Below are 56,275 nucleotides of genomic sequence, written 5' to 3'. Positions count from 1 at the left end.
CCGGTTATCGTGCCTTCCGCCGCGAGCTCCTCGAATCCATTGATTTCGACGAGCTATCCAAGGCGGGCTATATCTTCCAGGTGGATCTGGCTTTCCGCGCGGTTAAGGCCGGCTTCGATGTCCGCGAGGTTCCTATTACCTTCACCGAGCGCGAATACGGCGAGTCCAAGCTTGATGGTTCCTTCGTGAAAGATTCCCTGCTGGAGGTAACCAAGTGGGGCGTTGCCCACCGCACGGAGCAGCTGCAGGATTTCGGCGGCGCCGTATCCAAGCTGGTCAATCGTGAGGTCAAGGATGGCTCCATTCACGATCTAGGCGTGCAGGCCCGCAAGGGCGCCGGCTGGGCATCTGACTTCGCCGGGGAAATTGCTCACCTAGCAAAGCACCAGATTGCACAGTTGAAGAAGTAGCCCATGCTTCAACGCTAAAGGCCCGTACCGTCCCTTAGTAAAACTAAGGAGGTACGGGCCTTTGTCTGCGGCAGAACCTTATGAGTTCTTTTGCTGCTGTTCCTGCTGCTCCTTTAGCAGGCGGGCTGCGGAACGGCGACGGGAGCGCAGGTGGTTAATGCGCTCTTCTAGGAGCTCGTCCAGCTCCTCAATGGAGCGGCGCTCACGCAGCATATCCCAGTGGGTACGTGGCGGCTTAGCCGGCTTAGACTCAACGCCTTCACCTTCTACAAGGTGGCCTAGCTTGCCGTTTTTGCACATCCATTCCTCAGGGATTTCAGCATCATCCGCAAAAGGCACCTCATAAATCTCGCCGTCTTCGGTGCGGTACTTCACCATTTGGCGCGGTGCGAGGTCGTGGTCGCGGTCGGTTTCGTAGCTGACTGCGCCCATACGGCTGCCACGGAGTACGCGATCTGCCATGCAACATCATCCTTTTCAAAGAGATCCCTGATTGAGTGCGAAGCAAAACTTCGCCTAAGAGCTACTAATTATAACGAACACCCTCGCGCCTTTGTTCCCAGCCCGCCCAAAATGGACTAAAGTGTATCGGGTGATCCGTACAGCTAGTCGTGAACGCAACGTCGGTTCCTGCCAGTGGTGTGGGAAGGACATTGATCAAGGCGGTAGAGGGCGGCCACGGAAGTTTTGCAGCGCCTCGTGCAAACAGCGGGCGTATGAGCAAAGAAATAATGTTAGTGGCACGGGTATTCCCGCTAACGCTGTGATCCTTACTCCGGAGAAGGCAGAAAGTTTGCGCGACGGACTTTTTGAACTACGTTGTTCCGCAGAAGATATCAATACCGCCGCGGAGGAAGGTGCTAGTGCGCAGGAGCTTGCCGGTTTGTGCGAAGAGCTTGTAGCCCTGGCCCGACGCCTAGAAGGACTTCGATAGAAGATGAAAAAGCTTTTTTATAACCGCAAGCTCGTCATTACCATCTTTGTGGTGCTCATTGTATTGCTCACCGCCGTGGCCATTGGCCCTATGGTGTATTCGCTTCTCAAGGGCGCCGGTGTAAAAACAGAGCCTATTTCCGCCGATGGAGCTAAGGCTGCGTCTACGGAACTAGATGGATCCTGGCAGGTTGCCAAGGGGCGTGCTGATAATCATACCTCGGTTGGTTTTACCTTCAATGAGATCCTACCTGCAGAAAAGACCACTACATCTGGTTCGACTACTGAGGTAACCGGTCAAGCAGAAATTTCTGATTCCACCCTCAAAACCGCGACGGTCACCGTGGATATGGATGAGTTGTCTACGGATAAAAAGGTCCGCGACCAAAATATGAAGTCCAAACTCTTTGAGACGCAACTTTACCCAGAGTCTTCCTTTAAGCTCACCAAACCCGCTTCGCTTGCCGACGTCCCAGATGACGGCACCATTGGCACGGTAAAGCTCACCGGTGACTTGACCATCAAGGATGAGACACACGAGGTTTCCCAAGACTTTGACGTTCTCCGCGACGGGGATAACATCGTCATCGGCGGCACCGTTCCAGTTAATCGCCTTGATTATGGCGTAGAAACCCCGGAAATGTTGGCCGCAAAGGTCGAGGAAAAGGGCGAGGTCAATCTTCGCATTTCCTTCAAGAAGGACTAATAAGGACTAGCCTATGAACACCCGCCAAATGATCCCGTTTATGTGGCTGCGCCTTCTTATAGTCATCGGCTTTACCATTTTCGTAGCCGTTCAACACATGTGGGTCATCGTAGCGATTTCTGCCTGCTTGGCGCTTTTGACAATATGGCAGCTGTGGAGTGCTTACCGTAATCGTTAAATAAGACATCCAAAGCGAACGGTAGTTGCCCCGAATATCGTCAATGTGACGTTATATGGTGGTGTGGTTGCATGCTCCAGTAGGGTGTATTTTTGCCGAAATCCACCCGTCCGACCACACATCGGGACCCACACGCCATAGATGGCTGACGCCCGTGGCACGGAGGGGCTCAATAGTGCTTAATAGTTAAGGCGCCTGGCGTCACAGGGGCAGACTGCATACCGGCGACCCTCGATAGGATTAGTCAGCCAGCTTGGCGGACCAGTGGCCACTGGAGTGTATCGCGGCAACTGGGCGACATCGCAAAGCAGAGCTTCACAGCAGAAGGCGGTGCGAAGATAGTCGCCGCAATAAAAGGAGCAAGCGGGGATTCTGATAAGACCGACTAGAAGGCTCGAGGTATGCCAAGGTATAAATAAGGAACTGCCCCAACCATGGATAAATGTCCGATAATGTACATTATGTCATTTAAACTAGGGGTGGCATTCCCCCCTTTTAGTTCCTGACTCCATACATTGATACTTGGACCCCGCCTCTATTGTTCGCTCCTGACAACACGCGCCCGAATGAAGCTTTCCAAATATGACATTCCTTCACGAAGATTGGTCTCTCGTCATTATTCTTGCCGCGGGCGACTTCTTTCTCGGCTTGGTCTCTCGTAGCACATGCGGCCTTAAGCTCTGGATCGAATTCTGCGCTCGACGGATCCGATCCCTGCGCGTGTCCACCTCTAAATACGATGTAAACCACTTCCGGATGGTGTTCTTCATCCAGTGGACCGTTCCACCCACGCAGGCATGTCTCTTCAGTCCAACAGGTCACCCCTGAGCGGTCTACGCATTGCCCCATGGCTTTTTCTTGGGCGCGCGTCAGCGCAACCCCTGCAAAGGACTCATCAAATGAATCGTCTTTCCGCGCAAATAATACGAAGATCCGCGCGGTGCTTTTCTTTTGCTTCTTCGTATCCATGCCCCACATCTTCTCACCCGGCTATCGGTTAGTTTTCAACTAAAATGCACACTAGCGCATATAAAGGCCAAGCAGGTCTCTATCAGGGGCGATTCCAAGTCGGCGAACGGACCTGATCACTACTGGGTGCGTAAAATCGGCATTATGACGATTCAGCATGTAGTAGATAAGCCTTCCCGCGCAGCGCTCTTCTTGGTCCTTGAGATCAAGGATGGCGGCGAGCAATCCACCCGCGATATGCTTTCGGGGTTCGCTGGACTGTTTAAGTCCGTAAACTTCCGTTATAACGACGGCGAGCTTTATACCGTAGTCGGCATTGGCGCCTCCATGTGGCCGCGTTTGACCAGCGCACCCCTTCCTAATCGGCTAAAGGAATTCGAGGCAATTGACGCAGCGCACAAGGCCCCAGCAACGCCAGGCGATATTCTGTTGCACTTCCGCGCTAATAGCTACGATCTCTGCCACGAAATGGCCCGGCAGGTTTTAGACCAACTGGGTGATGCTGCAACGGTCATCGATGAGACCCACGGGTTTAAATACCTTGACCAGCGCGACCTGCTTGGCTTTGTAGACGGCACCGCCAATCCCCTCGCCGAGGAAGCTTTGGATACCGTGCTGCTTGACGACGCCGCCGATTACCCCCGTGGCTCCTATGTCACCGTACAAAAATATATCCACGACCTCGACAAGTGGAACGAGCTGAGCACCGAAGAGCAAGAAAAGGTCATTGGTCGCACAAAGGCTGACGATATCGAGCTCGACGATGGTATTAAGCCTTCCAATTCTCACGTTGCTCTCAACGACCTTGAGGAAGATATCTACCGCGAGAATATGGTCTTTGGTTCTTTTGCTGCTGGTGAGATGGGTACTTACTTCATCGGCTATGCAAAGGATCCAGAAAACGTCATGGAACGTTTGCGCAATATGTTCATCGGCAAGCCGGAGGGGAACTACGACCGCATTCTAGACTTCTCCACCGCTCTTACTGGCACCAACTTCTTTGTGCCCAGCGCGGACCTGATGAAAAACTTCGACGAGCTGCCGCCCGCCTAGCGGCGTCCCCCACGGTTGCGGTGGGCCAATCCAAATTGCACCGCATCAATCATTCCGAGCGTCATTAAGGCCTCGCGGAGGGCAAATTGGAAGGTCCACAGGCGGCGGAATACTGGGTCGAACCCAGCCGCCGCGGCCTCCCGCAGGTGCCCATCAAAAAAGGATCGTTGCTGACGCAAAGATTCTAGGTAGTGCGTCCCCACGTGTGTTTCCGATACGATGCGCAGGTTCGAGTTCTTATCGACGAGCTGGTGCAGCTCCGCAGTAAGCGGATAGTCCAGTGCAGGCCACACATATGCCCGCAAGGCCTGAATCGAGGCCTTTCCGGCGTCGGTCATTGCTTCGGTCGCCACAAGGGACTGAATTCCTGCACGGCCATTAGGGGTTAAGAACCGGTCGACTGCGCGAATATACTCTTTGCGCTCCTGCGGGCTAAGCTGTTCTACCTTTTCCACGGTGACGATTGCGTCATAGTGTCCGCGCCATTGCTTGGGATTTGGGACAACCCCGGGAATGCGTTCCACATGGATGGAATCATCTGCCCCCTCGAGCACGAGTGCCTCACGCATGTGACTTATCTGATCTACATCGCTGGTCAATACGTCTACCGTTGCGCGCCGCTTGGTCGCGCGCATGGCAGGCTGCATTCCAGCGGCCGGGTACACTAATAGGTGGGTTCCGGCGCCGGTGCGAGTGACGTCGAGAAGCCAGTCCGCTGCGCGGCGCTGGGCATCGCCCAAATCGTCTCTGTCCACACTCGTGGGCTCGCTTAGCGTCGTGACATCCACGAAGTGGCTTTTCGGTTCCTTGCGGCCGGCCTTGGGGCTATAGCTTTCTACTGTCTCCCTAATGGTCGTCGGCACACCGCTAGAAAAGATGCCACCCACATGGCTTAAACCATCACCGGAATAGAGCCGGACCAACTCCATCGGCAACTCCCCTGGCTCCGAATTGCCGGTGTCTAGCATCTTGGCCTTGGGAAGATATCCCACCCCCAGCAACCGCCCAAGCACTTTTACCAGCTGGGAGGACGAGCTGACGGACCACTCTCCTGCCATAAAGCTTTCTGCGAACCCCAGCCATCCACTGGCGGCGATTCGTTCAAACAAAGCATCGTGTCCGACCTTGAGATCTGGTCCGCCCTCTACTTCCAAGTCGAGTTCCAATCCGGCGTCATCGCAAGCCTTGGCAAATTCAGCCTCTGCACGGCGAGCCTTTAAACCAGGCCAACGAGATGAAGGGACTGTAGCCACATTGGGCCAGGAATCTGCATCGATGGAGCTCAAATGCTCGGGGCGGATAAAGCTCATAATGCCAGGTGCGCTCCTTGGTGGGCGGAGGAAGTCACTATCGGCAATTACCTTAGTCAGCTTGGCACGCACCTCGGCTTAGGCGCTCCGCACAGGCGCAATGGTTCCTGCCGCGAAAATATTAACGATGCACGGAAGTTTATCAGTCAATGAGTATGCACGTTCTGTTAGAAGTGTTTACACTGAATGGGTACAAAACATTAGCTTTCTTGAGGAAGGTCGCAATAAATCCATGACTGATACCGCTTATCGTCCCAATGGTGGCCGTCACCACGTTGTCGTGGTTGGCGCTGGCTTCGGTGGTCTCAACACCGTCCAGAAGCTAAAGAACGCCGATGTAGAAATCACTCTCATCGATAAGAAGAACCACCACCTGTTCCAGCCGATGCTGTACCAGGTAGCAACAGGCATGATTTCCGCCGGTGAGGTGGCCCCGTCCACCCGCCAGCTGCTGCGCGATCAGGATAATGTTCACTTCGTCAACGCCGAGGTTACCGATATCAACCTGGCTGACCAGACCGTCACTGCCGAGCAGGATGAGTTCTCCCGCACTTACGCATATGATTCCCTGGTGGTTGCAGCGGGCTCCGGTCAGTCCTATTTTGGCAACGACCATTTTGCCGAGTTCGCCCCAGGCATGAAGACCTTGGACGATGCCCTCGAGCTGCGCTCTCGCATCATCTCCGCATTTGAGAAAGCTGAGCTTACCGACGACCCAGCGGAGCGCGAGCGCCTGCTTACCTTCATCATCGTTGGTGCTGGCCCAACCGGCGTCGAGCTGACCGGCCAGATTGCCGAACTAGCAAACCACACCCTCAACGATGTCTACTCCAACTACGGGACCACCTCCGCCAAGATCTACTTGCTTGACGGCGCCCCACAGGTACTGCCGCCATTTGGCAAGCGCTTGGGCCGCAAGGCACAGCGCACCTTGGAAAAGGAAGGCGTACAGGTTCACCTCAACGCCATGGTGACCGATGTGACCGCGGATACCGTCACTTATAAGGACATGAAGACCGAGGAAGAGACCACCCTGACGGGTGCTACCAAGATCTGGTCCGCCGGTGTGGCCGCTTCCCCACTGGGCAAGATGGTGGCCGAGCAGGCTGGCGTCGAGGCAGACCGCGCTGGTCGTGTCTCCGTGAACGAGGACCTGACCGTGGGCGAGCACAATAACGTCTACATGGTCGGTGACATGATCTCCCTCAACCGCCTGCCTGGCCTCGCACAGGTTGCTATTCAGGGTGGCGCGCACGTCGCTAAGCTCATTCAGGCAAAGGTGGACGAGGAGTCTACCGCCAATGAGAAGGAAGCCTTTGATTACTTTGACAAGGGCTCCATGGCAATCGTCAAGCGCTTCAACGCCGTCGTCAAGCTGGGCAAGACCGAGTTCGGTGGCTTCGCTGGCTGGGTAGCTTGGCTGGGCCTGCACCTGACTTATGTGATTGGCCTGCGCAGTCGCCTGGCAGTGCTGGTGAACTGGGCAACCAATATTCTTTCCCGTGACCGCGGCAACCTAGAAATCACCACTCAGCAGCGCATCGCGCGCAACATCATTAACAAGAACGAGAAGTAATTACTCCTCGATCGCATCGCCGCTCTCCTGCCTCAATGCAGGGCAAGGGCGGCGATTTTCTATTTTCCTGTCGTTACTCATTGATAGCGATAGCACCACCCCAACTGGGCACTGGAGCGCCGATTTTCGCACATAGTTTCCGTGACCTTTGTTAGGCTGAGAAACGCAACATGGGGTGCCGCACACAGTGCGGCTGAGAAATACCCATCGAACCTGCACTCAGTTAGAACTAGCGAAGGGATAGTTGTGGGATATAGTTTTCTCCGCGCGCACGATGCCGTGCGCGAGTCCACACCACTTATTCAATGTTTGACCAATAAGGTCGTTTCCAACGTCACCGCCAACGCCCTCTTGGCCGTTGGCGCCAGCCCGGCGATGGTTGATACTCCGGAGGAATCCCGCGAGTTTGCACAGGTAGCCGGCGGTGTTCTCATCAACTGTGGCACGCCTAGCTCCGAACAATACGGCGGCATGCGCGAGGCCATCGCGGGTGCGAATGCCGCACAGACCCCCTGGGTACTCGATCCGGTAGGTGCCGGCGGTCTCTCCAACCGCACCAAGTTCATGCATGAGGTGCTGCCCCTTGGCCCAGGGGCGATCCGCGGTAATGCTTCAGAAATCATTGCGCTCGCGGGTACCGGACAGGGCGGCCGCGGTGTCGAATCTACTGATGAAGTAGAAGCCGCGTTAGATTCCGCACTAGCGCTTTCCCAGAACACTGGCGCCGTAGTAGCCATTTCCGGCCCACGCGATCTTATCGTCCACGCAGGTGAAACCACGCGCGCTGCCTATCTGCACTCCGGTCATCCGATGCTCCAAAACGTCATTGGTACTGGTTGTTCACTCGGTGCTATCTGCGCAGCATATTTGGCGGCGTGGGAGGATCCTTTCGAAGCAATCATCGCGGCCCACGCACACGTGGGAGCCGCAGGCAGCGTGGCAGCTGAAAAGCACCACGCGCCAGGCTCCTTTGCCGTTGCTTGGCTGGACGCGCTCTACGATGTCCCGACGGCGGACATCGAGGGACTAATCAAGCTCACAGACGTCGAAGGGGTTTAAATGGCAATCGACTGGTCGCTTTACCTTGTCACAGATCCAGATCTGGCAGGCGGGCGAGAAAACGTGGTTCGCATCGTGAAGGAAGCTGTACGCGGTGGGGTTAGCGTCGTCCAGCTGCGGGATAAGGAAACTAGTGATGAGCAGATTGAACACACCGCCCGCGAGCTGCTGGCCGTGCTCGGAAATGTTCCGCTTTTTATCAATGACCGCGTGGAGGTAGCAGCAAAACTCGGCTGCCATCTACACATTGGTCAAGGTGACATGGCCTTCCGTGAAGCCCGAGGGATGCTGTCCGATGAGCAACTTATCGGCTTGTCCATTGGCAATCACGCCGAACTTGCTGCCATGTCGGATGACGCCCGCCCGGATGTCATCGGTATCGGCCCTGTGTATTCGACGAACACGAAGAAGAACGCCCCGGCGGGGATGGGGCCAGATGCAGCAGCAGCCCTCGCCCGCGCCGCACGGGAACGCGGCATTGATTCCGTCGCCATCGGCGGCATTAAAGACCATAACGCGCACGAGCTGGCGGGAAGCGACTTTGCCGGCATTTGCGTAGTCAGCGACATCATGGCGGCCGCAGACCCTGCAGCAGCCGCCGGCCGACTAAAGGAGGCTTTTCATGCCTAAAGGTATCTATCCCCGAGTACTGTCCATCGCGGGTACAGACCCCACGGGCGGAGCGGGCATCCAGGCTGACCTAAAATCCATTGCCGCTGCGGGCGGATATGGCATGAATGTGGTAACAGCCTTGGTAGCCCAAAACACCCAGGGCGTCCGCAGCGTACATGTCCCGCCAGTGGAATTTCTGCAAGAGCAGCTAGAAGCAGTCATTGACGATGTGGAGATAGACGCGGTAAAGATTGGCATGCTTGCTGACGTCGCCATTACCGCCAAGGTCGCAGATTTCCTACGTCGCCTGCCGGAGGATGTTCCCGTGGTCTTGGATCCGGTCATGGTGGCTACCAGCGGGGATAGGCTGCTGGAGCAGGAAGCCGAACAGGCCGTGCGAGATCTGTGTTCCCGGGTGGATATCATCACCCCAAACTTGAAAGAATTGGCTGTTCTCACCAACACCGAGGAGGCAGGCGACCTCGAGCAGGCCATCGCCACCGCTAAACAATGGGCGAAGGAAGCTTCTACTGCGGTTGTGGTCAAGGGCGGTCACCTCGATTTCGATATCGCAGACAATGCGGTAGTGAATCCGGATGGGTCCGTTCACCGCGTCTCCTCGAGCCGGGTGGACACGAAGAATACGCACGGCACGGGTTGCTCCCTCTCCTCTGCTCTGGCTACCCGGCTTGGAGCCGGCGATAGCCACACCGCAGCGCTTACGTGGTCCACCCACTGGCTGCACGAAGCCATTGTTCACGCGGATGCGCTCCAGGTGGGCAAAGGGCACGGTCCCGTGGACCACCTGCACCGCTCGCAGCGCCTGATGCGGGCGGCCTCTACCCTGCCGCAGCCCTACCTGTCCGGCAGCTTGAAGGAACCAGAAAACGTCGAGCAGCCCCGCGTTCCTGCGGCCGGACCACACACGCAACGTCTGTGGAACCTGGCGGGAAATCACTGGGAGGCTATCAAGGCTCTGCCCTTTATTCGGGCATTGGGAACGGGCGCTTTGGATAAAGAAGCCTTTGGGTTCTATCTTGACCAAGATGCCCAGTACCTCAACGCCTACTCCAAGGCCTTGGCGCGCCTAGCCAGCCTAGCCCCTGCAGCGGCACAGCAACTGCACTGGGCCGAAGGAGCGCATGATTGCTTGGCGGTTGAGGCCGAGCTACACCGCGGCTGGCTCCAAGAGGGCATCACTACCGCAGCTTCTAGGGTTACTAGCGCCTATACGGACTTCCTTATCCGTTCAACTCATACGGATGACTACGTGGTAGGTGCTGCGGCGGTATTGCCCTGCTACTGGCTTTATGCAGAGGTAGGCCTACACCTCGCAGATTTCGATTCCCCAGAACATCCCTATCACTCCTGGCTTTCCATGTACGGCGGTGAAGACTTCCTCAACGGAGTCCGCGCCAGCCTCGACGTTGTCGAGCAGGCTCTCAGCGGGGCGGATGAGCGCACTCGTACACGGGCCGAGCGCGCCTACATCACAGCGAGCCACCATGAGGTAGATTTCTTCGACCAAGCCGATAGGCGCTTTTAGGCCAGAAGGTCCGACCCCGGACGCGAAAGGACGGCGACGAGGAAGGTGGAATGCTCCGAGAATAGCTTCATGTCCCACGAGGAGAAGGTGAAGTCGACTCGGTAGCCCACCTTCTGCGCCATATCGAGGAAGTCGGAGAACTCCCAGCCCCGGCCCTCGCCGAAGCCGGTGACCAGGCGACCACCTGGTTTGAGAGAGTTAAAGATATTGCGCAAAGCGGGCTCGCGGCCTTCTCTTGCTAGAAAGCCCATCACATTGCCGGCAGACACGGCGATATCAAAGGGGCCTTCCGGCACCTCTTGCTCGCACAGGTCTCCAACGAACCAATGTCCGTCCGGAAAGTCGTGCTCTGCGTGCTCGATAAGAATGGGATCTACGTCGACTCCCACGACGCTGTGGCCGCGGCGAAGCAATTCGCCACCGACTCGGCCAGTGCCACAACCGGCGTCGAGGATGGTGGAGTTGCGCTCGACCATGGCATCAATAAGCCGGGCCTCGCCATTGATGTCCTTGCCTTGTGCGGCAAGCAGCTTCCATTTGCGGGCAAAATTATGGGAGTGCTCGGGATTAGCTTCGGTTACTTCTTTCCACGTAGGCATAGATTCGATTATATTACCCGCCTTCGGTGTAAGATTTACCCGCTGCATAAAATCGCCGTCGAATTTTTGCGAACTTGTCCGCACTACCGCGCAAAGGAGGCTGAAACGATGCCATCCGTACCTTCACCCTTTAGGGGCCGCAAGAAACCCGAGCCTCCAAGTAAGCCCACCTCCCTGCCGGTACCGCCGGAACGCGCGATTGAACACTGCCGCGTTTTTGTTGATGGCGAGTCGCTTCCCGGTGAATACTCCACCAGCTCTGCTTTGGAAGCTATCGAAGAATATGGTCGTGGTTTTATCTGGGTGGGCCTGCACGAGCCCTATGAGTCTCAGATGACCAAGGTAGCCTCACAGTTTGGCATCCACGAACTCATCGTGGAAGACGCAGTTATGGCGCACCAGCGCCCCAAACTCGAACGCTACGATGACCAGCTCTTCGTCGTCGCCCGCTCCGTGAACTATCGCGACCACGATGAAGTAACGGATAAGCGCCAAATCATTTCCACCGGTGAGATCCAGATGATCATGGGCTCCAACTTCATCATTACCGTGCGCCACGGGGCAAAGCTTCCCAACTTGGCCTACACGGTGGAAGATGAGCAGGATCTGGTGGAGCTTGGCCCAGTGGCTATGGCCTGGAAGATCCTGGATATGATGGTGGACCGTTACTCGGAGATTTCTCGTCTCATCAGCATTGAGGTCGATGAGCTGGAAGAAGAAATCTTTACCCCTAACCTCAAGTTTGATGTGGACCGAATTTACATGTTCAAGCGCGAGGTGCTGGAGATGAAGCATGCCATTGACCCACTGTCGGTGGCGCTTAAATCCATGGTTTCTGATCACAAGGATCTGATTTCTAAGCAATTGCGCTCGTATCTGCGCGACGTCAACGACCACGAGCTCGTAGTCAAGGACCAGGTCTCCAGCTTCGATGAGCGCCTTACCTCGCTTATCGATGCCTCGGTGGCCAAGGTAACCATGCAACAAAACTCAGATATGCGCACCATTTCCGCAGTCGTTGGCATGTGGGCCGCACCCACCCTGGTGGCAGGTATCTACGGGATGAACTTCGACATCATGCCGGAGCTGCATTGGGCTTTGGGCTACCCCATGGCGATTGTCATCATGGTCTTGGTCGTTCTCGGGCTCTGGGCCTGGTTCCGTAAGAACCACTGGCTCTAAAGACTGCGGTACGCTCCTATACTATGAGCGATATCACTGTCTATGGTGCCACCGGGCTTGTCGGGCAATTGGTGGCGCGCTATCTTGCCTCGATTAACGCGCCCTCTGTGACTCTGGCCGGCCGGAACCGACCGGTGCTAGCCGCGCTGCGCGATGAGCTCAACCCGCACTGGGACATTGCCATCGCCGCCGCGGACGATGCCTCCGCTGTAGAGCGCATGGTGGAAGGTACCCAGGTACTGATTACCGTGGTGGGCCCCTACAGCCTTTATGGGGATAACGTCCTTGCCGCCTGCGCGCGGCATGGCGTGGACTATGTCGACCTGTGCGGTGAGGTTCCCTTCATTCGCCACAGCATCGATTCCCACCATGCCGAGGCTGAATCCACAGGTGCGCGCATCATCCATTCCTGCGGCTTCGATTCCGTGCCTTCAGATATCGGGATGCTCAACCTTTATAAGGCCGCAGCAAAGCCTTTTGCGCGGGTTGAAATGGTCGTAGACAAGCTGAAAGGCGGGATCTCGCCGGGCACCATCGAATCTTCCCTGCAGGTCTCGCTCGCTGCGCACGCCGATAAGGGTGTTGCCCGCAACCTGCATAATCCCTACTCCCTCGATCCAGATCCGAAGGCTGGTCCACGCTTGGAAGGACTCCAGCGGGACTTTGAGGTCAAAGAGTTGGATGGCGTTGGCTGGGTGGGCCCATTTTTCATGTCCATGTTCAATACCCGCGTGGTGCGCCGCTCCAACGCTCTGCTTGGGCGGGCGTGGGGCAAGCGCTTGTTTTATAAGGAAGCGTGGTTTACAGGGACTGGGCTAGCCGGTCGTGCACGGGCCTATGGACTGGCACTCGCCACCAAGCTGCTTTTTGATGGCACCCAATCACGCTTGCGCCCCGTGGTGGAAAAGGTCCTGCCCACGCCTGGGCTTGAGGGCGCACATTTCCACATCAGCCACCACGGTGTGACTGAGGACGGCGAGCGCTGGCTTGCAGCCGTCTCAGCGCAGGGGGACCCCGGCTACGAGGTTACCGCCATGATGCTGAGCCAGGCTGTACTCTGCCTACTCGAATCGCGCACCGACTCTGACCGCACAGGAGGCGTGCTTACCCCGGCCACCGGACTAGCTGAGCCGTATTTGGAACGGCTATCCTCCCACGGGATGTCCTTTACTGCCAAGCGGGTGAGCTAACGCAAAATCATGGTGCGCAAAGTGGTGCGGGCAATGAGCTCCCCGCCCTGGCGCATCTCAACGCTCCACAGGTGGGTGCGCCCGCCAAGCTGCACTGGTGTAGCCACAGCCTCCAGTTCCCCCTGTCCCGTAGAGCGGATAAAGTCGCTGGAATTATTCACTCCTACTGCGGGGGCGTCGGCAGCCACCACGCTCGCGATGGAGGCCACGGTTTCTGCAATGGAACAGTACAGCCCGCCATTGGCCACTCCCCAGGGCTGATGATGTTCGGGCTTAACCTGCAGTTTCGCGCGCGCCTCGCACGGGCCTATATGGGTAAATTGCAGCCCTATCAATTCCGCAAGGCCGCCATTGAGGGCATTAAGTGACGCCAGTTCTTCTGCAGTGAGTACCCGCGTATGAGCGAGGTGAAGCAAGTCATTGAGTTTCTGCGTATCCGACATAGTCCACCAGCCTAGCCATTGATGCCAGCACCGCATCCCAGTGACGTAGGATAGGCAGCATGACTGATAAGAATGAACTTGCTCAAATTGGCGTCGTGGGATTGGCGGTCATGGGATCTAATTTGGCCCGTAACTTTGCCCGCAACGGCAATACCGTAGCGGTATACAACCGCAGCCCTGAAAAGACCCATGCGCTCATTGAGGCTCACGGTGAGGAAGGCAATTTCGTGCCTTCGGAGACCATCGAGGACTTCGTGGCTTCTTTGGAGCGCCCACGCAAGGCAATCATCATGGTTAAGGCTGGCAAGGCCACCGATGCGGTCATCGATCAGCTGGCTGAGGCCATGGATGAGGGCGATGTCATTATTGATGGCGGTAACGCGCTGTTCACGGACACCATTCGCCGCGAGAAGGACGTAGCCGCCCGCGGCAAGCACTTTGTGGGTGCTGGCATCTCTGGCGGCGAGGAGGGTGCGCTCAATGGCCCGGCCATCATGCCTGGTGGCCCCAAGGAATCCTGGGAGACTCTTGGCCCGATTCTTGAGTCCATCGCCGCCAATGTTGATGGCACTCCATGCGTTACCCACATTGGTCCAGATGGCGCCGGCCACTTTGTCAAGATGGTCCACAATGGCATCGAATACGCCGATATGCAGGTCATCGGCGAGGCTTATCAGCTACTGCGTTACGGTGCAGGCATGGAGCCGGCCGAGATCGCAGAGGTATTCCGCGAATGGAACTCGGGCGACCTTGACTCCTATCTCATTGAAATCACCGCCGAGGTTTTGGCCCAAAAGGATCCGGAGACTGGTGCCCCGCTTGTCGACGTCATCGTGGACGCCGCCGGCCAAAAGGGCACCGGCCGCTGGACTGCCATCAATGGCTTGGAGCTCGGTGTTCCCATTACCGGCATCGCCGAATCGGTCTTCGCCCGCGCGCTTTCCTCCTCCACCGCGCAGCGCAGCGCTGCCCAAGAAGGCCAGCTGCCTGCCGGCACTATCAAGGAGCTGGACGTGGACAAAGCCGCGTTTATTGAAGACGTGCGCCGCGCCCTTTATGCGGCCAAGCTCATTGCTTACTCCCAAGGCTTCGATGAGATCAAGGCTGGATCCGAGGAATTCGGATGGGATGTGGACCCTCGCGACCTAGCTACTATCTGGCGTGGCGGCTGCATCATCCGGGCCAAGTTCTTGGATCGCATCCGCGCAGCCTACGACAATAATGCAGACCTTCCTGCCCTCATCCTCGATCCTTACTTCAAGGGTGAGCTGGAAGACCTCATCGATCCGTGGCGCCGAGTAGTCGTCGCTGCCACTCAGCTGGGCCTACCGGCCCCAGTCTTTGCATCTTCCCTCTCCTATTATGACAGCCTGCGCGCCGAGCGCCTTCCCGCCGCCCTGATTCAAGGCCAGCGCGATTTCTTCGGCGCACACACCTTCAAGCGCACCGACAAGCCAGGTACCTTCCACATCGAGTGGTCTGGCGACCGCAGCTTGACCCAAACCGACTAGATTCGTATTGCTTTAATGGGGCCCTTCGGGGCCCTATCCCATATTCAGCAGGCGCTTCCACACGAATGCGGCGATCCGCCTTATTGCCGATAGTATGGGTAAACAATGACTACCTTTGCCGATCTCGGCTTACCCCAGCGCCTAGTGCACGTATTGCGTGACCAAGGCATCACCGAACCATTTCCCATCCAAAGCGCCGCGATTCCCGACGTCCTCGCAGGCAAAGATGTCCTCGGCCGCGGCCCTACCGGTTCCGGAAAGACCTTTACCTTCGGTTTACCCATGCTCGCGAGCCTTGCCGGAACGGGTGCTTCCAAGCCCGCTCATCCCCGTGCGCTCATTCTTGCGCCAACCCGGGAGTTGGCCACCCAGATTTACCAGCGTCTTGATGAACCTGCGGCAACGCTTGGCTTGAGAGTTCTCGCCGTGGTGGGTGGGGTAAATATCAATCACCATATCCGCTCGCTGGCACGCCCCGTCGATGTTCTCGTCGCCACCCCTGGCCGCGCCCAAGATCTCATAAACCAGGGAAAGCTGCAATTGGATGCGGTCCGCATCACCACCCTTGATGAGGCCGATCAAATGGCCGATATGGGCTTTCTACCCCAGGTACGCAAACTCCTGCGGTTGACCCCAGCAACAGGTCAGCGATTGCTGTTTTCGGCGACCCTCGACGGGGACGTCAATAAGCTGGTGGAGCAATTCCTCCACGATCCTATTGTCCACTCCACTGCTCCGGTTCAAGCTGCGGTGGACTCCATGTCCCATCATCTCTTTTTCGTCGGTGACCGTCCGGCGCGGAATGAAGTAGCCTTGCGAATTGCTGCTCGCCAGGGCAAAACCATCATGTTCATGCGTACGAAGCACGGGGTGGATAGGCAAGTCAAAAAGCTGCGCCGTGCTGGCATCAATGCTTATCCGCTACATGGAGATAAGGGGCAAGGCGCGCGCACCCGCGCCATCGAGGGCTTTAGCGATGGCAGCGTCCCCGTGCTGGTTGCCACAGATATTGCCGCGCGCGGTATCGATGTTGCGGATGTTTCCCTCGTCGTTCATATCGATCCACCCGCAGAACACAAGGCATATCTCCATCGCGCTGGGCGCACGGCACGTGGCGGCGCGGCGGGGACCGTCGTTACTTTGGTCATGGATGAACAACGCAAGGAAGTATCAGCGCTTATTAACAAAGCAGGGGTCACGGCTACTGAGCACGATATTTCTAGCCGCGATAATCCTGCAGGTGCACCTGTACTCAAGGAGGTAACGGGTGCTCGCAAACCGAATGGTCCCGCCCTTCCCCCGCCTGGGCAGGCCACGCCCCAGAACCAAGCGAAGCCCGCAAAGAAGAAATCCCCATCTCAACGCCGCCGCCCAGGTAGTAGAAACACCCGTCGCCGCGGCCGCTAAGACAAGGAGGAATGCCCTCGTGCACACTTTGAGCCCGGATGATTGGCAAGCTCAGCTGCAACAACACGAAAAGCAAGCCACCGACCGCTTAGAGCGTTTCCGCCACCCTGGCAGCTATCACCCTGTCTTCGATTTTCTCTTTGAGTACTACCCCGTCCGGCCTTCCCACTTGAAGCGTTGGCACCCGGGTGTAGGAATAGCGCTAGAAGGCACTCCCCCACACGCCGAATGGCGCGACTACCACGCCACCCCAGACGGCGTAACCGTCGATGTGGCTGGCTTTCTACAACGCCGCGGTAGCTCGGTTCGTTATATCTCGAATCTTCTTCGCCACTCTGCAAGCAACCCCGCCCACTTTGACTGCTTTGGCCTGCACGAATGGGCGATGGTTTACCACACAGACACCCCGCGCCATTCGCTTCCTTTGCGCCTAGGTGCAGAAGGCACAAACCGCGTTGTGGATGAACACTCAATTAAGTGCTCCCACTACGATGCCTTCCGTTTCTTCACCCCACCAGCTCGTCCGCTTAACCTCACCGTGCTGCACCGCGAAGACCAGCCCGCAAATGACCAAGCGGGCTGCGTACACGTCACGATGGATCTTTATAAATGGGCGTGGAAGCTAGGCCCTTTGGTTCCCGGCAAGCTATTCCTTGACTGCCTAGATTTGGCGATTGAAGCACGCATCCTAGACATGGAGGCCTCTCCTTATGACTGCCGTGATTGGGGTCTCGGGGTAGTGCCCATCGAAACCCCTGAAGGCAAAGCCGAATATGTCTCTCGGCAGCGTTCCCTGGCGCAGAAGGCCGAACCGCTGCGAGCCAGGCTTGTCGCTGTGATAGATCAGGCACTCGCCCCGCTACAATAAGCCACTAACAACGGCAGTTTGCTTGGGAGGAACACACCACATGGCACGGCATTCAAATGGGAAAAATACCTTCGCAGTAGCGGGATGGGTTATTGCAGTGGCTGTCATCGCGCTTCTGGCCATCATCGCCTTGGTGACCTTCCTCGTGCGAGGTATGGACAACGCCGATGAGAACGATGCCGCTGCTCCCGCAGCTGTTGAAAGCAGCAGCGAGGCTACAACGGAGATGACCACGAAAACGACCTCCAGTGTCCCCACTTCCGCCGCGCCTACCAGTTCTTCCTCTCCACGGAGCTCCGCCCCAGCTCCTAGTTCCGCAGCACAACCCAAACCCGATCTAACGATGGCTGCAAATACCCTACTTCTTTTGGATACTTCCTCCTCAATGGCTCCCATCTACGGTCCTGTCTCCCAGGCCTTGGGCACCACCGCGTCTGACCTAGCTGCTGACGGCGGGGCTGTGTCCTTGTGGAATTATTCTTCACCCATCTCTGAGACGGCAACGGTTGGCTACCGCCAGAACTTGGGTTTTGGGGATGGCAATGCCGTATCCGGCACCCTCGGCGGCTTTGGTACCGGCGGTGTTCCACAAACGCGCAGCGCTGTTGTAGCGGCTGTAGCTAACGCTGCCGACCAAGCTGCAGGTAGCGGCGACAAGGCGCGGGTGCTCGTGGTGACTACAGGTACCGAGCAAGACATGGATGATGCTCAATTTACGGCTGCACTTAAGGACGCTGCTTCGAAGGACGTTTCCCTCAGTGTCGTGCACGTAGGTGAAGGCAACGTGGATGCAGCTCTAAAGTCCGCAGCCGATAGTTTCACCACCGTTGACTCAGCGGAGGAAGCCAAGCTTACTGGCGCTATAACTAAGGCCGCAGGCGTTTAATATCCAACCGCCCTTTCCCTCGGCACCAAACGATTATGTTGGGTGCCTTTATTTCTATCTCCATAGAGGTACCGACAGCTAGGCACAGGTGGCACTTCAATAATCGAGCCCGTGTTAAAAGCCGGATTGAAGCGCCTTGGGCTAGGGCCCAGCGACGCGAAGAGATAAAAGGTTCCGAGGGGCGCTTAACGTAGGCTGCTCGTTGTTTGGAGATCAAAAATCCACCCTATTTCCCCGTGAGCCGGGAAATAGGGTGGATTCTTATGTTCAAAGCCTAGGAGCTCTTGCGCTTGCGACGGGCAGCAAGCTCGTCGAGCCCGACGACGTTGTCCTCGGCGAAGTCTTCGATGCGTTCCGAAGGGAAAGAAGAAATGGTACCGGACAGTTCCTTCAAGATACCAGGAACTGCAATGCCAAAGACGCCCTGGCCACCGGCAAGCAAGTCAATTACCTCATCGTTAGAACGGCACTCATACACGGTGGTGCCATCTGATACGAGGGTGAGCTCTGCCAAATCATTGACACCACGATCCCGCAGGGACTCAACGGCCAAACGGATATTTTGCAGGGAAATGCCGGTATCTAGCAGGCGCTTAACAATCTTGAGTACCAATACATCCTTGAAGGAATACAGGCGCTGGGAACCAGAACCACGTGCCGTTCGAATGGACGGATTCACCAAGTTGGTGCGTGCCCAATAGTCCAGCTGGCGATAAGTAATGCCGGCAACCTGGCAGGCAATAGGCACGCGGTAGCCCACTTCCTCATCAGGTCCGACATCAAAAAGTGATTCCTGTACGTAGGTGGATTCGGACTGGGAGTCCTCGATAATGCTCACGTAATTACTCCAATGGGGTTTGTTGGAAGTTCTAAAGATCAATTAAAAGCCAAGCGCATGCACCCGTCAAGCGCTGCCTGCTCAACTTTCAAGTACAACTTTAGACTTCTAGAACCACATTGTCACCATTAGTCACACGCGTGTCATTAACTTTTTTCTTCATCATCCCCCGAAAGGAAATCCTTTTCTTCCATTCCCAAAGATCTCATCATGGCCTCGAAATCCGCATCTGCCTGCGCATTCCCTGATGCCGATGTGGAAGACTCCGCGTTTTCGCTGCCAGTTTCCGAATCATCTTGAGAAGGGGTAGAAATCTCCAAGTCGAAATATTCTTTCAGATCCGCATCACTGGCATAAACGGATACCTGCGCGAGGAGCTCCGCCTCGGCAGAAATGGGGACATTGAAAAATTCGGATACAGCTAGCGCATCGCTAACCCGAGCATCATAAGCCTCGCCGTTCGCAGCCTTAATGTCTACCATGAACGTTCCCTGGTGGTAGTTGGCAACGTCTATGGATTCCACCCCGCCTGTTGCCTCAAGGATCTCGCAGATCAGATCGTGCGAGTTGGGCCGGTTTGGCTGGTGCCCATCTAAAGCGGCGGCCAATTGCATGCCCTCAATGGGAGAAATCCACACGGGGATCAAGCGATTTTCCTCTGGCCAGCGCAACAATGCGCAGACATCATCTTCAGGACCGACTTGGTGGATTCCGTGGAACTCTAGGGTTACATCACTCATGACTACCACTCTCCCACAAAGATGGAATTGGTGGTGTATTAAGCCTGGTATTCGTCACGTAGGTCTGATTTCACCAGGGTCGCATGCAAAGACACCACGAGCGCGGTCATCTGCTGGGAGATTTCTTCCGCCTTCTGGTGTGCAGTATCAGAGTTTGAGTGTGCCACTGGAGCTGCGGCCTGGGAAATCAGGTCAGCCTGCCGGCGCGCGTTATTGCGCAGGGACTTAAGCTCACGGGCACCGAAACCAAAAGCCTTGAGGGCCACGGCGGCTGAGACAATAGCCACGTCATCGGTATTGAAAAACCCAGCAGCATCTGGGCGAATGAGGCCGTACTTCACTAAGGATGCGACGTCATCTTCACTGGACCCCGCCTGCGTGGCTACCTCTACATCAGTCAAACGCGTGACGACAGGGGCCTTAAACTGCTGCGGGGACAGGAGGGTTTCGGCATGGCCCGCAGAAACAATGGCGGTGACCTGACCGGAATCCATGGCCTCTAGCTGCTCACGGATAACCTTTAGCGGCGTATAGTTATCGCGCTGAGTGGTGAGAATATAACGCAGCCGGTCCACGTCTTCTTGGGTGAAGCGGCGGTAGCCCGAGGCCGTGCGCTGCGGGCTAATAAGCCCCTCTGATTCAAGGAAGCGAATCTTGGACACCGTGACGTCTGGGAATTGCTGATTCAGCGTCTCCAAAACCACGCCAATGGACATAGTCTTAGCCTTTTTAGCTTTGGGGCTGGTACGGCGTACTGCTGCTGCCGAAGAATCTGCTGCGCTCACTGTGTCTATCTCTTAGGGGTCCTGAAAAAAGTTCTTATCGTGCCATACGTAGACTACACCGCCCTTCCTCGAACGGAAGCGCGGCTGGTCTACGAAAGAATTAGCTCTGGTTAGCGATGAAAACCAAACGGAACTTGCCAATCTGGATTTCATCTCCCACCTCGAGCACCTGGGAGTTGCGTGGCTCGCGGTTCACGTAGGTTCCGTTGAGGGATCCCACGTCAACTACCTCAAACTTGTCATCATCATTCTTGCGGAATTCCGCGTGACGGCGGGATACCGTAACGTCATCGAGGAAGATGTCCGCCTCGGGATGGCGGCCAGCGGTGGTAGTCGCCTGGTCCAACAAGAAGCGGGCACCCGCATTCGGGCCGCGCTTGACCACCAAGAGTGCCTGGCCCTCTGCCAGGTTATCGGTACCGGCAACGGCAGTCTCGTTGCCATTCGCGCCGTTTTCCATCTCCTTGAGCAGGTCTGCGCGGAATACAGATGTGGTCTCTACCTGTGGTTCCGGGGTTCCGGTGTTCTCGCTCATTGTTACCTCCGGGGATTAGTTACGAGTTACTTATGACAATACTAGCGACTTATTTGGGTCCGCGACCCTTTGGTGGAGATTTATTTCACCGGAAAATGTTTCCGATACCGCTCAGCACGGAATTTCCCTTGCCCGCAAGGGGGTTATCGGAAACCATGTAGGTCCACGTAGCACTCGGGCGGGCTAGGCCGGCGTCATCAAGGTGCGCCCCGGCGGCGTCGATAAGCACTGTGTGGAAGGTTTCCACCGACTTTTCGACGGCCCGCTGGGCCAAGTCCTTAAACTCCCTTACCGCAATGCGGTGGTATTCATCGATCGGCGTCTCGCGGGCGATAGCGCGCAAGTGAATGGACTCACGGACATCGTCCATGAGCTCCAGATGGTCGGCCCATGCAAGGTCCAAGTGATAAAGCATGATTTCGCGTGCGGCCTTAACGCGAGCTTCCTCGGGAACCTCCGCAAGCTCTGCTGCGCGCTCTGGGGCGCGTTGGGAAAGCTCCTGCCAGGCTTGATCGGTATCCAAAAGCTTGGCTCGGCGCTCATCAATGATGATGCGTTGATCAGCTAAGAGCTGATTGTACTTCCATGTCTGGGCATGGATCTCGAGCAATTGCCCTTCGGTCACGCGCTGGCAGTGCGCTACAAAGTCACTGACCCGTTTGGACTCGATACGTCCGTCCTCGGCCGGTTGGGCGCGGACAGTTTCGCCGTCGCCGCCTTGCTGAACCACGTCATCCTCCAAGGAGACAAAGAAGAGGGAAAGCCCCGGATCTCCTTGCCGGCCCGCACGCCCGCGCAGCTGGTTGTCCAAGCGGGCGGTGCGGTGCCGCGAGGTACCGATGACCGCTAGGCCGCCAAGCTCCGCTACTGCGTCATGGTCGGCCTCACTAGCGCCGCCCAACTTGATATCAGTACCACGACCGGCCATCTGGGTAGAAACGGTAACGCGCCCGATATCTCCGGCCTCGGCGACTATCCGCGCCTCTTGCTCATCATTTTTGGCGTTGAGGACATTGACCTCAATGCCCCGCTTGCCCAGTGCATCTGCCAAATCCTCCGATTCGGCGACATCCTGCGTGCTCACCAGGATGGGTTGCCCCGTAGCGTGGATGGCGGCGATTTCTTCCACGATAGCGGCAGATTTATCCTCGACCGTCGCAAAGATACGGTCTTGTTCGTCAAACCGCTGCAGAGGCTTATTACGGTCAATAACAGAGACGTGCAGACCGTAGAACTGGCGCAGCTGATCGGTTGCCTCCACCGCGGTGCCCGTCATCCCGCACACCAGTGGGTAGCGCCGCATAAGTTCTTGCAAGGTGATGGTATCGAGAATGCGCCCACCTTCAGAGACTTCCAGGCCTTCCTTGGCCTCTACCGCCGCTTGCAGGCCATCGGGCCAGCGCTGCAGGTCGGCAACGCGGCCCCGCGAGGCATCGATAAGCTGCAGCTTGCCGTCAACCACAATGTAGTGAATGTCTCGGATAAGCAGCGCTTTGGCATGCAGGGCAAGGTTAACCTTCACCAAAATGGTGCCGATATTCTCCTCGGAATAGAGCGAATCAATGCCCAATTCTTGCTCCACACGGCGCGCACCATCTTCGGTCAATTGAACAGTGCGGCCGTCCTCAGAGATGATGTAGTCCAGCTTTTCGCGCAGGTGGGAAACCACATTGGTGATATGTCCGGTGGGTGCTTCGCCCGGTCGGTTTCCGGCAAGTACCAGCGGCACAAGGGCCTCATCTACCAAGACGGAGTCGGCTTCGTCCACCAAGGCAACATCCCCGGCGGCCTGCACGGTGTGGGAACGGTCAGTGATCTGGTTATCGCGCAGCAGGTCGAAGCCTAGCTCGTTCACGGGCGCATAGATAATATCCTGTGCGTAGGCAACGCGGCGCTCGTCCGGAGTCATGCCCTCTGTTACCGAGGCAACGCTCAGGCCAAAGAACTCCACTACGGGGCGCATCCATTCGGCGTCGCGAGCAGCAAGATAGTTATTGACGGTAACTACATGGACGCGCTTTCCGGTCAGCGCAAAGCCGGTGGCAGCCATGGCACCCACCAGTGTCTTGCCTTCACCGGTGGCCATCTGGATGACGTCTCCGGTGAGTAGGCGCAGGACCGCTTGTGATTGCACGTTAAAGGGGTTCATGCCCAGGGTGCGTTCGCAGGCCACTGCCAGGGCCGCGAGGAACTGCGCCTTGTCCACTATCTCACCGGACTGAACGGCATCGCGCGCGGCCTGGGCCACAGCTGCGTCATCGTGCTGGCTCAATGTCCGGGCAGCTTCGTCTGCCGAACCCACGATGGCCTTGGATTTCTTATTATTACGCTCGCTTTGCGAGCCCATTGCCTTCCAGAACCAATCAAACGCGCCCATGACTCATCCTCCTTAAATGGATTGCTCCTATCGACTGTAGTCAACCTCGTATGGATTGCGGGAAAGAGGCCCGTTATTCTAGTTCTCATGCAATCCGTCAATGTAAAGCTGCCTTCGAGCCGGGGTACTGAGATGGCTGGAACCATCGACTTCCCGGATTCTCCCCCGATCGCCTACGCCATCTTTGCCCATTGCTTCGCCGGCTCCCGCCATACCCCTGGTGCCGCCCGCACCGCGAAGCAGCTCACCGAGTTCGGCATCGCCACGCTGCGCTTTGATTTTCCCGGCCTGGGCCAGTCCGCCGGTGAATTCGGCGATACTACCTTTAGCCAAAACGTCGATGACATCCACGCCGCAGCCGCGTGGCTGACGGAACACTATTCTGCACCCCAATTGCTGATGGGCCACTCGCTGGGCGGAGCCGCCGCTTTGAAGGCAGCTAAGACCATGAAGTCCCTCAAAGCGGTAGCTACCCTCGGCGCCCCGTTTGATCCAGCCCACTCCGTGCTTCACTACGCGGATAAGATTGGCGAGGTCGACGCCAATGGTGAAGTAGAAGTCGTCCTCGGCGGCCGCGGGCTCATCATCTCCCGCAAGTTCTTGGAGGACTTGGCAGATACCAACCCCGAGGAATATCTGCCTAAGCTACGCAAGCCCTTGATGGTGTTGCACTCTCCCATCGACCAAACCGTGGGTATCGATAATGCGCAGAATATCTTCCTCCTCACGCGCTACCCCAAGTCCTTGGTCTCCCTCGACAAGGCCGACCACCTGCTCACCAAGCAAGGTACGGCCGCTCGTGCAGCGGATCTCATCGGGCCGTGGGCCGAGCAGTTTATCGTTCCCGATTACACGCCGGAAGAAGTAGGTACCGACGCCGCTGTTGCGCAGCCGGCTACCGGCACCAAATTCGGCGTGGTCGTGCGCCACAATGACCATAGCCTTAGCGCCGACCGCACTAAAAAGAACGGCGGCAAGGGCAAGGGTTTTACCGCCGAGGGCCTTCTTATGTCTGCCCTCGCTGCGGCGTCGACCCAAGCTATCAAGGAGGCTGGCAAAAAGCTCGCGCTTGACGACGTCCATGTGAGCATCATCCAAACCGGCCCTGCCAGCTTCGAGCGCCGTATCGAACTCGCCGGTAACCTCTCAGCGGAAGAGGTATCAATTTTGCACTCTGCCGCGAAGGATACTGATGTCGAGCGCATGCTAGGCAACGTCACCATCGTGGACGCACACTAATGCCTGCTTATGACTCCTCGCGCCGCTGCCCTTGTGGCACCGGCCTTTCCTACGGCGAGTGCTGCGGCAAGTACCATGCCGGTAGCAATGCGCCCACCGCAGAAGCGCTCATGCGCTCCCGGTTTAGCGCTTTTGTTACCGGCGACGAGGAGTACTTGCTGCGCACGTGGGATCCTGTCACTCGACCTGAGGCCCTCGACTTGGCAGACTCCCCCATTAGGTTCTACCGCCTCGATATCCTAGATACCCAAGGCGGCGGCCTTATGGATAGTTCCGGCGTAGTGGAATTTGAGGCGTTTTATAAGGGAGCAGCTGTCGGTTCGCAGCGCGAACGTTCCTCGTTCCGCCGCTTCGACGGTACGTGGGTGTATTCCACCGGCGAGCTTTAACGCAGGTTACACCCCAAATTTCACAGTAGAATCCTACTGATGTAATCTAGATGAGTCGCACAGTGCGACGGCGGGCTATGGCGCAGTTTGGTAGCGCACTACACTGGGGGTGTAGGGGTCGCAGGTTCAAATCCTGTTAGCCCGACAAATAGCGGCCAGCACCTACACGGTGCTGGCTTTTCTTATACTGCAAGCAAAATCGAGATTCCCAGCGCAATGAGCACCACGGGAAAGAGCACACTCTCCCACTTCTCCAGCGCTTCGGCTATTCCAGGCCGAGTTGCCACAAACCGCGCCGCCCAAACCAGTGGAGCTACAAGCGCGAGAAAGACGGCACAATAAACTGCTACTTCGGCCGGCGTAGAGGTAGTAAAAACGGGCACGTATACGCCGATATTGTCCCCTCCATTGGCAAAAGTGACTCCGGCGACCGCCAGCGTGCTCAGCTTTTTGCCGGAAATATCCTCATCGTCATCCTCACCTCGGAATGCCTGCCACGCCGCCCACAGGCCCAGCAACAACGGGATGAGGCCAAAGTAGCGAATGAGATCGGTCGGTATAACGGCGTTGAAGCCCAATCCGACAACGGAAGAGGCCACCAGTATGCCAAGGAAACCGAGATACTGGCCCATCAGTATCGCGGCAGTTGTTCCCTTGCGCCCAGCACCGCGGGCGAAAAAGAGGGATAGCACTATAGTGTCATCGATATTGGTGGCCACAAATAGCCCAGCGGCCGCTGCGAGAGTAGTAAGCACTCACCCAGCCTATCGCGCCATGACACTTGTCATGAAAATTTCATGACAGATCCTATTCACCATTCTTGCTGGCCCCGAATACCTTTTAGGTATGAGCACGACAGACCTTAGGGCTAAACACACGCCAGCCATAAAAGTATCCGGAGTCAGTAAAACTTTCGCCACGAGGAGCTCAGAGCCGGTCCGTGCGCTGAGCGAGGTTTCATTTAGCATCTCCCAAGGCGAGATCGTAGGGCTCCTAGGCACCAATGGTGCAGGTAAAACCACCCTCTTTGACCTCATCCTAGGGCTCACCACCCCCACCGCAGGCAACATTGCCGTGCTTGGCCGCACCCCACGGGCCGCCGTCCAAGGCTCAGAAATCGGTGCCGTATTGCAAACCGGCGGCCTCCTACCCGAACTCACAATCCTAGACACCCTGCAGATGATGTCCGCCACCTTTCCGCATCCCCTGCCAGTCGGGGATATAGCCGAACAAGCCGACCTCACACGGATCCTTCACCGAAAGGTGGGCAAATGTTCTGGCGGCGAGCAACAGCGTGTACGCTTCGCCCTCGCACTTTTAGGCAATCCCCGCGTTCTCTTGCTCGATGAGCCTACTGCAGGAATGGATGCTAATGCTCGCCACGAGTTCTGGACCACCATGCGCCGCCAGGCAGAGTTGGGACGAACTATTGTCTTTGCCACCCACTATCTGGAGGAGGCGGACAATTTTGCGCAAAGGATTATTCTCCTTCATGAAGGCAAACTACGTGCGGATGCAAGCGCCCAGGATTTTCGCGAGCATTCGGCCCAGCGCATTGTCGAGGCGAGGTTCGCAGGGCCAGTCCCCTCTACAGACGAGCTACCGATTTCTGCCGAGATTTACCAATCCGGCGACTACGCCCGCATGGTAACCAGTGACTCTGATGCGCTTGCAAGATACCTCCTTAACCACACCTCGGCGCGCGACATCACAATTCGGAACCGCTCCTTAGAGGACGCATTTTTAGCGATGACTGCGCCCCAACCTTAACCAGCCACTTCTAGTAAACCTTTGCACAAGGAATCTCCCATGACGATAAAACCTGCAACCACCACTGCACGAACCCTGCGGTTTGCTGCCCATAACCTGCTGCGCCTGCGTCGAAACTTCACCCCGATATTTTTCAGCACCATTTTGCCGGTGTTTTTCTATCTCCTCTTCGGCGCCATGATGGACTTTGGCGATACCCCCTTTAAAGGAGGTAATTATGCTGCCTTAGAAATGATCAGCATGGCACTCTACGGCGGCGTCGCTGGTTCCGTTGCAGCCGCTGGCTCCGCCGTCACCGATGCCAAGACTGGGTGGGCACGCCAACTAGCGCTTACTCCATTACGCTCACGCCAGCTGCTATGGGCAAACCTCATATCCATCGGCTTTCAAGCCCTGCTACCCATTACGGCAGTATATTTGACTGGCGCCGCTACACATGCGGAAATGCAGCCACACCAGTGGATCTTAAGCTTCATTTCCTGCCTCCTAGTTTCCATTCCCTTGGGCTTCTATGGCTTGGTGTGGGCAATGGCGTTGCCCACCGACAACTCCGTCGCAATCGCCTCGACGTCTGTCGTTCTTTTTCTTTTCGCGGCGAATGTGTTCACACCGCTGACCAAGCCGCTAATGGAGTGGGGCCGCTTCACTCCCCTTTTCGGTCCAGCTGTACTAGCCCAGTGGCCTCTGGCAGAAGGAAGCCAGTTTCTCAACGGGGATGAAGGCACGATTACGCACCCGTTGTGGATGGCGTGGCTAAACTTCACGGTATGGACGACAATCTTCCTGACCGCGTGTCTCCTGCTACGCTCCCGCGACAAAGCTCGGCGCTGATGTCATCTCTCCGAGAGCCATTCCGCGGTTTCAGCCTCAAAAGTGCGCTTTTTGCCAGTGTGTGGTTAGTCTTCCTCATTCCCGGACTGGGGAGCACTTTTGCCGCGCCGGGGATGACCCTTACTAATCAAACCGGGGCCCTTTCGTGCGCTCTAGTGTTCGGTCTTGTCTATTTCTTCGCTTTCGGCGCTGGAGGCTACTACCCCCGCGGATGGCGGGTAGAGCAGCGAATCGGGCTGTATTGGTTTGCACTTGCAGCCATCGCGGTATTGTCGACTGTCTTCTTCGGGAGCATTGCCGTCATTTTTGCGCCGTACTTGGCGGCATTGCTCGGCTTTAACCTTCCTTTGCGCCACAGCTTAGCGTTCACCCTTCTTACAGGGACTGTGGTGGCTGCTGCCACTTGGTACCTTACGCCCAAAAATATCGGCTGGGTCCTCATCGTCCTTTTCGCTTGGCCAATATTTTTAGTGCTGCTCGGCACCTTTTCCCAGCGTCAAGATAGTCGCGCAGAGCTAGAACGCCGATTGGAGCTGGCACGCCAGCGCGAGGATATTGCTACCGATGTTCACGATCTCTTGGGGCACTCTCTTACCGTGATTAATCTTAAGTCCGAGCTGGCGCGCCGGCTAATAGATACGGATCCACAGCGGGCAAAGCAGGAACTGCGAGAGGTAAGTGAGCTTTCTCGCCGAGGTCTGGCGGAAGTCCGCTCCACAGTGACTCGGATGCGCATGCCCACCTTTGAAGGCGAAATCCACGCCGCTCGGAGGGCGCTCGAAACCGCGGGTATTGCGCCCTATTTGCCTTCGGCTACCAAGGCCACTGGTCTTTATGACGCCGAATTTTCCTGGGCGCTGCGCGAATTGACCACCAACGTGGTCCGGCACTCCGGTGCCACCCATTGCTGGGTCCAAGTGACAGACCACCAACTGCAGGTAGCAGACGATGGCTGCGGATTCGGTGCAGAAGAAAGCCTGTTCCGTCCCCAAGGAGGGCTTAGTGGTCTGCGCAACCGCGTGACAAAAGCTGGCGGGCAGCTGCTTTTTGCGCGCCGCAATGACTGCACGCTCGCCTTGGTTACTATGGACGGAGACAACGACTTTCTTCCTCTTAGCACCGACGGAGGTGTAGGCGATGCCTGAAACCATTCGAGTTCTCATTGCTGAGGATCAATCATTGGTGCGAGGGGCGCTAGTTGCTCTCTTGGAAACAGAGCCAGACATTAGCGTTGTAGCACAGTGCGCAACGGGTGTGGAGGTTGCGGGGCTCGTCGCCAAGCATAGCGTCGATGTTGCTCTGCTGGATATTGAAATGCCCGGCAAGAACGGGCTAGATGCCGCCGCTGAGCTGCAAGGCACGGGCTGCCGCAGCCTCATAGTCACTACCTTCGGCCGCGGTGGCTACGTGAAACGGGCGCTGGAGACCGGGGTTTCCGGGTTCGTAGTCAAAGATACCCCGCCAGAAAAACTAGCCGAAGACATTCGGCGGGTGCACTCCGGGCTTAAGGTCATTGACCCAGCACTCGCCCAAGAGACCATTTTCATTCGGGAAAATCCACTGAACGCACGCGAACAGGAAGTCGCACTTCTCGCCTTGAAAGGTAGCAGCACTCACCAGATCGCCCGCAAGATCCACCTGAGCAATGGCACGGTACGCAATATTGTATCTTCGCTCATCGCTAAAACCGCGGCTGAAAATCGCTTTGAGGCAGCAACTATTGCGCAAGCACAAGGCTGGCTTTAATAAAACGCGGCCCCGGTGCTGAAATCCCCCTGTTGCTTGTATATGCCTAATCGGGCCTTTTTAGCTCGAGCACATTGACCATGCCCTGAAGGATTATATCCATCACCTTAGAAGCCAGGTTGAAGTAGAAATTGGCCGAGTGATAGCGCAACGCCCCTACGGTACTTAGCTGCGAAAGGCCGTGGATGGAAGCCCACAAAGCTGCAATCTGGGTAAAAAGAATCCACGGCGAACGTGGTCCATTAGACTCAGAAATGGCATCTCGCACCAAATTCATGATGAAGGTAAATGCCTTGCCCATATCAAATGGTTGCTCAGTATCGCCGGTCTCTTCGAAAGAAACGGGGACGATTGAGCGGCTAGAGACCTCAATGAGGGCAACAAACCCAATGGGATCCTCAAGCGCATATTCCAAGTACCCAAAGCCGGTTGCCTTGATATAAGCAAGTCCGTGGGAGCCTTCAGGCAGAACCTGGTTTTGGCGCATGATTGCCAGCGTATTAGCTTCATCCAAGGATTCTTCCAAAGCACGCAACAGGTGAGAATCGCCGTCAAAGAGATGCTCGGCATCCGCCAGATCTACGCCCGCCCGTGCAGCTGCTGAGCCCAGATGCAAATTAGGAAGCCCATTGTAGACGATTTCTTCCGCCGCACCTCGGAAAATGGCTGCGCGCTTTTCCTCCGCCGTGGACTTTGGCATGTCCTTTGCAGCAGTAGTAAACGGGACCGGCGGTTCCCCAGAAAGCGCCTCTGGTTCGAAGGGGGCTATCTGCCCGTCGCGCAAGCAAATTTCCAAGCCGGAAAACAACGTCTCAAGACAAGCATTAAAGGTCTGCTTCTTCGCTGTCGGCGAAAGGTGTCGCATAATTCCAAACGTGGCCAAGTGGGTAATTCCCTGCAGCTCACACAAGAAAGAGAGCGACTGGATAACTACCAGCCGGTGCTTAAACTCGCCCCGTGCGGCAACTGCCGCATCCCGCATGTGCTCGAGTACCCAGCGGAAGATCGGGGGAAAAGCGTCGAAGCTTTCCGCCTGCTCAATGCCGTCTTCAAAGTTGGGAAAGCTCGTCGCCGTCTGACAGTTATTATAAGCAGCGAAATAGGTCGGGTTTTCAATAGCTAAGTTAAAGTAAACCTTGGCTACTTCACGAAGTTTCTCAATAGCCGCAGCATCATCCGGCAACTCATCCAGTGCTTTAAACGCTGCCACACGGATTCTTTCATCCAAGAATCGGCTGGTTTGAATATAAAGGTCGTGGTCGTCTTCGAAAAAGGACTTAGCTTCATCGACTGGCACATCGATTTGCTCCGCGACAGCACAAACCTGTAAAGCGTCGCGCCCACCCTTGGCAAGGATACGAGCACTCTGCTCCAGCAAGCGCTGCTTAGCGGAGCCCGCGTGGGAGACGGAGCCTTCAAGATTGTTCACACAATAATCCTAGCGATTTCCTGCAAAAATTCAGCCCGATTCGCCCATTTTATAGTTCAATTCACCCACAAAAAGGTGACATCACTGGGATAGACCTATTGCAGATCACTGCGTTCAAGCCCGATACAATTTTGGCCCCCACCCTGACGGGTTGGGGGCCAAAATAAAAACTAACTGTTCACCCGTCTAGCAGGTGAACGCTATTTACTCGTTGCCGAGCTTGCCATCAGCAGCGTCGCGAGCCTTGTCGATCTGGTCTGCCTTGTCCTCGCCCAGCTTGCCCTTAGCTGCGTCAGCTGCCTTGTCCAAGCCCTTATCGGTGATCTCTTCGCCCTTGTCGGAGTTCAGTGCATCCTTGGCCTTATCGAAGATACCCATGTGGTTATCCTTTCTTCTAGTTCTAGCTTTGTCTAATTATTGCCGTGTCCGGCAACACATCCCAACGTACCGATACTTCTAACTCCATGCCACCAGATCGAGCGATTGAGTCACTAGACCAAACATTGCCTCCGCTAAACCAAAATCAATTCCGTTCTGTAACGGAGTTCTTCTCAGAATCATAAATGAAGGCCCCACAGCTTGATAACTATTTAAGGCCACCGCCTTAGTCCTACTCCAAAGCCCCAAACTACTAGGCAGCGGCGGCATTTTAGCTAAAGCCGACTGTCCTAATTCTTGCGAATGCTAGCGTTAGACGATATTGACGTTTCCCCTCCTGACAAAGGCATTGCACCATGGCTACCGCTAACCCACCACACCCACCACATCCGGATACAGGCGGGGATTTTTTTGGCTTAGTTTGGCCAGGCAAAGACGCAGCCCGAGAAGCCGCACATACGCCCTTAGCACGGAATTTCCCGCTCGATTCTGCCCTTAGTACACCAGGTGACTCACTCAATAGGATTTTTGCTGCAGATAACCTTCCAGTCTTAAAAGAGCTAGCCGCGCGCCGAGAGGTCTTTGACGTCATATATATCGATCCCCCTTATAACACGGGCAAAGACTTTGTCTACCGCGATAACTACCGTTTACGTCGCCAGCTGCGTTCAGGTAGCTATGCGGAATGGCACTCGGAATGGCTATCGATGATGCTCCCCCGGTTGATTTTGGCTCGAGAAGTACTGTCCCCTGAGGGGTTCATCTTCGTCTCCATTGGCGAAGACGAGGTAGCCAATACCCGCAAGGTGCTCGATGAGGTGTTTGGAGAGGGATGCTTTGCCGGCCAATTGATTTGGAAGAAGGCCGGCACCGGCAAAAATGATGCAAAATACGCCGTGGTAGAGCACGAATACATCCTGTGTTATGCCCGAACTCCAGACAACCCCGGTTTCAATATCGATATCCAAGGTCATACCTCCACCAAATATAACCATGAGGATGACAAGGGAAAATACTCCTTGGTACGCCTAGATTCTAAAACCCTTGGGTACCTTCCTTCTCTAGATTTTCCGATCTCAGGGCCCGATGGAAAGGAGTATTGGCCAGACCAACCGGCGGGAAAGAAAAAAGTCGCTCGCTGGCGATGGAGCCTCGACAAGGTGGAACAGTTCTACGATGAGCTGGTTTTCCGTCGCGGGTTTGTCTACACCAAGAACTACCAGAAGGTAGGCGCACGCCCACGTTCGATCCTGGACGGCGAGCGCTTTGGAGTGACCCGCACCGGCCGACGCGATGCGGAGGAAGCAATGGGTATAGAGGGCATCTTCGATTTTCCAAAGCCGGTACGCCTGATTAAACACCTTCTGTCCATTGGTGGTGGCAAGGATGCTCGCGTCTTAGACTTCTTTGCTGGGTCCGGCACCACAGCGCAGGCGGTTATAGAGCTCAACGCCGAAGATGGGGGGTCCAGGACTTTCCATCTAGCGCAAATTCCGGAGCCTACCTCCCCGCGTAGCACGGCTCACCGCGCTGGTTTTTCTACCGTTGCAGATATTTGCATGGAAAGGGTGCGCAAGGTTCCAGGTGCTACCTTTCAGGTCTTTAAGCAGAGCTAGGTTTGTGCGGTACCGGAAGGACGACCAGGAATTCCGAAGAAATCTAAGACGCGATCGGTAGCGAAGAACCTACCTACCTCGTTATGCGCGTCCGCCGTGCCTCCAGGCCACACGTGCGAACCCCCGGCGATACGGATATGTTCGAGCGGTGCGGTACAACCACTCCACCTCATATCGAGCGCATTATTGACCAAGCGGGTGGTATCGACCTTGGTCGAACAACCATTGCGTTTGCGGTCCTGTTCCAGCACGGACTCCACGGAGTAGTACTTGGTCTTGTGGCGAGTGCCTCCGTAATAGCCCACCACAGGGTCTACGGTGCCGTGCATATCCAGCCGCCCGACGGGAGAGTGCGCACAGTTTTTCAGAATGTCTTCATAATAGGCAGCGGAAACGGTGGCAACGGATTTGAAGGTATCGGGCATCTGGCAGGCCAGATAGGCAGCGAATCCGCCGCCATTAGACATACCGGTGGCAAAAATTCGACCATCATCTACGCGGTAAGTAGCGCGGACCGCATCAATTATTTCCCGCACAAACTTCTTATCTTCCGTTGTCGAGGTCTTGGCATATGGAGCGGGGCTCCACGCCTTTTTCTTGCCTTCTGGGAAAATCATGATGGCATCTGCGGCATCCAGGCGAGAATAACCACGGAGGTTTTCGGCAGACTGACCCCACCCGTGAAAGGCGAGGACGATAGGCCATTTTTTATCCCCTGAATAGTCTTTGGGCACACTGAGGATAAAGGAACGCCCGGAGGGCAGGTTGATCGTCCTAAAAGAGCCCGGCTCAGGGCCGTTCAAGGGTGCGGAGGTAGGAATTCCTAGGTTAACGGTGTTGGTGGTCTCTGCCGCGTGCGGGGACTCTGTTGATTCGCTAGAACACGAAGTGCCAGCAGCGGCAAGAAAACACACAGTTACCGCACCGAGCACGGCCCGAAGTGACCTCGCGTTCATCCTTGTCGTCCCTTCTGCCATGCGTCCCATAAGTGCTTATAACGGCCACCATAATCTAGCAGGTCGTGGTGACTTCCCTGTTCAACCACGCGGCCATTATCCATCACGATGATTCTATCCGCCCGTGCTGCTTGGTCGAGCCGATGCGCCACGACCAACGCCGAACGCCCACGGGTGACTTCGATGGCGGCCTTTTCGAGGGCTTCGGCTCCCACCGAACCCGCCTCCGCAGTGGCCTCATCCATAATGACGATTTTCGGGTCCAAAAGCAATATTCGTGCTAGCGCGAGTTGTTGGGACGCCACAGGATCTAATTGGACTCCCTGTGAGCCGATAACCGTATCTAGGCCATCGTCTAGTTGCGCAAACCAGCGTGCGCCCACCCGCTCGAGTGCTTGAAGCATCTGTGCGTCGCTTGCCTGAGGGGCAGCCAAAGAAAGATCCTCGCGGAGGGTGCCTGAAAAAACGTGTACCTCTTGGGAGATCATGGCTAATCGCGCCACGCGCTCAGCGTCCGAAAGAAGTGCTACCTCTACCCCGTCGACCAAGACCTTTCCTTCCTCAGGAACCCGCAAGCCAGCCAAAAGTGCGGCCACGGTAGTCTTACCCGCGCCGGAGGCTCCGACTAAAGCCACCGTATGCCCGGCAGGAATATTGAGGCTGATGTCTCGTACAGCCCAGCCACCGTTGCCGTAGCTAAAACTCACATTTCGCATTTCGGCTTCTCCGTGTGGGGCTGGGGCGCCGTAGTCCGGCACCGCCCGCGGCGGGTCAACGACGACCCCGACTATGCGAGACAGCGAGGCGTAGCCGGATTGTACGGTGTCGATTACCCGCATCAATCCCATGAGCGGGCCCCGCAAACGGATGAGCAGAAGCATGGCTGAGGTTACGGCGCCAACTGTGAGTGCTCCCGTTTGCACCGCCCAAAAACTCACCCCAAGACCACAGCACAGCATGGTGAGCTCAATGCCAGTCATCCACAGCTGTAGAACCATCATGGTTTTACGCGCTGCGTAGCCATCCTTTACCACTTGCGCGGAGGCACGTTCGATGCCGGCATGCATCTGCCCTTCCAGTCCAAAGGCGCGCACGGTCTTTCGCCCTCGTATCGCCTCAAGAAGCCTGCGCGCTCGCTCGGCCATGGCCGCACGCTCATCGGCATAGCGGCCAGGGGCTCGGTGCAGGTACCTGCGAGCGGCGACTACATATAGCGGCGCAACTGCAACTATTACCAGTATGTATTGCCAATTGAGGCTAAGCAGCGCCACCCCGGTGGTGGTGATGGCAAAAGCAGATTTGGCCAACACTGGTGCGGTCTCGGTGACCGCTGCCGAGAGCTCTGCTACATCATCGGTAGAGCGAGAGACCAAATCCCCGGTGCCCGCTTCCTCCACACGATGTGTGGGCAAGCGCAAAGCGGTAGACAGCATGTCTTCACGCAAAGCCGAAATCACCCGCTCTATAAGGCGGGAGAGAAGAAAGAACCCCGCTGCGGAGAGCGCTGCGGAGACCACGGCTACCACTATCAACGAAAGGCCAATGGTAGAAATTGCACTTTTGGTGATGACAGCATCAACAATCTTTCCCAGCAGGATCGGGATCGCTACATTGGCGCTTGCGCCCGCGGTGAGTAAGGCAAAGGCCACGGCAGCCTGCGGCCGCGCACCGGGGACGTCGGAAAGCTGCCGGCTAATTTCTTCGCGCACCTGGCGCCACGAAGCCGTAGGAAACCGCATCATAGGCTCGATCCCACAGCAGTCCATGCCGGCGAAGCGGTATAAACGAGCGTTGGCTTTATACCGCGGTGGTGTGCTACCCGCTGCGCAATGACTTGCTCAGTCACCGAGTCCACGGCGGTAGTGGGATCGGCTAAAACAAGGACCGCAGGGTCCGCCGCAATTGCTCGTGCTAGCGCCACGCGCTGCTGTTGTCCCCCGGAAAGATTCCGGCCGCCCTCCCCCACCTCGCGATCTAAACCACCCGGGATATCTTCCCCCGCGGCCGTGTAAAGCGCCCGTTTGGCAACCGCGCTATCAGAAGAAATATTCTCCTGCACGGTTCCCTCGAAAAGCAGCGTATCGTGCGGAGCAACAAGGAAACGCTCCCGCGGCAGAAAAACTAGATCATCTGGGACAGGCTCGGCCACCACGCTCACTCCAGGGGCGAGGGCCGGAAGCTGCGGTTTCTTGCCTTCCACGCTGGGAGCAGCAAGGACGGCCGTAACGCGGGCAGCACTTGCCTGCGCGGCTGCCCAGCGCGAGGCAATATTTCGCCCCAACATCGTCATCGGCGTGATGACGAACTGCGTCAGACCAATAACCGTAATAAGCTCACCCACACTGATAGTGGAATGCATTGCTAGCGCACCTGCCCCAATGCCCACCGCAATGACATACACCGAGCCCAAAATCTCCGTAGCAGCATTGAAGCGCGCTTGGGAGGCATTGGCGTCTACCGTTCGCTCATAGGCAGTGTCAGAGGCCTGGGCATAGCGCATACTCACCGTTGCTACCGCACCCAAGCCTTTGAGTATCCGAAGGCCGTGCACCACATCGGTGGCCATTGCACTGGCTTTGGCCAACGCCGCCTGGCGGATTCCTGAGCGGGCGCGCAGTGGCTGTGCCGCGCGCACCGAGCCCGACACCACGAGCGGGCCGCCGCACAAAATGGCAATGCCCAAGGGTAGATTGATGCGGCTGGTCATGATAGCCACATACACAATGGCGCTAATCTCTGCGACGGGGAATACCGTCATCATCACCGCATTCTGCACCCGCCTAGCGTCCGTGGAGGCAATAGCCAGCAACTCACCGGCGCTGCGGGGCTTGCCCGCCATTCCACGCGGGTCTTGAATCCTATCCGTGATGGCCATGCGGACATCGTGGCCAATTACCAACATGGCTCGGGCATTCAGCCCGCGCCCGTACCAGGCGGCTAGGGCATTAAGACCGAATGCGGCTACTAATACCGCTAGCCATAGCCCCAGGCGGTGGATGGATCCCTGCGCCACGGCTTCATCGATGGCATGGCCCACTATCACTGGGGTGGTGGCGTTAAGCAGAAAGGACACAACCATGCATAGCGCTGCCGGCACAGTAAGAGCAGGGCGGGAAAAGACCGTCTTCAGCAGCCACCTGGGATCTGATGCTGCGGGAAGTGTCCTCATAGGCAGCCATTCTAATTCGCGGTAGGTTAGATGAGCTATGTCGACTCGCCGCCCAGATCCCCGTCACTTTCCTAGCTACCGCAAGGCCTCCACGAAGCAAGGCCCCGGTTTCCGCACTGCCGCGCAACGCACCGCCTCCGCCCAAGCCTTCCGCCGCGGCGCTAGCACGTACCACGATGTACGCCCTGGCTATCCGGACGAAGTCACTGCCCTTATCGCCCCTGCCCACACCGTAGCTGATATTGGTGCAGGTACCGGAAAGCTCACTGAGTCCCTTCCCAATGAGCGGGTTATAGCCTTGGAGCCTTCCGCCGATATGGCGGGAGTTCTCGCTTCCCGTCTACACCTGCCGGTCCTGCGTGCTACGGCCGAAAACACCGCGCTTGCCGACGCCTCCTTAGACGCAGCCTGCCTCGCCCAAACCTGGCACTGGGTTGATGTGGCAGCCGCCTGCGCAGAGCTTGACCGCGTCCTCGCGCCGGGCGGAAAAATCCTCTTGGTCTGGAATACGCTCGATGTCAATGCCGACCCATGGGTTTTGCGGCTTTCTCGCATTATGCACTCTGGCGATGTACATAAACCGGGTTTCTACCCGGACTATACGGCGCCGTGGTCTTTAGAGCGAGAACTCCGCCTGACCTGGGAGCACGAACTTACCCCGGAACAACTTCACCAGCTAATGCATACCCGGTCTTACTGGCTTCGCAACGGCGAAGCCATCCATGAGCGCATGACCCACAACCTGGACTGGTACCTCTACGAGCACTTGGGATATACGCCCGGACAAAAACTGCACATCCCGTACCGCACGGATGCCTTCGTGCTGGTACGGGAGTCGGATTAAAGCAGGATCTGCGCTAGGAGCGAGCCCACGACGCAGGAAGTAAATACCGAGATGGCGCCGGGAATCAGGAAAGAGTGGTTGATGACGAACTTGCCAATGTGCGTCGTTCCCGTGCGGTCAAAGCCGATGCAGGCAAGGTCCGAGGGGTAGGTGGGCAAGATGAAGTAGCCGTAGGCCGCGCCGTAGAAACCGACGATGATGGCAGGGTCGATGCCCAGCTGCAGGCCAATCGGAGCAATTGCAACCAAGGCCGCGGCCTGCGAGTTCACCAGCTTAGACACGATGACCAGCACCACGGCGTAGGCCCATGGGGCGGCCTCCACTACGGAGCCCAGGTTGGATTCCAAAGCGTCGATATGGGCTTCGAAGAAGGTATCCGCCATCCAGGCCACACCGAACACGGAGAATATTGCGGTCATGCCGGCTTTAAACACCGGGGTGGAAGCGATCTTTTTTGGGTCTGCCTTGCAGCTGAGCAAGATAATTGCGCCGGCTACCAGCATGACCATTTGGATAACCAGGTTCATAGACAGCGGGCTTAGCTCGCCATCATCTCCCGGAACAAGCGGGCGAAGGAATTCAAAGGCACCGAGGGCGACAACGCTGGCGATAGCGACGAGGAAGATAACTACCGCGCGCTTTGCTTCCGGCGAAAATTCCTCATCCATAAGCGACCCAGTGGATTGGTTGATGCTTTCGGCAAACTCCGGATCCTTCATTCGCTCCTGGAATGCCGGATCCTCGTCCAAGTCCTTGCCGCGGCGCAGCGACCACAGTGCGGCAAGAATGACGCCAGAAAGTGACGCTGGAAGAGCCACCATCAGGATCTGCGGGATGGAATAGGCGTGGTCGATAGCGCCGGCATTTTCTGCGATGATAGACGCCAAGGACACGGTGGCCACAGACACTGGAGAGGCCGTAATACCCATCTGCGCCGACGTCGAGGCGACAGCCATCGGGCGTTCTGGGCGGATGCCCTTTTTCAGCGCAATATCCTCAATAATCGGAAACATCGTGTACACCACGTGGCCCGTACCGCAAAGGACCGTCAAGAACCAGGTAGTAAGCGGCGCGAGGATGGTGATGCGCTCTGGGTGGGCGCGAAGGAACTTCTCGGCAAATTGCATCATCACTTCCAGCCCGCGGGCCTGTTGCAAGGTAGCCGCGCAACCAATGACTGCGATGATGGTCAGCATCACTGACACCGGAGGCTCGCCCGGGGCGAGGCCGAAAACAAAGACCATGAGCATCAGACCGATGCCGGAGATTAGTCCCAGCCCGATGCCACCATAGCGAGTGCCCAAGAGCAGGGCGCTAAGGATGATGATGATCTGGAGCACGATGGCCAGAATTGAATCTGGCGCGATTACGCTGGCTAACATACAAAGCCTTCCATCACGAGAGGATCTATAACTGGTTATATCCTATCGATCCCCACATGAACGGACATAAACGGACAGGCGAGCTAATTCTCACACCGTTTTCAGTGCAAAAATCGCTCGCCTGAATGCTATAATCCCAGCGTAACGGGCATACTGCTAGCGCTTCTTGCCGCGCCTCTCCCGCACTCGCACTGCGATGCGGATGGGCGTTCCATGAAAGCCAAAACGCTCACGGAACTTGCGCTCAAGGTAGCGGCGATAGGCCGCATCCAAAAATCCTGTCGTGAACAAGACAATCGTCGGCGGCTGCGTGGATGCCTGCGTGGCGAACAAAACGCGCGGCAGGCGGTTATTTTTCATCGGCGGAGGATTAGCTGCGATGGCCTCACGCAACCAGTTATTCAACTGACCCGTAGACACGCGCTGGTCCCAGCTTTCCAGCGCCTCGATCATGGCAGGTTCCAGCTTCTGCAGGGCGCGGCCCGTTTCGGCGGAAATATTCACACGCGTAACCCACGGTAGGTGGCTCAGCTGCTGATCGATCTCGCGGTCTAGGTAGTAGCGGCGGTCCTCATCCATGAGGTCCCACTTATTGAATGCGATAACGAGGGCTTTGCCTGCCTCTAGCACCATATTAAGCACGCGCTGATCCTGCTCAGAAATCTCCTCAGAGGCGTCGATAAGCATAATGCACACCTCGGCAGCATCGATAACCCCACGCGTACGCAAGGAGGCATAGTACTCATGTCCCTGCGCGTTTTTGACCTTCTTGCGCAGGCCGGCAGTATCAATGAACTTCCACAGCTGCTCATCCAGCTGTACCAAAGAGTCCACCGGATCCACGGTGGTGCCCGCGACATTATCCACCACGGAGCGCTCTTCACTGGTCAGCTTATTGAGCAGGGAGGATTTACCCACATTAGGCTTGCCCACCAAAGCGACGCGGCGCGGACCAGAAGTAATCGCGGTCTGCCGCGGCTCTTCAGGAAATACCCGCAAAATCTCATCGAGCACATCCGCGCCGCCGCGGCCGTGCTGAGCAGATACCGGCCACGGATCGCCCAAACCCAGCGCATAAAACTCGGCCATATCCGCATACTGATTATCGGAATCAAACTTATTCGATACCAGAATCACCGGCACGGGGGATTTTTGCAGGCGGCGGGCCATGACCTCATCCGTCTCAGTAATTCCCACCTTGGTGTCTACCACCATGACGATGACGTCAGCGGTTTCCATCGCCACCTCTGCCTGGCGAGCGATTGCGCCATGGATGCCCTTGACGTTCGGATCCCAACCGCCGGTATCTTGTACCAAAAAGCGCTGCCCATTCCAGTCCGCTACATAGGAGATTCGGTCACGGGTAACGCCCGGGTGGTCTTCTACCACTGCTTCGCGACGGCCAAGGAAACGGTTGACCAAGGAAGACTTGCCCACATTAGGGCGACCCACGATGGCTACCGTGCACAGAGCTTCTTCGGTGTGATCATCGGACTCAACACCAAAAGCACGGGAGAGTTCCTCCCATTCCTCTTCGCTTAGCGGCTCTTCCCCTTCTGTTTCTTCACCAAAATCGGCCTCGCCGAATTCCGAGTCATCGAACTCATAGTCAAACTCCTCGGCATTGAAGTCATCAGCGGCCCAACCAGGAGAGGCTTCTACCACCTCATCATCGAACTTTCCGGCCGGGTAATGGAACTGAGTCTCCGACTCTTCCTGGGGATCGTGCTTAGTCATTGACCGACTCCTTTACCACGTTAATCAGGGCCTGTATGACATCCTCAGGGCTCATATCCGAGGTATCAACTAAGGTTGCATCGTCTGCTGGGCGCAATGGCGAGGTTTTGCGTGAAGAATCTGCCGCATCGCGGCGCTGCACGTCTGCGAGTACCGTCTCGTAGTCTGAAGCGATTCCTGCCCTTTCGTTCTGCGCCTGACGTCGGCGGGCTCGGACTTCAGCAGAGGCGGTCATGAATGCTTTAGCAGGGGCATCAGCAAGCACAACGGTGCCAATATCGCGCCCTTCTACAATAGCCCGGTGTGCCTCGCGGGCTAGCTTGCGCTGCAGGGCTACCAGGTTTTCCCGAACTTCCGGAATGGCAGATACGGCGGAGACATTGCGAGTGACTTCGTCTTCCCGAATAACGCGCGCGACATCCTCGCCGCCGAGAAGAACCTCGGTGGAATCTGGATCATCGGAAACTTCCAATGGCAGATCGGCAGTAGCAGCAATCACCGCGGACGTATCCGCAGGGTCCACTCCCTTACGCAACACGGCAAGAGTTGCTACACGGTACATGGCACCAGTGTCGATGTACTTTGCATCGAGTTGTTTGGCTAGGGCGCGGCACGTGGTCGACTTACCAGTCCCAGAAGGGCCATCCACAGCTAGGATGAGGCCCTGATTCGCCATATTAGAAATCATTACATCTCCACCGCCTTATACAGACTAGTCAATTCGCTGGAATTGAGAGCACGCAGGCCACCAGGCTTCATATCGCCCAACTGCACCGTATGAAGCTTGGTACGCACCAAACGCTGCACGGGGAAACCCGCCTCTTTCAACATGCGGCGCACAATGTGCTTGCGCCCCTCATGCAGCTCAAGACGAACCAAAGAATATCCCTGGTTGGTATCTACAACCTGCGCAAAATCTGCCTTTGCCAGGCCATCCTCCAACTCGATTCCTTCCTTGAGCTGTCGCACAAGCTTCCGATCGGCCTCACCCAAAACAGTGGCGAGGTAGGTCTTCGTCACCTCATACTTAGGGTGCATCAAACGGTTAGCCATCTCGCCGTCATTGGTGAGAATAAGCAGACCTTCGGTATCGGCGTCGAGGCGGCCTACGTGAAAGAGACGCTGGCCAGCAGCAACCTTTTCCGAAACCACGTCGCCTACGCACGGGCGGCCCAAGTCATCAGACATAGTGGACTGCATGCCGCGCGGCTTGTTGAGCACAAAATATTCGTGCTCCTCGTTGACATTAACGCGCACGCCATCTACTCGGATGACGTCAACAGAGGGGTTTACCTTAACGCCCTGCTTGGAAATGATCTTGCCGTTGACCTCAACACGGCCGGCATCGATGAGGATTTCAGCGTGGCGACGAGAAGCAACGCCTGCCTTAGCGAGCACCTTTTGGAGACGTTCCCCCTTAGGCTTGTCTTCATCGACCAGCCAATCGGCGCCCAGTTCTCGGGCTACGGATTCTGCAGTAGCCTTCTGCTTTTTCTTTGACACATGCTGGTGACGGGCCGGCTTAGCATTAGAGACAATGATGTCACTGTCTCGCTGCTTCTTATCCGGTGTGCCGTCACGGCGAGCGGGAGGAGTCACGTACGTGTCCTTTTCTCTCGAAGATATGAAATTACCTGGGCAATCTTACCCCACGCTAGTACTCCTCGTCGATCGCCTCCACGTCAGGCAATAGCGGCGCCAAGTCCGGCAAGCGCTCCAAAGAATCAATCCCTAATAACTCGAGGAACAATTCCGTCGTCTCATAGCGGTGCGCGGCACCTTCAAAATCATCCTGCGGCAGCTCCCGCACCAATCCGCGCAGGCTTAGGGTCCGCATAACACCATCGACATTGACGCCGCGAACAGCGGCAACCTGCTGGCGGGTTACGGGCTGGCGGTAGGCTACCACCGCCAACGTCTCCAGGGCCGCACGCGAGAGCTTTGTCTGGGCGCCATCCAAGAGGAATTCTTCTACCGCGCCTGCGTTTTCGGAACGCGTATAAAAGCGCCACCCCTCTTGGGTCTCGCGCAACTCGATACCAGAACCACGATTATTCAGCTCGCGCTGGACAGCGCGCAGGCAATCACTGACGACGTCCCTTTCCGCCCCCAAAGCACGCGCCAAGGACTCCACCGAAGCTGGGGAATCGAGCACGAGCAAGATTGACTCAAGGCGGGAACGGAGCTGCGAGATGAGGGGAAGGTCCATAGAAGCCAAGCTTACTGCAGCGTAAAACGACGCCTGAGATTTCCTAAATCACTTTCACTTCCTAGTGTGAGTCGGATAACATATTGCCATGGAAACTATTACACGCACCGACAGACTCATTCTCATCCCACTATCCGCTGCCAATATCGAAGAGACCCACAAGGTCTACAGCGACGGGCGAATTTGGAGCCACCGTCCCAACGGACGCTTCGCCGATATCCGCACTACCCGTGCGCTCGCCCAATCATCCTCCCAATCGTGGGACGCCCACCACTTTGGTCCATGGGCCGCCTACATGCGCCATAATCCTTCTGATTTCGTCGGCGTCGGTGGCGCCATCTTCGTTGAAGACGGAAATTTCTGGGACATTAAATACCGCCTGCGTCCCACCCATTGGGGTGCAGGATTTGCTTCAGAGATCACCTCTGCGGCGCTAAAGAGCGTCCGCCAGGTTGACTCTGATTCCCCCATCACCGCCCGCGTGACGACCAACCACCCGGCGGCAATCCGGGTCATCGAAAAGCAAGGGCTCCAGCAAGTGTGGGAAGGCCGCCGCGTAGGCACCGAGGACAACCCGGATGAGCCTGACGTACGCGTCTATTCTGACCGCGAGCTGGCCCCGGAGACGCTGGAGTTTATCCAGCAGCGACCCTAGTCCCAGTTCGCAGCGGCTACTACCGCTGGGTCAACATCCAAACCCGTCCACGAAAGATCCAATTGGCCCAGCGCTTCCTCTTGTTGTGCGTCGACCGCCTTGGCTTTGTACAACTCCAAAAGAGCCAGGAATCGGCCCACCACTTGCATAGAAACCGTGCAGTCACGGGTCAGTGAACCAAAACTCATCCATTGACCGGCACCCAATAGTTTTAGGGTTTCCAAGATCTTGCCGGCCTGCTCTGGTACCGATACCGCCACGGCATGCACGTGGCCGGTGGCCACTTCCTCCGGCGGCTTTGGGCGGAACACTCCCGCGGCGAGCTCAGCAAAACTAGCTGGAGTATGGCCAAGGGAGACAGGAGGCAAAAGCTCCGCAAACTTCTCCTCGATAGCTACCGCCCGCGGATAGCTCCGCTGGGCCTCGCGCTGCCACTCCGCGAATTGGTCCGCTACTAGTTTATAGGCCTTATATTGCAAAAGACGAGCAAAAAGAAGGTCGCGCGACTCCAGCAGTTCCAAGTCTTCAATCTCGTCGACATCACCGCGAGGCAGGAGCCGCGCCGCCTTTAAGTCCAAAAGCGTCGCTGCCACCAGCAAAAAATCAGTGGTTTCATCCAAATCCGCAGACTCGCCCAGCTGCCGCGTATAGGCGACAAACTCGTCCGTTACCTCTGAAAGCGCAACATCAGTTACGTCCATCTTTTTGGACTGGATAAGCTGCAAAAGCAGGTCAAATGGGCCCTCAAAATTTCGCAGTGCAATGCGAAAGCCCGTAATCTCCGGCTGGGTCACGATACCTTAAACGGTCGAGCGCTCAATGACCTCTTTGGCCAGGTTGCGATACTGCTGCGTAGCAGGAGAGTTTGGCGCCCACGTAGTAATCGGCTCTCCGGCCACTGACGTTTCCGGGAAACGAACGGTCCGAGTAATTACGGTGTCAAAGACCTTATCGCCAAAATAGTCCACCACACGGGACATAACTTCCCGAGCATGCTTCGTGCGGCGATCAAACATCGTCACTAAGATGCCCATGACCTCAAGATCAAAGTTGATACGGTCAGAGACCTTTTCCACCGTGTCAGTCAATAGCGCTAAACCGCGCAGGGAGAAGAACTCGCACTCCATTGGGATGATCACGCCCTGGGAACAGGCAAGCGCGTTGACGGTAAGCAGCCCCAAGGAGGGCTGGCAGTCGATGATGATGAAGTCATAATCGCGCCGCACTGGGCGCAGGGCCCGAGCTAGCGTGTGTTCGCGGCCTACTTCATTGACCATCTGAATTTCCGCAGCAGAAAGGTCAATATTTGCCGGTACCAAATCCAGGCCTGCTACCCCAGTGTGCTGGATAGCGGAGTGAATAGAGGTATGGCTATCGAGCATGACGTCATAGATAGTGTCCTCGATATCATCATGTGTGAGCCCCAAACCTGCCGAAAGCGCACCCTGCGGGTCAAGGTCAACCAAGAGGACTTTACGGCCATACTCAGCCAAGCAGGCTCCCATATTAATGGTGGAGGTGGTCTTACCCACGCCGCCCTTTTGGTTACACATCGAAATAATGGTGGCCGGCCCATGCTTTTCCAAGGGTGCGGGTTCTGGCAACTCGCGGATAGGACGACCGGTCAGCCCCACCTCTACATCAGAGGCAGAAAAGAGACCCTCTTCGCTCACAGTCACACCTGCTTCCTTGACGCCAAGTTCCGGACCATGACACTTGGCTTAGGGTTGATTACAACGTTGTCATTAAAGCGTACCCGCTACAGCAAGAAAGTACCGAGACTTAGTTTATATCAAGCTTTTAGCGTTGACTAGAACGTCGTTTGAGTGCGGCCACTAGAGCGATCAGAACGATAAGTATCGCCGCAGCTGCCCCTCCGATAATCCAGCCCATATGCGAGCTCTCATTATCATCTTTGGGTTCTTCCTGTTGCCGCTTATCGAGGTTCTCCGACTCAGATCGATAATTAGGGTCCTGCAAAGTGACGATGAGGGCGGCACCAGAGCCATCGTTGCGCAGCAACTGCATAATGAAGGGATTATCAGGCGCTTCCCCCTCTGGATACGTCAGAGTGAGGGTGCGTGATGAAGCATCCACGTCGTGCTTTACGCCTTGGATAATATTTCCTTCACCATCAAGGTAGCGCAGCTTAACGTCGTTTTCCTCCGTGTCCTTAAACTGCTGGTAGAGGTCGTAGGCCTGCTTGAGCCCCATCTTCGCGGTAATCGTATTGCCTTCGATATGAGATTCAAGGTTGACGTATTCCGCACCTTCAAGGTTGGCTTCCCCTGCCGGCTTACGTTCCGGTTTTTCGCCTGGGACTACCGGGAGATTTTCGTTCTCTTTCGCCGGCGCGGGCTTTTCCGCCCCACCTTCGGCCCCCTTGTCTGCCGGCGGATTGCCGCCGTCATCCGGCCTATTCGGTGCCGGGCTCGGCGCTGGAGCACCCTCTGCACCGTCGATTTCTTCCTGAATGTCTTCCTGCTCCACCGAACCATCAGCTACCAGCGTGAGAGTTGCATTCATACCCTGGGCGGAGACGGGAACAGAGATTTGGCCGCCCTCTGGTGGGGCGGTGATGGTAGCAGAGGTACCAGAGGCAGAAACGTTCCACCCATCACCCGAGTAGCTCGCCTCGGCCGGCACTGGCAGGCTCACGGTCGTGGTTTCGCCGGCCGGAACCGGGATAGGCGCGGCAATAGCGGCTTCTACCTCCGGTGGCAGCTGTGCCTGCGCCACCGCGGGGAAAAGCAACGCGGTAGAAAGTACCGCGCCGGCTACACGAGTAGAAAACATATATGTCCTTTCTTAGGCACGGGGGTGAGCGGTGCGCCACACCTCACGCAAGGAGTCGGCAGTGACGTGAGTATAAATTTGCGTTGTCGTCACGGATGAATGTCCCAGCAATTCTTGCACGGTGCGCACATCTGCGCCGCCTTCAAGCAGGTGCGTCGCAAAAGAATGCCGCAAGGTGTGGGGAGAAATGGACTTTCCCAGATCTACACGCTGTGCAGCTGTCTTTAACACTGCCCACGCGCTTTGGCGCGATAAAGCTCCGCCGCGGGTATTGAGAAACAACGCCGGCGTTGTGCCTTTGCTCAGCATCGGACGAGCCCGCACCAAATAGGCGTCAATGGCTTGGCGGGCATGCGAACCCAAGGGCACAATCCGCTCTTTGTCGCCCTTTCCATGCAGGTGGATTACCTCTTGCGCGGAGGAAACGTCATCAACGTTTAGGGAGATTACTTCTGAGATTCGCGCGCCAGTACCGTAGAGCATTTCCAGCAGAGCACGGTCGCGCACATCCACCGGGGTTTCAGTGGGAATTGCCTCAATAAGGCCGCTAACCTCGTCCACCGATAACGTCTCCGGCAAATGCTGTCCAGTTGATGGAGGGGTAACCTCAACCGCAACATCGACGTCTACAACGCCTTCTGCCACGGAAAATTTATGCAACCCGCGGGCTACGATGAGAGCACGATTAGCCGAGGACGCAGCCATTTTTGACCGCAGATCCTTGAGATAAGCCTCCACCATAGGCCGCGTTACCGCGCGCAGGTCCTCTACCCCGTTGTCCTCCAACCAAGTGACATAGCGCCGAACATCACGGCGATAATTACTCAACGTATTGGCAGAAACGCCTCGCTCAACCGCTAGATGGTTAAGCCACGTCTGCGCTATATCTTCGACCGCGCTCACAGCTGCTTCAGGTCCGCGCCCGTGCGCCGGGCACTCATCGACGTCGGCCGCAACGTGAAAGGCTCATCCACGCTGCGGGTCGCCTTGCCACCGCGCAGCACTGCATAAGCCGCCAAAATGCCGCTGCAGGCGATGGAATTGACGATTTCGCCCCGCATTACCTTGTCGACGGCGTCCTCGAGCCGGACCCAAGCAACCTCCATATCAGCTTCTTCATCCCCGGTAGCCTCCATACGCGGCACCTCAGAAAGGTCGGAGGCTAAGAAAACACGGACCGCTTCTTCGCAGAACCCCGGTGAAGTTACCAAATCCGACAGCACTGACCACGTCTGCGCGCTCAGACCAGCTTCCTCCTGTAACTCCCGCTTCGCGCCGGTTAGCTCATCTTCGCCGCGTACGTCGAGCAAACCTGCCGGTAATTCCCACAGGCGCTTGCCCACGCTGTGGCGATACTGATACACCATGGCAATGCGTTCGTCCGAGTCCAGTGCCACCACTGCCACCGCGCCTAGGTGCTCTACTACCTCGCGGGAGGCAGAAACATCGCCGGGCATGACAACCTCGTCGCGGCGGAGAGCGAGAATGGGGGCGTCGACAAGCAATTGCGAGTCAAGCACCTTGAAATCATGCGCCATGAGCTATTTCTTTCCCGGTAGGGCAGAATCCGCGGTCTCTGTGGCACCATAATCGCCTTGACCACCATCGAGCTGCTCCTCGGTGGCCAAAATAACGGCAATGCGCTCGACTGCACGCTCGGTGCCATCGACCGTGGACAGCTTCGCATCTTGGTCGCGCACCTGGGCAAGTGCCTTATCGTCCTGAGTTTGTTTGGTACGCCCGCTAAACACAACAGAACCATTGACATCATCCAACCCGGTAACAAATTCCGCCAAAGCATCGGAAGGGTAGCCGCACAGGCCATTGCCAGAGACGACGATAATGGCCTGGGCAGGAACGATGGTCCCATCCTCGTAGTCAATGAAGCCTTCGTCGCGCAGCTTATGGAGCACATCCGCACGCTCTTGTACTGATGCCATGGGCTTCGTGCTCTCAGGATCCATAGACAATGCAGTGCCGAGCACCTCACCGCTGAGCGCTCCCGCAGAATCCAGATCCTTGGTATCTGCCTTCTTAGGCGCAGTGTCTTTCAGGATGGGCAAAAGCTTGTCTTTAGTTTCGGGGCGCAAAAAGTCCTTGGTCAGCTTAATCTCGCCGGCCTCCGTGGCACCGGAAGTTTCCAAGAGCTTCCGGATTGCGTCCACGTCTCCGCCATTTGCATCGTCGGTGGTGACGATGAGCACGGGGCGCTGAGACAATGCCCCGTTTACTAGTTCCGCCCCGGAATCAGCCACGATTTTATCGCTCGCCTCATTTTGGGTCTGCAAAATCTTATTGTCCTGGACGACCTTGCGGTGCTCCTCACGGATCGGATCATCATCGGCCATGCCGGTGGTCAGATTGGGAGCAATGATCAGGGCACCCAGCGCCACGCCTACTGCGGCGCCGAAGCCCAAGCCTGCTACTAGCTCAGTCTTTGCCATGCTCTATGCGCCCCCAAAGAGCCTGGACCAGGTTTCGCTGAGGTTACTTGCAAAGTCCTGACTTCCGCCGAAACCGACAATGAGGATAACCGCCGCAATGGCTACCAGGATTCCCAGCAGTGCCCACAGCCAGCCAAGGTTGGACGAAGGTGCACTGTAGAGGTTAATCACCGCATCCGCGTCAACCACCTTGGTGCCGGCCTTAAGCCGGGAAAGCACCGCCGACGGGTTGGTGCGATCCGCAAAAATATCATCAAGGTCTACCCCACCGCCTGCCTGCACGATGAGGTCTGCGCCGTGATAATCAGCAAAAAGCAGACCCAAATCGGTACCTGAATGCGTCGCTGCGGGAAAAGTCATGGCACCGATGCCGAGGTCGTGGATGCGGTCAAGGCCTTCTACCTCGCCCTCTGGATCCGCAGGAACAACCACACGGGCGCCACAACGCAGGGCCTCATCGCTGACGCCATTGGGATCACCAATGATGAAATCTGGCTTATACCCCTGTGCTAGCAACGAATCTGCAGCCTCTCCCACCGCAATCAGCAGCGGCTCATACTCGCGGATAAAGTTCCGCAGCTGCTTGAGCTGTTCGCGGTGTCTGTCTGTTGGCGAAAACAGCACGACCTTGCGGCCTGCGATCTCAGAGCCAGAAGCGGGAACCCCGAGGCCGTCGATAAGCAGCGGCCCCTCAGAGTTAATAAAATCAATGGAGTTGCCAAAGAAGGATTCCATGTGGTCAATCAGCGCACCCTGTGCCGCGGTAAAGTTCTTTTCTGCTCGCTCGCGAGTAACCACGCGGCCCGTGCCAAGAGCTTTATCACCGCTAAAGACGGTGCCATCCTCCCCGATTCGCGCCTTCTTTCCATCCTTGAACTCGGACACGAAGGACTGGCCAACGCCCTCAACGAGGGCAATGTCGGCGTCAAGCAAAATGTGCGGGCCATAATTGGGGACCGTACCGGTAGAAAACTCCGCCACGTTAATCACGGCGGAGGGTTTAAGGTCAACGAGGGTCTGGGCCTCGTGGCGAGAGATATTAGCCGCATCAATTACGGCGACATCGCCTTCACTAAATTTTTTCATCCCCTTAGCGCCCGGAGTGCAATCGCGCAGTGCACCAGGCTGCTCGGGGTTACGGGAAAACAGAGCCATGACCCCTATTGTGACGTGATTATTGTTTCTAGTGGGTTAGGCGCGCGGAAGCTTCTTGCTGTGCCCGCTCAAAAAGCTCCTGCGCGTGCGCGCGACCAGTCTCCGTATCATCCAAGCCTGCCAGCATGCGCGCCAACTCCTCCACGCGCTCGTCCTGCGAAAGCTCGGCCACACCAGAAGTGAATTTTTCCTTCGAAACATGCAGGTGTGCATCGGCATACGCTGCTACCTGCGGCAAGTGTGTTACCACGATAACTTGGTTGTGCACGGCCAAACGTGCCAGGCGGCGGCCAATTTCCACCGCCGCGCGTCCGCCCACACCGGCATCTACCTCATCGAAGACCAAGGTGGCGCCGTCCTCATCCGCTAGCACCACCTCCAAGGCCAACATGACACGGGAAAGTTCGCCGCCTGAAGCTGCAGACGCGATCGGCTTTCCGTTCAGCTGCAGCTCGGCCGCGTCCGCGCCAGTTTTAGAATATTTCGCCTGCGTCAACTCAACCGTCAACGTTGAATTCGGCATGGCTAGGCCGTGCAGCTCTTGCGTGACCTGCTCCCCCAAAGCCTTCGCCGCTTGCCGGCGCCCCTTTGTCAGCTCCCCAGCCCGCTCAACCATCACCGATTCAGCGTCCTTGACCTGCTTTTTCAATTCCTCTAGGGCTTCAGTTGAGGTATCCATGGATTCGAGCTTTGCTGCAGCTTCATCCCGCCAAGCTATAACTCCGTCAATATCCCCGGCATATTTGCGGGTCAGTGTACGAAGCTCCTGCTGGCGCTGCAAGGACTTTTCTAAAAGCTGCGGATCCGCCGGCAACCCGGCCAGATACCCTCCCAGCTCGCCGGAAATATCGCCCAGTTGTGAAGAAATCTCACTGAGCCGTTCGCCCAAGGCGGCCAATTCCTTGTCGGTAGTCCCCGCCAATGCCGAAACCGCCCGGCCCAGCAACGCCGAGGCAGCCTCTTCCAGTTCCTCGGTGCCGTCGATAGAAGCCAGTGCAACTTCCGCGGATTCGCGAAGACCGTCGACGTCTTGCAGCTTGCGAACCAGCTGCACCAGCTCCTCATCCTCACCCGGCTCCGGCGCAACGCCGTCGATCTCATCCACCGCGAACTGCAGGCGATCAACCTCTTGCGCGAGTTCGCGGCGCTGCTCTGTACGCCGCTTATAGTCCTTTGCCAAACGGCGCCATTCTTTAAAAGCCTCGGTATAGCGACGGCGTACCTCGGTCAACGTAGGATCCGCACGGTCTACTGCACCCAATTGTTCCTCGGGAGCAAGCAAACGCAGCTGATCATTTTGCCCATGGACCGTAATAAGTTCGCGGGCAAATTCGCCTAAGGTTGCCGCAGGCACCGCCCGACCACCCAAATAGGCCCTCGATCTACCTGCAGCAGAAACCGTCCGGGAGACGATGTATTCTCCATTTTCATCGGGCTCCCCACCTACTGATTCGACCAACTCGCGGATAGAATCTTTCCCCGAGGAAAAATGCCCCTCTACTGCTGCTTTCTTCGCCCCATCCCGCACCCGGGAGGCATCCGCGCGTCCACCTGCTAAAAGCCGCAATCCAGTAACCACCATGGTCTTGCCCGCGCCAGTCTCACCAGTAAGCACGGTTAGACCAGTAGAGAGCTCCGCGGAGCTCTGGCTAATAACGCCCAAGTCATTAATGGAAATATCGACGAGCACTACTTCTCCTTCGGCCCGCGCCACCCTTCTACGGGCAGGCGCAGCTTCGAGACTAAACGGTCAGTAAAAGGTTGGTCATCCAAGCGTACCCATCGCACCGGACGCGCGCCTCGCACTACCTCCACGCGAGCTCCCGGCGGCATTGCGAGCTCACGGAAACCATCCAAAATCACGGTCGCCGGAGTTGTACGCATGGTTGATTCAACGGCAACTAAAGAATTGGGCGAGACGACTAGTGGCTTAGTAAACAAAGCGTGCGCATTATTCGGTACTACCAAAATCGCATCGAGAGAGGGCCACAGCACCGGCCCGCCAGCCGAAAACGCATAGGCGGTCGACCCAGTAGGCGTGGAGATGAGCACCCCATCACAACCGAAGGAAGACACCGGCCTGCGGTCAACTTCCAAAATTGCGTCCAATACTCCAGAGCGATTTTGGTTTTCTACCGAAGCCTCATTCAGAGCCCAGCTGCGATTGAGAAGGGTTCCTTCCTCGTCAAAGATGGTGACATCGATGGTGAGTCGATCCTCAATGCGGTACCTTTTGTCTATGACCCGCACTAAGGCCTGATCTAGGGATTCGACTTCCCACTCAGCCAGAAATCCCACATGCCCGAGGTTGATTCCTAGCACCGGAATATCCACAGAACGTGCCATATCCGCTGCACGGAGGAAGGTTCCGTCTCCACCGAGTACCAGGACTAATTCGCACCCCGAAGCCGCGTCTTCGGTGTGGGGGACGTGCTTTAGCCCAGGCAAGACCTTCTCGTCCGCGCACACTCGAACAGTAATCCCGGCATCTTGTAGCAGCTCCGCTGCTCGCGACGTTGCCTGCAGGTTCTGCTCGCGGTTGGCATGAGGCACCAACAGGATCTCACGGGTCATTGCGGGCCTTCCTCGACTGCACGGTCAATCATTTCTTCTACTCTAGCCAGATCCGTGGGAGCGCCGTCCTTTTTCAGCCATAAGAAGTACTCCACATTGCCGCTTGGCCCAGGCAGCGGGGACGCTACAGCTCCGTGCATGCTCAACCCAAGGGACAGGGCAAACTCAGCGACTTCCTTGGTTACTTCCTTGCGCAGTTCCGGTGAACGAACGACACCACCGCTTCCGAGGCGCTCTTTGCCCACTTCAAATTGCGGCTTCACCATGGGCAACAACCAAGCGCCGTCCTTCAGACATTCCACAATGGCCGGCAATACCAAGCGGAGGGAAATGAAGGACAAGTCGCCTACCATGCCGTCGCAAGGGCCGTCGGTAAGCTCCAGCGTTAAATTCCGGATATTCGTACGGTCTAAAACGGTTACGCGATCATCGTTTTGCAGGCGCCATAGCAACTGCCCATAGCCTACGTCGACAGACAGCACTTCCTGCGCACCGTGTTCAAGGCACACGTCCGTAAAGCCACCGGTAGAAGCGCCGGCATCGAGGATTCGGCCGTTCATATCGACGTCGAACGCCGCCAAGGCGCCCAAAAGCTTGTGAGCGCCACGTGAAGCCCACTTGTCTTCTTCGGCTTCCTCTACCTTGATGGAAACCTCGGGCTCTACAATCGACGCCGGCTTTTGCGCCTTGAAGCCACCAACCGTGACACGGCCGGACTTAATCATCTCCCGTGCCTGCTCACGTGACCGCGCAATCTTTCGGCGCACCAGCTCCGCATCTAACCTACGACGTTGTGGGGGCATTAATTCTCCTGCAATGCATCGCGCAACACATTGTGGGCGCGATCAAGCTGATCTACTTCAGCGGCCAAATCCGCTGCGTCTTCTCCAAGGATCTCTGCTACTTCCGCATCGATCTCTGCCGGCTCCTTGACAGCCCGAAAATCATGCGGCTTTACCGCCATTGCGCAACAACCCTTTCCGCACGCTCGCTTCGCGGCTGAATATAGCGGGGCGGTGACGGCATGGCCCATGCAACTTCCAACACGGTGCGCAATGCCTGAACGGAGGTAGATTTTTCGTCACCGCCCTCGAGCAGAAGATCATGTCCATCACACCGAGCAGTAAATCCACCCTGTGCTCCAGGTCGGGCAACAGAGACCGGCAAAGCCAGTTCATGCATACCTGCACCAATAAAGTTGGGGCGCGCCTCCACAGGTGCCTCAATAAGTTCTAGTTCCCCAGAAACACCGGTAAGCACATGGAAGGTATTCATGGCAGCAGAATTACCACCGGCAATATCGGTATCCAAACGGTCGCCTACAGCAAGCGGTTTTTTCGCACCAATTTGCTTCGCCGCAAAAGTAAACATGGCTGGCTCAGGCTTTCCAGCAGACACCGGCTCTACCCCGGTGGCGGACTGGATGGCGGCCACGAGGGAACCATTGCCCACGGCAAATCCCCTCTCGATAGGCAGAGAAGTATCTAGGTTCGATGCGAAAAACTTCGCTCCCTGGCGGATGGCCAGAGCCCCTTCAGTCAATTGCTCCCAGCCAACAGAACGGTCAAAACCCTGCACAACAGCGGCAGGCTTGTCATCAGCGCTGGAGACCACCTCAAAGCCCATCTCGCGGGCCAAATCACGAAAGGAATCAGCACCAATAATGAGGAGTTTCGAGGCGGCTGGCACCTCATCCGCCACTAATTGAAGGACTGCTTGGGCGGAGGTAATAATCTGCTGCGTGGTCGCCTCGAGCCCGATGTCTGCCAGCATCTTCGACACTGCTTCTGGGCTGCGTGAAGCATTGTTCGTCACGTACACCGCCGGCACACCACAGGTATTGATGACGTCCACCACGTTAGAAAGTGGGCGGCCGCCTTCCCACACGGTGCCATCAAGATCGAGCAGAAGAGCATCGTGTTTGCTTAGAACCGTCACTACTTACACTCCTCTAAGCGCTCCGCTGCATCGGTCCAGTCGCCCTCATCAATCGACACTGCGTGTTCAAACCAATCCTTGGCCTCATCTTTCCGGCCAGCTTCCAGCAGTGCGTTGGCGTAGGCATAAGCCAGGCGGCATGCACCTATCCCGCGTGCATCGCGATCAGGATGAGCGCGTTGGATAGTTACGACGGCAGACTCGGCTTGGCCCATATCTAAGCGGGCTCCGGCTAAAACAATCGCTAGCTCAATTTTAGATTCATCATCTAGGTCGGCCGCCTCATCCGTGCGCCCAAGCTCGAGCGCCTTTTCTGGGCGTCCCAAGCCGCGCTCACAGTCAGCCATTACGGCCAGCAGCCCAGGCCCGCCGGAAATACGCCGGGAAGCACGCAATTCAGCGAGCGCTTCCTTCCACTCGCCAGCACGATATGCGGCAATACCATTGACCTCTCGGGCGATAGCCACGCGGCCGGCACGGTCCTTAGCAGCACGTGCATGGCGCAAGGCAAGCTTGGGATCGTCTTCCATCCAGGTCGCAGCCATGATCATATGCTTGGCGACGGCCTCGGAATTCTCCTTCGAGAGCGATTTTAGGTCCTGCAAAACCAAGGGATCCAAATCGTTAACATCCACCTCGGCCGGGATGTCTGGGTCACTCATGCGACGATTGATGCGTTCCTCACGGTAACCGGAGCGCTGCGGCGAAAAAGACTTCTTTTTCCGGGAATCGCCCTTAAAATCACGGCCCTTGTTATTGCGTGGTTTGCGGTCACGTCCAGCTCGCCCGTTGTGGTTGCGCTCCGACATTAAGCCCTACCCTTTCTTGGTTGGAACTAGCACAGAAATACCGGCCCTATTCTACAACCCCAAGCGAAAAAGCCGGAATTTAGATCCTCTTGCGCTGCCGCAGCGTGAGCCATACAGCGCTAGGCCAAACGCTCGCCCAGACCGGTTCAATAAGACGGCGCTCGATCCTACTGAACGCAAATAAATTGCCAGGACCACCCACAGTGGAAAGCCACTCCGCCCCGCAACGCTCCACAACTCTTCACCGCCGACCGGCCGCGCAGTTGTACGAGCGTGCAAACGGACACTAGGAGGCTTAATCGCTCATTGCGTTACTGAACGCTCCGCGGACGCCCTAGTGCCGTACTCTTGGCTTTGCAGATGAGGCCTTCCACCGGCCGGGAGGGCTGGTAAAACGACGAAAGAAGAGGGCGGTGGTATACCGTCCTCTTCTTTGTTGTTTGTATTTTGTTGTGTTTGTTGTTTGGTGTCGGCGGTGACTTACTCTCCCACAACC

At 56.8% G+C, this 56,275-nt stretch carries 58 protein-coding genes and 1 tRNA gene (1 of these 59 cut by a window edge); 25 read left to right on the top strand and 34 right to left on the bottom strand.

Translation table 11 applies throughout. The annotated features are described in order from the left end of the window. Positions 1-410, top strand: the 3' end of a protein-coding gene (locus tag MHK04_RS07315; RefSeq protein WP_023021566.1) for a polyprenol monophosphomannose synthase. Its footprint begins 484 nt before the window's first position; the window shows 410 of its 894 coding nt (coding positions 485-894); the start codon falls outside the window, past its left edge; it ends in the stop codon at positions 408-410. A 78-nt stretch (positions 411-488) separates the two neighbouring features. Here the strand turns inward: MHK04_RS07315 and MHK04_RS07310 are convergent, their stop codons facing one another. Further along, positions 489-872 carry an RNA polymerase-binding protein RbpA gene (locus MHK04_RS07310; protein ID WP_023021567.1) on the bottom strand — a complete coding sequence of 128 codons (384 nt, stop codon included), beginning with the start codon at positions 870-872 and terminating at the stop codon, positions 489-491. A 130-nt stretch (positions 873-1,002) separates the two neighbouring features. Here MHK04_RS07310 and MHK04_RS07305 point away from each other — a divergent pair, with 130 nt between their 5' ends. Genes MHK04_RS07305 through MHK04_RS07295 form a run of 3 tightly spaced genes read left to right on the top strand, consistent with a single transcriptional unit; the run spans position 1,003 to position 2,227 of the window. After that, positions 1,003-1,344 (top strand): hypothetical protein, encoded by a 342-nt coding sequence (locus MHK04_RS07305; protein WP_034655353.1) that lies wholly within the window; start codon positions 1,003-1,005, stop codon positions 1,342-1,344. A 3-nt stretch (positions 1,345-1,347) separates the two neighbouring features. Further along, positions 1,348-2,049, top strand: a complete 702-nt coding sequence (locus MHK04_RS07300) for a YceI family protein (protein ID WP_239208348.1) — start codon at positions 1,348-1,350, stop codon at positions 2,047-2,049. 13 nt (positions 2,050-2,062) lie between these two features. Further along, positions 2,063-2,227 (top strand): hypothetical protein, encoded by a 165-nt coding sequence (locus MHK04_RS07295; RefSeq protein WP_023021569.1) that lies wholly within the window; start codon positions 2,063-2,065, stop codon positions 2,225-2,227. 495 nt (positions 2,228-2,722) lie between these two features. On the opposite strand, the gene MHK04_RS07290 is transcribed toward MHK04_RS07295, so the two are convergent. Continuing rightward, positions 2,723-3,196 carry a hypothetical protein gene (locus tag MHK04_RS07290; protein ID WP_239208347.1) on the bottom strand — a complete coding sequence of 158 codons (474 nt, stop codon included), beginning with the start codon at positions 3,194-3,196 and terminating at the stop codon, positions 2,723-2,725. A 144-nt stretch (positions 3,197-3,340) separates the two neighbouring features. On the opposite strand from MHK04_RS07290, the gene MHK04_RS07285 reads away from it, so the two are divergent. Next, positions 3,341-4,249 carry a Dyp-type peroxidase gene (locus tag MHK04_RS07285; protein ID WP_239208346.1) on the top strand — a complete coding sequence of 303 codons (909 nt, stop codon included), beginning with the start codon at positions 3,341-3,343 and terminating at the stop codon, positions 4,247-4,249. Here MHK04_RS07285 and MHK04_RS07280 read toward each other — a convergent pair. Further along, entirely contained in the window at positions 4,246-5,559 is a 1,314-nt protein-coding gene (locus MHK04_RS07280; protein ID WP_239208345.1) for an SAM-dependent methyltransferase, read from the bottom strand. The two genes, MHK04_RS07285 and MHK04_RS07280, sit on opposite strands and share 4 nt — an antisense overlap. A gap of 232 nt (positions 5,560-5,791) precedes the next feature. Here MHK04_RS07280 and MHK04_RS07275 point away from each other — a divergent pair, with 232 nt between their 5' ends. From MHK04_RS07275 to MHK04_RS07260, 4 genes are all read left to right on the top strand, one after another. Then, positions 5,792-7,135, top strand: coding sequence for an NAD(P)/FAD-dependent oxidoreductase (locus MHK04_RS07275; RefSeq protein ID WP_239208344.1), 1,344 nt, complete (start codon positions 5,792-5,794; stop codon positions 7,133-7,135). 246 nt (positions 7,136-7,381) lie between these two features. Next, positions 7,382-8,194, top strand: a complete 813-nt coding sequence (gene thiM, locus MHK04_RS07270; protein WP_239208343.1) for a hydroxyethylthiazole kinase — start codon at positions 7,382-7,384, stop codon at positions 8,192-8,194. Continuing rightward, positions 8,195-8,824, top strand: a complete 630-nt coding sequence (thiE, locus tag MHK04_RS07265) for a thiamine phosphate synthase (protein ID WP_239208342.1) — start codon at positions 8,195-8,197, stop codon at positions 8,822-8,824. It abuts the gene before it with no gap. Next, on the top strand, positions 8,817-10,352 hold the full coding sequence (locus tag MHK04_RS07260; protein WP_239208341.1) for a bifunctional hydroxymethylpyrimidine kinase/phosphomethylpyrimidine kinase: 1,536 nt from the start codon (positions 8,817-8,819) through the stop codon (positions 10,350-10,352). The genes thiE and MHK04_RS07260 overlap by 8 nt, the downstream gene beginning before the upstream one ends. On the opposite strand, the gene MHK04_RS07255 is transcribed toward MHK04_RS07260, so the two are convergent. Then, entirely contained in the window at positions 10,349-10,951 is a 603-nt protein-coding gene (locus MHK04_RS07255) for a class I SAM-dependent methyltransferase (protein ID WP_239208340.1), read from the bottom strand. The genes MHK04_RS07260 and MHK04_RS07255 overlap by 4 nt on opposite strands. Before the next feature lie 108 nt (positions 10,952-11,059). On the opposite strand from MHK04_RS07255, the gene MHK04_RS07250 reads away from it, so the two are divergent. Beyond that, positions 11,060-12,133 carry a magnesium and cobalt transport protein CorA gene (locus MHK04_RS07250; protein WP_239208339.1) on the top strand — a complete coding sequence of 358 codons (1,074 nt, stop codon included), beginning with the start codon at positions 11,060-11,062 and terminating at the stop codon, positions 12,131-12,133. A 23-nt stretch (positions 12,134-12,156) separates the two neighbouring features. Further along, complete coding sequence (locus MHK04_RS07245; protein WP_239208338.1) at positions 12,157-13,323, top strand: saccharopine dehydrogenase family protein; 1,167 nt, start codon at positions 12,157-12,159, stop codon at positions 13,321-13,323. On the opposite strand, the gene MHK04_RS07240 is transcribed toward MHK04_RS07245, so the two are convergent. Next, complete coding sequence (locus MHK04_RS07240) at positions 13,320-13,766, bottom strand: PaaI family thioesterase (RefSeq protein WP_200287512.1); 447 nt, start codon at positions 13,764-13,766, stop codon at positions 13,320-13,322. The genes MHK04_RS07245 and MHK04_RS07240 overlap by 4 nt on opposite strands. Before the next feature lie 59 nt (positions 13,767-13,825). Here MHK04_RS07240 and gnd point away from each other — a divergent pair, with 59 nt between their 5' ends. The 4 genes from gnd (at position 13,826) to MHK04_RS07220 (ending at position 18,438) form a co-directional block, all read left to right on the top strand. Continuing rightward, positions 13,826-15,277, top strand: a complete 1,452-nt coding sequence (gene gnd / locus MHK04_RS07235; RefSeq protein ID WP_239208337.1) for an NADP-dependent phosphogluconate dehydrogenase — start codon at positions 13,826-13,828, stop codon at positions 15,275-15,277. 105 nt (positions 15,278-15,382) lie between these two features. Beyond that, a complete protein-coding gene (locus MHK04_RS07230) occupies positions 15,383-16,684 on the top strand; it encodes a DEAD/DEAH box helicase (RefSeq protein ID WP_239208336.1) in 1,302 nt (433 codons plus the stop codon). A 19-nt stretch (positions 16,685-16,703) separates the two neighbouring features. Beyond that, entirely contained in the window at positions 16,704-17,552 is an 849-nt protein-coding gene (locus MHK04_RS07225) for a hypothetical protein (RefSeq protein WP_023021582.1), read from the top strand. Between the two features lie 40 nt (positions 17,553-17,592). Continuing rightward, positions 17,593-18,438 carry a hypothetical protein gene (locus MHK04_RS07220; RefSeq protein ID WP_200287516.1) on the top strand — a complete coding sequence of 282 codons (846 nt, stop codon included), beginning with the start codon at positions 17,593-17,595 and terminating at the stop codon, positions 18,436-18,438. 274 nt (positions 18,439-18,712) lie between these two features. On the opposite strand, the gene MHK04_RS07215 is transcribed toward MHK04_RS07220, so the two are convergent. The 5 genes from MHK04_RS07215 to secA2 all read right to left on the bottom strand — a co-directional run bounded on the left by MHK04_RS07215 (position 18,713) and on the right by secA2 (position 23,713). Beyond that, entirely contained in the window at positions 18,713-19,276 is a 564-nt protein-coding gene (locus MHK04_RS07215) for a MerR family transcriptional regulator (RefSeq protein ID WP_023021584.1), read from the bottom strand. A 146-nt stretch (positions 19,277-19,422) separates the two neighbouring features. Further along, on the bottom strand, positions 19,423-20,016 hold the full coding sequence (locus MHK04_RS07210; RefSeq protein ID WP_239208335.1) for a bifunctional nuclease family protein: 594 nt from the start codon (positions 20,014-20,016) through the stop codon (positions 19,423-19,425). Between the two features lie 38 nt (positions 20,017-20,054). Further along, on the bottom strand, positions 20,055-20,801 hold the full coding sequence (ftsR, locus tag MHK04_RS07205; RefSeq protein WP_034655346.1) for a transcriptional regulator FtsR: 747 nt from the start codon (positions 20,799-20,801) through the stop codon (positions 20,055-20,057). A 100-nt stretch (positions 20,802-20,901) separates the two neighbouring features. After that, positions 20,902-21,336: an oxoglutarate dehydrogenase inhibitor Odhl gene (gene odhI / locus MHK04_RS07200; protein WP_023021587.1), complete on the bottom strand. Its 435-nt coding sequence runs from the start codon at positions 21,334-21,336 to the stop codon at positions 20,902-20,904. An 85-nt stretch (positions 21,337-21,421) separates the two neighbouring features. Beyond that, on the bottom strand, positions 21,422-23,713 hold the full coding sequence (gene secA2 / locus MHK04_RS07195; protein ID WP_239208334.1) for an accessory Sec system translocase SecA2: 2,292 nt from the start codon (positions 23,711-23,713) through the stop codon (positions 21,422-21,424). Between the two features lie 87 nt (positions 23,714-23,800). Here secA2 and MHK04_RS07190 point away from each other — a divergent pair, with 87 nt between their 5' ends. The 3 genes from MHK04_RS07190 to MHK04_RS07180 all read left to right on the top strand — a co-directional run bounded on the left by MHK04_RS07190 (position 23,801) and on the right by MHK04_RS07180 (position 25,486). Beyond that, positions 23,801-24,952, top strand: a complete 1,152-nt coding sequence (locus tag MHK04_RS07190) for a bifunctional alpha/beta hydrolase/OsmC family protein (protein ID WP_239208333.1) — start codon at positions 23,801-23,803, stop codon at positions 24,950-24,952. Then, complete coding sequence (locus MHK04_RS07185; RefSeq protein WP_023021590.1) at positions 24,952-25,341, top strand: YchJ family protein; 390 nt, start codon at positions 24,952-24,954, stop codon at positions 25,339-25,341. Before MHK04_RS07190 ends, MHK04_RS07185 begins: the two co-directional genes overlap by 1 nt. Before the next feature lie 71 nt (positions 25,342-25,412). Then, positions 25,413-25,486: transfer RNA gene (locus MHK04_RS07180), tRNA-Pro, on the top strand. 37 nt (positions 25,487-25,523) lie between these two features. Here the strand turns inward: MHK04_RS07180 and MHK04_RS07175 are convergent. Next, on the bottom strand, positions 25,524-26,096 hold the full coding sequence (locus MHK04_RS07175; RefSeq protein ID WP_239208332.1) for a cadmium resistance transporter: 573 nt from the start codon (positions 26,094-26,096) through the stop codon (positions 25,524-25,526). Between the two features lie 91 nt (positions 26,097-26,187). On the opposite strand from MHK04_RS07175, the gene MHK04_RS07170 reads away from it, so the two are divergent. From MHK04_RS07170 to MHK04_RS07155, 4 genes are all read left to right on the top strand, one after another. Then, positions 26,188-27,111 (top strand): ABC transporter ATP-binding protein, encoded by a 924-nt coding sequence (locus MHK04_RS07170; protein WP_200287526.1) that lies wholly within the window; start codon positions 26,188-26,190, stop codon positions 27,109-27,111. A 39-nt stretch (positions 27,112-27,150) separates the two neighbouring features. Continuing rightward, positions 27,151-27,942: an ABC transporter permease gene (locus MHK04_RS07165; protein WP_200287528.1), complete on the top strand. Its 792-nt coding sequence runs from the start codon at positions 27,151-27,153 to the stop codon at positions 27,940-27,942. A 155-nt stretch (positions 27,943-28,097) separates the two neighbouring features. Next, complete coding sequence (locus tag MHK04_RS07160; protein ID WP_239208331.1) at positions 28,098-29,087, top strand: sensor histidine kinase; 990 nt, start codon at positions 28,098-28,100, stop codon at positions 29,085-29,087. Continuing rightward, entirely contained in the window at positions 29,080-29,688 is a 609-nt protein-coding gene (locus MHK04_RS07155) for a response regulator transcription factor (RefSeq protein WP_239208330.1), read from the top strand. Before MHK04_RS07160 ends, MHK04_RS07155 begins: the two co-directional genes overlap by 8 nt. Positions 29,689-29,734: 46 nt before the next feature. Here MHK04_RS07155 and MHK04_RS07150 read toward each other — a convergent pair whose 3' ends face one another. Both MHK04_RS07150 and MHK04_RS07145 read right to left on the bottom strand, forming a co-directional pair. After that, the gene (locus MHK04_RS07150; RefSeq protein WP_239208329.1) at positions 29,735-31,117 is read right to left on the bottom strand and encodes a hypothetical protein; all 1,383 of its coding nucleotides are present in this window, start codon (positions 31,115-31,117) and stop codon (positions 29,735-29,737) included. Positions 31,118-31,321: 204 nt separating this feature from the next. Further along, positions 31,322-31,495 (bottom strand): antitoxin, encoded by a 174-nt coding sequence (locus MHK04_RS07145; RefSeq protein ID WP_239208328.1) that lies wholly within the window; start codon positions 31,493-31,495, stop codon positions 31,322-31,324. Between the two features lie 356 nt (positions 31,496-31,851). Here MHK04_RS07145 and MHK04_RS07140 point away from each other — a divergent pair, with 356 nt between their 5' ends. Beyond that, a complete protein-coding gene (locus tag MHK04_RS07140; RefSeq protein WP_239208327.1) occupies positions 31,852-33,111 on the top strand; it encodes a site-specific DNA-methyltransferase in 1,260 nt (419 codons plus the stop codon). Here the strand turns inward: MHK04_RS07140 and MHK04_RS07135 are convergent. Genes MHK04_RS07135 through MHK04_RS07125 form a run of 3 tightly spaced genes read right to left on the bottom strand, consistent with a single transcriptional unit; the run spans position 33,108 to position 37,236 of the window. Next, a complete protein-coding gene (locus MHK04_RS07135; protein WP_239208326.1) occupies positions 33,108-34,067 on the bottom strand; it encodes a CE1 family esterase in 960 nt (319 codons plus the stop codon). The genes MHK04_RS07140 and MHK04_RS07135 overlap by 4 nt on opposite strands. Continuing rightward, a complete protein-coding gene (locus tag MHK04_RS07130) occupies positions 34,064-35,806 on the bottom strand; it encodes an ABC transporter ATP-binding protein (protein ID WP_239208368.1) in 1,743 nt (580 codons plus the stop codon). The genes MHK04_RS07135 and MHK04_RS07130 overlap by 4 nt, the downstream gene beginning before the upstream one ends. Beyond that, entirely contained in the window at positions 35,806-37,236 is a 1,431-nt protein-coding gene (locus MHK04_RS07125; RefSeq protein WP_239208325.1) for an ABC transporter transmembrane domain-containing protein, read from the bottom strand. Before MHK04_RS07125 ends, MHK04_RS07130 begins: the two co-directional genes overlap by 1 nt. Before the next feature lie 37 nt (positions 37,237-37,273). On the opposite strand from MHK04_RS07125, the gene MHK04_RS07120 reads away from it, so the two are divergent. Continuing rightward, a complete protein-coding gene (locus tag MHK04_RS07120; RefSeq protein WP_023021599.1) occupies positions 37,274-38,080 on the top strand; it encodes a class I SAM-dependent methyltransferase in 807 nt (268 codons plus the stop codon). Here MHK04_RS07120 and MHK04_RS07115 read toward each other — a convergent pair. The 5 genes from MHK04_RS07115 to scpB all read right to left on the bottom strand — a co-directional run bounded on the left by MHK04_RS07115 (position 38,077) and on the right by scpB (position 43,408). Continuing rightward, positions 38,077-39,462, bottom strand: coding sequence for an anaerobic C4-dicarboxylate transporter (locus tag MHK04_RS07115; RefSeq protein WP_239208324.1), 1,386 nt, complete (start codon positions 39,460-39,462; stop codon positions 38,077-38,079). The two genes, MHK04_RS07120 and MHK04_RS07115, sit on opposite strands and share 4 nt — an antisense overlap. Positions 39,463-39,618: 156 nt before the next feature. Continuing rightward, the gene (gene der / locus MHK04_RS07110; protein ID WP_239208323.1) at positions 39,619-41,199 is read right to left on the bottom strand and encodes a ribosome biogenesis GTPase Der; all 1,581 of its coding nucleotides are present in this window, start codon (positions 41,197-41,199) and stop codon (positions 39,619-39,621) included. Then, the gene (gene cmk / locus MHK04_RS07105) at positions 41,192-41,887 is read right to left on the bottom strand and encodes a (d)CMP kinase (protein WP_239208322.1); all 696 of its coding nucleotides are present in this window, start codon (positions 41,885-41,887) and stop codon (positions 41,192-41,194) included. Before cmk ends, der begins: the two co-directional genes overlap by 8 nt. Beyond that, entirely contained in the window at positions 41,887-42,798 is a 912-nt protein-coding gene (locus MHK04_RS07100; RefSeq protein ID WP_239208321.1) for a pseudouridine synthase, read from the bottom strand. Before MHK04_RS07100 ends, cmk begins: the two co-directional genes overlap by 1 nt. A gap of 55 nt (positions 42,799-42,853) precedes the next feature. After that, a complete protein-coding gene (gene scpB / locus MHK04_RS07095) occupies positions 42,854-43,408 on the bottom strand; it encodes an SMC-Scp complex subunit ScpB (RefSeq protein ID WP_086589032.1) in 555 nt (184 codons plus the stop codon). Positions 43,409-43,496: 88 nt separating this feature from the next. On the opposite strand from scpB, the gene MHK04_RS07090 reads away from it, so the two are divergent. Continuing rightward, a complete protein-coding gene (locus tag MHK04_RS07090; RefSeq protein WP_239208320.1) occupies positions 43,497-44,063 on the top strand; it encodes a GNAT family N-acetyltransferase in 567 nt (188 codons plus the stop codon). Here the strand turns inward: MHK04_RS07090 and MHK04_RS07085 are convergent. The 13 genes from MHK04_RS07085 to MHK04_RS07025 form a co-directional block, all read right to left on the bottom strand. Continuing rightward, the gene (locus tag MHK04_RS07085; RefSeq protein WP_239208319.1) at positions 44,060-44,857 is read right to left on the bottom strand and encodes a segregation and condensation protein A; all 798 of its coding nucleotides are present in this window, start codon (positions 44,855-44,857) and stop codon (positions 44,060-44,062) included. The two genes, MHK04_RS07090 and MHK04_RS07085, sit on opposite strands and share 4 nt — an antisense overlap. A gap of 6 nt (positions 44,858-44,863) precedes the next feature. Then, on the bottom strand, positions 44,864-45,736 hold the full coding sequence (locus tag MHK04_RS07080) for a ParA family protein (protein ID WP_034668724.1): 873 nt from the start codon (positions 45,734-45,736) through the stop codon (positions 44,864-44,866). Positions 45,737-45,863: 127 nt separating this feature from the next. Next, complete coding sequence (locus tag MHK04_RS07075; protein WP_239208318.1) at positions 45,864-46,859, bottom strand: hypothetical protein; 996 nt, start codon at positions 46,857-46,859, stop codon at positions 45,864-45,866. 12 nt (positions 46,860-46,871) lie between these two features. After that, entirely contained in the window at positions 46,872-47,762 is an 891-nt protein-coding gene (gene xerD / locus MHK04_RS07070; RefSeq protein ID WP_239208317.1) for a site-specific tyrosine recombinase XerD, read from the bottom strand. Then, positions 47,759-48,397: an NUDIX domain-containing protein gene (locus MHK04_RS07065; RefSeq protein WP_239208316.1), complete on the bottom strand. Its 639-nt coding sequence runs from the start codon at positions 48,395-48,397 to the stop codon at positions 47,759-47,761. The genes xerD and MHK04_RS07065 overlap by 4 nt, the downstream gene beginning before the upstream one ends. Positions 48,398-48,400: 3 nt before the next feature. Next, entirely contained in the window at positions 48,401-49,303 is a 903-nt protein-coding gene (locus MHK04_RS07060) for a copper transporter (RefSeq protein WP_239208315.1), read from the bottom strand. 3 nt (positions 49,304-49,306) lie between these two features. Continuing rightward, on the bottom strand, positions 49,307-50,458 hold the full coding sequence (steA, locus tag MHK04_RS07055) for a putative cytokinetic ring protein SteA (protein WP_239208314.1): 1,152 nt from the start codon (positions 50,456-50,458) through the stop codon (positions 49,307-49,309). A gap of 28 nt (positions 50,459-50,486) precedes the next feature. Beyond that, complete coding sequence (recN, locus tag MHK04_RS07050) at positions 50,487-52,148, bottom strand: DNA repair protein RecN (protein ID WP_239208313.1); 1,662 nt, start codon at positions 52,146-52,148, stop codon at positions 50,487-50,489. Continuing rightward, the gene (locus tag MHK04_RS07045; protein WP_023021614.1) at positions 52,148-53,032 is read right to left on the bottom strand and encodes an NAD kinase; all 885 of its coding nucleotides are present in this window, start codon (positions 53,030-53,032) and stop codon (positions 52,148-52,150) included. The genes recN and MHK04_RS07045 overlap by 1 nt, the downstream gene beginning before the upstream one ends. After that, positions 53,029-53,835 (bottom strand): TlyA family RNA methyltransferase, encoded by an 807-nt coding sequence (locus tag MHK04_RS07040; protein ID WP_239208312.1) that lies wholly within the window; start codon positions 53,833-53,835, stop codon positions 53,029-53,031. Before MHK04_RS07040 ends, MHK04_RS07045 begins: the two co-directional genes overlap by 4 nt. Next, entirely contained in the window at positions 53,835-53,996 is a 162-nt protein-coding gene (locus tag MHK04_RS07035) for a hypothetical protein (protein WP_005324658.1), read from the bottom strand. The genes MHK04_RS07040 and MHK04_RS07035 overlap by 1 nt, the downstream gene beginning before the upstream one ends. Next, positions 53,987-54,970 (bottom strand): HAD-IIA family hydrolase, encoded by a 984-nt coding sequence (locus tag MHK04_RS07030; RefSeq protein WP_239208311.1) that lies wholly within the window; start codon positions 54,968-54,970, stop codon positions 53,987-53,989. Before MHK04_RS07030 ends, MHK04_RS07035 begins: the two co-directional genes overlap by 10 nt. Continuing rightward, entirely contained in the window at positions 54,970-55,779 is an 810-nt protein-coding gene (locus MHK04_RS07025; protein WP_225746996.1) for a tetratricopeptide repeat protein, read from the bottom strand. Before MHK04_RS07025 ends, MHK04_RS07030 begins: the two co-directional genes overlap by 1 nt. Between the last annotated feature and the right edge of the window lie 496 nt (positions 55,780-56,275).

The sequence above is a fragment of the Corynebacterium nasorum genome (assembly GCF_022345765.1).
Lineage (GTDB): Bacteria > Actinomycetota > Actinomycetes > Mycobacteriales > Mycobacteriaceae > Corynebacterium > Corynebacterium kefirresidentii.
This window is presented reverse-complemented; position numbering and strand designations above follow the sequence as displayed.

What these genes read in the sequence shown, in the direction of transcription:
- MHK04_RS07310 (WP_023021567.1), bottom strand. Translation starts at nt 872, where the DNA reads ATGGCAGATCGCGTACTCCGTGGCAGCCGTATGGGCGCAGTCAGCTAC.
- MHK04_RS07300 (WP_239208348.1), top strand. Translation starts at nt 1,348, where the DNA reads ATGAAAAAGCTTTTTTATAACCGCAAGCTCGTCATTACCATCTTTGTG.
- MHK04_RS07295 (WP_023021569.1), top strand. Translation starts at nt 2,063, where the DNA reads ATGAACACCCGCCAAATGATCCCGTTTATGTGGCTGCGCCTTCTTATA.
- MHK04_RS07290 (WP_239208347.1), bottom strand. Translation starts at nt 3,196, where the DNA reads ATGGATACGAAGAAGCAAAAGAAAAGCACCGCGCGGATCTTCGTATTA.
- MHK04_RS07285 (WP_239208346.1), top strand. Translation starts at nt 3,341, where the DNA reads ATGACGATTCAGCATGTAGTAGATAAGCCTTCCCGCGCAGCGCTCTTC.
- MHK04_RS07280 (WP_239208345.1), bottom strand. Translation starts at nt 5,559, where the DNA reads ATGAGCTTTATCCGCCCCGAGCATTTGAGCTCCATCGATGCAGATTCC.
- MHK04_RS07275 (WP_239208344.1), top strand. Translation starts at nt 5,792, where the DNA reads ATGACTGATACCGCTTATCGTCCCAATGGTGGCCGTCACCACGTTGTC.
- thiE (WP_239208342.1), top strand. Translation starts at nt 8,195, where the DNA reads ATGGCAATCGACTGGTCGCTTTACCTTGTCACAGATCCAGATCTGGCA.
- MHK04_RS07260 (WP_239208341.1), top strand. Translation starts at nt 8,817, where the DNA reads ATGCCTAAAGGTATCTATCCCCGAGTACTGTCCATCGCGGGTACAGAC.
- MHK04_RS07255 (WP_239208340.1), bottom strand. Translation starts at nt 10,951, where the DNA reads ATGCCTACGTGGAAAGAAGTAACCGAAGCTAATCCCGAGCACTCCCAT.
- MHK04_RS07250 (WP_239208339.1), top strand. Translation starts at nt 11,060, where the DNA reads ATGCCATCCGTACCTTCACCCTTTAGGGGCCGCAAGAAACCCGAGCCT.
- MHK04_RS07245 (WP_239208338.1), top strand. Translation starts at nt 12,157, where the DNA reads ATGAGCGATATCACTGTCTATGGTGCCACCGGGCTTGTCGGGCAATTG.
- MHK04_RS07240 (WP_200287512.1), bottom strand. Translation starts at nt 13,766, where the DNA reads ATGTCGGATACGCAGAAACTCAATGACTTGCTTCACCTCGCTCATACG.
- gnd (WP_239208337.1), top strand. Translation starts at nt 13,826, where the DNA reads ATGACTGATAAGAATGAACTTGCTCAAATTGGCGTCGTGGGATTGGCG.
- MHK04_RS07230 (WP_239208336.1), top strand. Translation starts at nt 15,383, where the DNA reads ATGACTACCTTTGCCGATCTCGGCTTACCCCAGCGCCTAGTGCACGTA.
- MHK04_RS07220 (WP_200287516.1), top strand. Translation starts at nt 17,593, where the DNA reads ATGGCACGGCATTCAAATGGGAAAAATACCTTCGCAGTAGCGGGATGG.
- MHK04_RS07210 (WP_239208335.1), bottom strand. Translation starts at nt 20,016, where the DNA reads ATGAGTGATGTAACCCTAGAGTTCCACGGAATCCACCAAGTCGGTCCT.
- odhI (WP_023021587.1), bottom strand. Translation starts at nt 21,336, where the DNA reads ATGAGCGAGAACACCGGAACCCCGGAACCACAGGTAGAGACCACATCT.
- secA2 (WP_239208334.1), bottom strand. Translation starts at nt 23,713, where the DNA reads ATGGGCGCGTTTGATTGGTTCTGGAAGGCAATGGGCTCGCAAAGCGAG.
- MHK04_RS07190 (WP_239208333.1), top strand. Translation starts at nt 23,801, where the DNA reads ATGCAATCCGTCAATGTAAAGCTGCCTTCGAGCCGGGGTACTGAGATG.
- MHK04_RS07185 (WP_023021590.1), top strand. Translation starts at nt 24,952, where the DNA reads ATGCCTGCTTATGACTCCTCGCGCCGCTGCCCTTGTGGCACCGGCCTT.
- MHK04_RS07170 (WP_200287526.1), top strand. Translation starts at nt 26,188, where the DNA reads ATGAGCACGACAGACCTTAGGGCTAAACACACGCCAGCCATAAAAGTA.
- MHK04_RS07165 (WP_200287528.1), top strand. Translation starts at nt 27,151, where the DNA reads ATGACGATAAAACCTGCAACCACCACTGCACGAACCCTGCGGTTTGCT.
- MHK04_RS07155 (WP_239208330.1), top strand. Translation starts at nt 29,080, where the DNA reads ATGCCTGAAACCATTCGAGTTCTCATTGCTGAGGATCAATCATTGGTG.
- MHK04_RS07145 (WP_239208328.1), bottom strand. Translation starts at nt 31,495, where the DNA reads ATGGGTATCTTCGATAAGGCCAAGGATGCACTGAACTCCGACAAGGGC.
- MHK04_RS07140 (WP_239208327.1), top strand. Translation starts at nt 31,852, where the DNA reads ATGGCTACCGCTAACCCACCACACCCACCACATCCGGATACAGGCGGG.
- MHK04_RS07135 (WP_239208326.1), bottom strand. Translation starts at nt 34,067, where the DNA reads ATGAACGCGAGGTCACTTCGGGCCGTGCTCGGTGCGGTAACTGTGTGT.
- MHK04_RS07130 (WP_239208368.1), bottom strand. Translation starts at nt 35,806, where the DNA reads ATGCGGTTTCCTACGGCTTCGTGGCGCCAGGTGCGCGAAGAAATTAGC.
- MHK04_RS07125 (WP_239208325.1), bottom strand. Translation starts at nt 37,236, where the DNA reads ATGAGGACACTTCCCGCAGCATCAGATCCCAGGTGGCTGCTGAAGACG.
- MHK04_RS07120 (WP_023021599.1), top strand. Translation starts at nt 37,274, where the DNA reads ATGTCGACTCGCCGCCCAGATCCCCGTCACTTTCCTAGCTACCGCAAG.
- MHK04_RS07115 (WP_239208324.1), bottom strand. Translation starts at nt 39,462, where the DNA reads ATGTTAGCCAGCGTAATCGCGCCAGATTCAATTCTGGCCATCGTGCTC.
- der (WP_239208323.1), bottom strand. Translation starts at nt 41,199, where the DNA reads ATGACTAAGCACGATCCCCAGGAAGAGTCGGAGACTCAGTTCCATTAC.
- cmk (WP_239208322.1), bottom strand. Translation starts at nt 41,887, where the DNA reads ATGATTTCTAATATGGCGAATCAGGGCCTCATCCTAGCTGTGGATGGC.
- scpB (WP_086589032.1), bottom strand. Translation starts at nt 43,408, where the DNA reads ATGGACCTTCCCCTCATCTCGCAGCTCCGTTCCCGCCTTGAGTCAATC.
- MHK04_RS07090 (WP_239208320.1), top strand. Translation starts at nt 43,497, where the DNA reads ATGGAAACTATTACACGCACCGACAGACTCATTCTCATCCCACTATCC.
- MHK04_RS07075 (WP_239208318.1), bottom strand. Translation starts at nt 46,859, where the DNA reads ATGTTTTCTACTCGTGTAGCCGGCGCGGTACTTTCTACCGCGTTGCTT.
- MHK04_RS07065 (WP_239208316.1), bottom strand. Translation starts at nt 48,397, where the DNA reads ATGGCGCATGATTTCAAGGTGCTTGACTCGCAATTGCTTGTCGACGCC.
- MHK04_RS07060 (WP_239208315.1), bottom strand. Translation starts at nt 49,303, where the DNA reads ATGGCAAAGACTGAGCTAGTAGCAGGCTTGGGCTTCGGCGCCGCAGTA.
- steA (WP_239208314.1), bottom strand. Translation starts at nt 50,458, where the DNA reads ATGGCTCTGTTTTCCCGTAACCCCGAGCAGCCTGGTGCACTGCGCGAT.
- MHK04_RS07045 (WP_023021614.1), bottom strand. Translation starts at nt 53,032, where the DNA reads ATGACCCGTGAGATCCTGTTGGTGCCTCATGCCAACCGCGAGCAGAAC.
- MHK04_RS07040 (WP_239208312.1), bottom strand. Translation starts at nt 53,835, where the DNA reads ATGCCCCCACAACGTCGTAGGTTAGATGCGGAGCTGGTGCGCCGAAAG.
- MHK04_RS07035 (WP_005324658.1), bottom strand. Translation starts at nt 53,996, where the DNA reads ATGGCGGTAAAGCCGCATGATTTTCGGGCTGTCAAGGAGCCGGCAGAG.
- MHK04_RS07025 (WP_225746996.1), bottom strand. Translation starts at nt 55,779, where the DNA reads ATGTCGGAGCGCAACCACAACGGGCGAGCTGGACGTGACCGCAAACCA.